This window comes from Kitasatospora sp. NPDC001095 (assembly GCF_053598615.1).
The window spans coordinates 1-54,425 of record NZ_JBSFKQ010000015.1; the positions used below are offsets into that span (position 1 = coordinate 1).

Below are 54,425 nucleotides of genomic sequence, written 5' to 3' on the forward strand. Positions count from 1 at the left end.
CCCATGATCGCGGTGAACTCGCCCTGGGGGAAGACGACGCTGACGTTGTCGAGGGCGACGACGCGGGTCTCCCCCTCCCCGTAGACCTTGTTCAGGCTGGCGGCGCGGGCGGCCGCCCGGCCGGTGTGGACGGCGGTTGCGGGGAACGTCACGAGGACTCCTGGAACGGGTGAACGGAATGTTTAACTCCGTAACATCATCCCAAGCTGTTCGAACGCGATGTGTCATGCCGCGCGGTGGTCGGCCCCCGCCGACCCGGCGGGGTGGCGGGGGCCCTTGTCCTCCTCAGGTATGACCCGGACCCTGAGGACCAAGGGCCCTGCGGGGCCGGTCCGGTGCGGCCCGCCTACTCGACCGCCACCCCGAAGGCCGCCGCCAGCCCGGCCAGGCCGTTCGTCACCGCCCGCCCGGACGGGCTGAACTCCCAGCCGCCGGCGCCCCGGCGGAACGCCCCGAGCAGCATCGCGCTGTCCGGCACCCCGCCGGTCGGCCCCGCCCAGGCGTCCGGACCGCCCGCGCCCGGCCCGTACGCGGCGGCGAGGGCCAGCCCGTGCACGTAGCCGAGCGGCAGCGCGGGATGCTCCTCCTCCTCGGTGGACACGGCGACCACCACCTCCTCCACGGCCGCCGGCAGCCGGTGCAGGTCCAGCGCCAGCCGGGCCGCCCGGGTCGGCTCGCCCGGCACCGAGTGGGTCGGATGCAGCCGGACGGCGCCGTCCGGGTCCTGCGGGCTGTTGAAGAACACGAAGTGCTCGTCGCTCAGCACCCGGCCCCCGGCGCACAGGAAGGCGGTGACGTCCAGCTCCACCGCGTCCCCGCCGGCCGTCCGGCTCTGCCAGCTCACCGTGAGGGCGGTCTCGCCGGCCTCCGCGGGTTTGTCGCCGGTGGCGGTGGCGGTGGCGTCGGCGGTGGCGGCGCCGCCACCGAGCCGGCCGCGCAGGCCCTGCTCGGCGAGCAGCACCACTAGCTCCGGGCCGCTCACCAGGGTCAGCGGCTTGCCCTCGATGTAGCTGTACGAGCCGCGGCCGAAGCCCGCGGTGGTGACCAGGATGCCCTTGTTCGCGCCGTGGTGGCGGACGGTGGACTCCAGGTCGCGCACCGCCGTCGGCGGGACGGTCTTCTTGTAGCGCTTGGCCTGGATCACGATCTTGCCGCCGGTCACCGGGTCCAGGTCCTCGGCCACCACGTCCACCCCGACGTCGCCGCTGCGGGCCGTGGTCATCACCTTGAAGCCGCGCAGCCGGAACAACTCGGCGATCAGGTCCTCGAACTCCAGTGGATCCATCTCGAACAGGTCCGGCTCGTCCTCGCCGCCGTGCCCCGCCAGGCTCCCGCCGACCGACTCCGGCCGGCGGTCCGGCCGGACCTCGTCCAGCCGCTCCGGGCGCGCCGACAGCCGGCCGCCCAGGCCCTGGAAGCACTCCACCGGGGCCACCCGGTCCAGCGCCAGGCCCGCGAAGCCGGCCCGGGTGGCGGTCAGGGTGGAGAGGAAGCGCTCCGCCTCCCGACCGGTGGCCGGGTCGATGCCGAGGACGAAACCGTTCACCACCACCGAGTCCAACAGGCCGTCCCGGTCCGCCCGGAACAGCTCCGCCGCCACCCGCAGCGCCGACTGCGCCAGCACCTCCCGGTACAGCGCCTTGCGCTCCGTCGCCGGGCGGGCCACCTCGGCCTCGCGGTCGTCCGACTTCACGTACCGCACCCGGCCGGCGGCCGGCACCACGTCCGGCCCGGGAAGCTCCCAGTCCACCACCAGCTGGCGGCCCCCGGCGTCGAACGCCGCCACCAGCCGGTGCGGGAAGCCCTCAGGCCAGGCCGCCGAGGCGTACAGGCCGGCCGTGAAGTACTCCTGCACCGCCTCCGGCTCACCCGCCCGCAGCCGACGCAGCAACTCCTCGGTCCGGGCGGCCAGTTCCTCCTGCTGCCGGCGGGACTGCTCGACCCAGGCCAGGTACTCCCGGTGGTACGCGGCCAGCCGGTGCTGCCGGTCGGTCTCCCGGGCCTGCGCGGCGTACCAGTCCTGCTCGAACCTGGCCCGGCCCTGGGCCAGGTACTGCTCGTACTGCTGCCGCACACCACGGTTGCGGGCCTGGACCGGGTCCGGCGGCGGCACGAAGTAGCGGGGCGAGGACTGGTCCGGCATCGGCACAGGATCGCCCAGCGGCCCCGGGTCGAAGGCCGGCACCGCCCGCGGCGCCAGCAGGGCCTGCGGGCCGAACGCCGGCGCGGCCAGGCCGGCGGCCAGCAGCCCCCTCAACTCCTGCACCCGGGCGTCCAGTTCGGCCGTCCGCCGGGCCGCCTCCGCCTCCCGCGACTGCTGGTAGGCGCGTTGCGCCTCGCGCTCGTCGCGGGCCGCCGCCCGCTGCGTCTCGCGCTGCTCCCGCTCCCGGCGGCGCTGCTCCGCCGCCTCGGCGCGCCACCGGGCCTCCTCCCGGCGCTGCTGCTGTCGCTGCGCCTCCGCCCAGATCGCCAGCACCCCGCTGCTCCGCCGCCCCGACACCGTCCGTCCACCCCATTCGCCTCGCGCCGACCATCGGGCGGCCGCCGCGGCACCGCCTCCTGGCCCCGCCGCCGACCGCGCCCGCCACAATAGAACGTGAACACCCCGCCGGGCCAAGCGCCGGTGACCTGCGGACTCCGCGGGCTCCTGACTGCCCGTCACCCGTTGCACGACTGGCATGTAGTTCATTTATCAACTGTTGAATCGTCACTTATCGACGCTTGGGAAGCTGCTCGCACAGCAACCGAGCAAGGGGGACGACAACCATGAAGTCAGGCAGAACTCTTCGCGGTCTTGCCGCCGGTCTGGCGTTCGCGGCCGCGGCCGTGGTGCCCGCCGCGATGCCCGCGCAGGCGCAGTCGGTGTGCACCGGGCCGACTCCGTCGGGCCGGTGCGACGTCGTCGGTGAGGGCAACGACCCGACCGGGGCGCTGCTCTCGGTGGCCCGGGTGCCCGGGGGCCTCTCGGTCTCCGGCTGGGCCCAAGACGTCGACGGCGGGTCGGTCACGGTCCGGATCAGCGTCGGCGGCGTGCCCGTCGGCTACCTGTCGGCCGACAGGCCCGGAGGGCCGGACGGGCGAAGCGACGCGTTCACCGGTGTCGTGCCCGTCCCCACCGCGACGGGCACGGTCTGCGCGGCCGCGCTCAACATCGGCTCCGGGGCCGACGCCTTCCTGGGCTGCTCCTCGCTCTTGGTGGGTCACGACCCGATCGGCAAGCTGGACACGTTCACGACGAAGGACGGCTCCGTCACCGCGACGGGCTGGGCGCTGGACCCTGACTCGGCGGCCTCCACCCAGGTGTACATCTCCTACCAGGGAAACACCTTCGGGCCCTTCCCGGCCGACCAGGCCCGGCCCGACGTCGGCGCCGCCTATCCGGGGTACGGGGACGCCCATGGCTACCGGGCCACCTTCACGCCGCCCTCGATCTCCGCCTGCTACTGGGTGGTCAAGGTCACCGCGGTGAGCCTCGAGGCCGGCTCGAACGCCCAGGTGGCCGCCCGGATGTGCTCCTGACGCACGAGTCCGGAGGGCGGTCCGGCCTCCGCTGTCGGTGCCAACGGGTACCCTCGCAGCTTCGAGAAGGAGGGGGTACCCGTGACGATCGCACCGCAGCACCGGGCCCGCCCCGAAGGCTGGGTCTCCACCGGCCTGAGCTGGCGGGACGGCCGTGCCGTGCTCGGGGCCGCGCGCGGCGGCCGGGTGCACGAGCGCGCCGTGGCACCCGGGGCGGAGGTGGGTTGGCTGCTGGGCGGCCCGCGCCGCTGCGTCGGGGCCTGGCTGGCCGGGGCGGCGGAGCGCACGCCCTGCCCGCACCACGCGCTGATCGATCCCGACGGCGGCGCCACGCAGTGCCCGGCCTGCCAGAGCGTGGACCGCGGCCTCGCTCTCGCTCGGGACCAGATCCTCGACGACGGCCGCACCTACCTGCTCTACCTCGCCTGGTTCGGCGAGGGCCTGCTCAAGGTCGGCCTGACCGCCGAGCAGCGCGGCGACAGCCGACTGCTCGAACAGGGCGCCCTGGCCTACGCGTTCACCGCCCGCGGCGCCCTGCCGTCGATCCGGCGCGCCGAACTCACCGTCGCCGCCTCGGGCCTGGCCCGCGAACGGTTCAAGTCCCGGCTCAAGACCGAGCACTGGTGGTCGCACGGCGACGCCCCGCACCGCCGCACGGTGCTCACCGAGGCCCGCGCCCGGGCCCACCGGCTGCTGGACGGCCACGCCCTGGAGCTGCTCGCCGACCGCCCGGTGGTCGACCACGTCGAGCGCTACGGCCTGGCCGGCGGCGCCCCGCAGGCGTACCGGGAGATCGCCGCCCTGGCCGACGGCGCCGTCGTCGCGGGCCGGCTCCGGCCGCCGGTGGGCCGGCACCTCTTCCTCGACCAGGCGGACGGCTCCGGCCCGCTGCTGCTGGACACCCGGCTGCTCACCGGCTGGACGCTCAGCCCCGTCACCGGCCGCGGCTCCGCCGGCCTGATCCTCCACGAGCGCCTGCGCCCACCGGAGCCGGACACCCAGGAGGCGCTCTTCTGAGGCCTCCGCCACCCCCGCGAGGGCGGTCGGTCCGGCGCTCGGGACCGCCGGGCGCCGGACGGGCGGTCAGCCGCTGATCAGGGCGAGGAGCTGGTTCGCCAGGCCCAGGGCCGGCGCGGCGGCCTCGCCGAGGCGCTGGGCCACGCCGGCCAGCAGCAGGAGGGTGTTGCGCCGGTGGCCCGGCTCCTCGGCGGCGGGGCTGTTCAGCACCGGCAGGGCCTCGGCGAGGCTCTGCCGGTCCGCCTCGTGGAGCCGGCCGTCGCGGGCCAGCTCGGCGACGGCGTCGGCGAGCCGGGAGAACAGCGCCGCGACCGCCGGCGGCAGCGCCTGGTCGCCGACCGGCCCGTTGTTGTGCTGGATGCCGACGACGTTGGTCCCGCCGTGGATGTTGACCTGGTCCCCGTGGACGTGCGAGCCGTTGCCGTTGTCGCTCACTTGCTGACTCCCGTGATGCCGTGGCCGCCGTAGATGTTGACGTGGTCGCCGGACTGGTAGTGCCGCCGGTCGATGTTGACGGTGTGGACGAACTGCTGGAACTCGATCTGCGGGTTCTCGATCGCCTGCGTGATGGTGGCCTGCAGCTGCTGCGCGGGCCCGGGTGACTCCCAGGCCAGCAGCGCGGTCGGCGTCCCCGCCGTGTCCACGGACAGCGCGTACAGGCGCGGCTGGACCAGCCGGGGCAGGGTGACGGTGAAGAAGTACACCACCACGATGATCACCGCCACCACCACGAACGGGCCCGCGGCGAAGCCGCTGGACCCGCCGTACGAGCGGTTGTTGTTGTCCAGGGAGGCGAGCAGGCTGACGATCAGCGTGGCCACGGTCATGATCCCGATCACCCGCAGGAGCCGCATGACCGCGCCCGCCTTCTCCGGCACCAGGACGGTGGTGGTGACCCGGGCGATCATCGCGAGCGGGTACGCCGCGGCGCCGACCCAGAGGATGCGCCTGGTCACGGCCACCCGGGTGACGGACTTCGGGGTGGAGACCGGCGGCGGTACGGTGGGCGCGACCGGCGGCGGAGGTGCCGACGGCGGCAGTGGGCCGAGCGGGGTGAAGCCGGTCTGGCCGACTTGGCTCGGATCGGGTGGATCGGTCGGCTGCATGGACGTTTCCCCCAAGGCTCGCCATGTGCGGGACGACCATTAACCAGCACGCTCGGTGGCGGCACAAGTCATTTGTCACAAGCGGCACATGACGGACCGTCGGCGAATGCGCCCGGCCTGCCGGAAGCCGTCGGTCAGCCCAGCTTGCCGCGCACCACGCCGGGGCCGGACCGGGCCCGGCGGGACAGCGGCGGCCGGGACGGGCGGACGTCGAAGCGGGCCGGCTGCTCGGCCGGCTCGGCGGCCCGCCCGGCGAGGGCGGCCCGTGCGGCCGCCAGCGCGACCCGTGCGAGCAGCGGGTCCTCCCGGACGCCGGCCGCGCGCTTGGCGCTCTGGCAGTCGGCGCACCAGACCGGAGAGGCCGGCCCGTCCGGGTACACCATCTCCTCGGGCGGCAGGTAGTGCCCACCGCACTCGACGCACTCGAAGATGAACCTCATCCGACGATCACCGTCCCGGATCCGTGGCACCGACCGCAGGGCGACCAGAAGGTGTGGACGCTGGGCACCATGCTTCCTTCCTCGTCCAGTTCGACCGTTGCCTCGGTCTTCTGGGTCCCCCCGGACCCGCCGCAACCGGAACAGGACTGAACCTCGGGCATATGCCGTCCTTCCTTGGCGGAGGACTACCGTAGCGCGATTCCCCGCCGGGAAGCACGGTCCGAACGGTCCGCCACCCGTACGGGTAACGCCGGGCCCGGCGGGACGGGCCGCGGGGGCAGGCGCCGGCCCCCCGCGACGAGCACCGAACGCGAGGGGCCGACCGTACTGGGGGAGCCGTCAGCCGCGGGCGGCCCGCAGGAACTCCCGGTTCATCGCCGCGATGCTGGGCAGCGGGATGCCCTTGGGGCAGGCGGTGGCGCACTCACCGGTGTTGGTGCAGCCGCCGAAGCCCTCGGCGTCCATGGCCGAGACCATGTTCCGCACCCGGGCGGCCCGCTCCGGGGCGCCCTGCGGCAGCACGTTGAGGTGCACCACCTTGGCGGAGGTGAAGAGCATCGCCGAGCCGTTCGGGCAGGCCGCCACGCAGGCGCCGCAGCCGATGCACTCGGCGTGCTCGAAGGCCGTGTCGGCGACCTCCTTGGGGACGGGCGTGGCGTGCGCCTCGGGCGCGCTGCCGGTGGGGGCGGTGATGTACCCGCCGGAGCCGATGATCCGGTCGAAGGCCGAGCGGTCCACCACCAGGTCCTTGACCACCGGGAAGGCCGCCGCCCGCCAGGGCTCGACGTCGATGGTGTCGCCGTCCTGGAAGTGCCGCATGTGCAGCTGGCAGGTGGTGGTGCGCTCGGGGCCGTGCGCCTGGCCGTTGATGACCATGCCGCAGGCGCCGCAGATGCCCTCGCGGCAGTCGTGGTCGAAGGCGACGGGCTGGTCGCCGCGGGTGATCAGCTCCTCGTTGAGGGTGTCCAGCATCTCCAGGAAGGACATGTCCGGGCTGATCCCGCTGACCTGGTAGGTGGTCATCGAGCCGGGTGCGTCCGGGCCCGCCTGGCGCCAGATGCGCAGGGTGAGGTTCATGCGTAGCTCCGCTGGGTGGGGTGGACGTGCTCGAACTCGAGGTCCTCGCGGTGGAGGACGGGTGGCTCGCCGGTGCCGGTGAACTCCCAGGCGGCGGCGTAGGAGAACTCCTCGTCGCGGCGGGCGGCCTCGCCGTCGGGGGTCTGGCTCTCGATGCGGAAGTGGCCGCCGCAGGACTCGGCGCGGTGCAGCGCGTCCAGGCACATCAGCTCGGCCAGCTCGAAGTAGTCGACCAGCCGGTTGGCCTTCTCCAGCGACTGGTTGAGCTCCTGCCCGGTGCCGGGCACCTTGATCCGGCGCCAGAACTCCTCGCGCAGCCGCGGGATCCGCTCCAGCGCCCGCCGCAGCCCGGCCTCGTCGCGGGCCATCCCGCACTCGTCCCAGAGCAGTTCGCCGAGTTCGCGGTGGAAGGAGTCCGGGGTGCGGTCGCCGTCCACCGCGAGGATCAGGTTGAGCCGGTCCTCGACCTCGGCCTCCACCTCGGTGAGCACCGGGTGGTCGGAGGGCACGGCCGGCAGCGGGTGGCGGGCCAGGTAGTCGTTGATGGTGGGCGGCAGCACGAAGTAGCCGTCGGCCAGGCCCTGCATCAGGGCGCTGGCCCCGAGCCGGTTGGCGCCGTGGTCGGAGAAGTTGGCCTCCCCGATGGCGAACAGGCCCGGCACGGTGGTCTGCAGGTCGTAGTCGACCCAGAGGCCGCCCATCGTGTAGTGGATCGCCGGGTAGATCCGCATCGGCACCCGGTACGGGTCCTCGGCGGTGATCCGCTCGTACATCTCGAAGAGGTTGCCGTACCTGGCCTCGACGGCCTCCCGGCCCATCCGGCGGATCGCGTCGGCGAAGTCCAGGTAGACGCCCTGGCCGCCGGGGCCCACGCCGCGGCCCTCGTCGCAGACGTTCTTGGCGGCCCGGGAGGCGATGTCGCGCGGCACCAGGTTGCCGAAGGAGGGGTAGATCCGCTCCAGGTAGTAGTCCCTCTCCTCCTCCGGGATCTGCCCGGGCGGCCGGTTGTCGCCCTTCGCCTTGGGCACCCAGATCCGGCCGTCGTTGCGCAGCGACTCGCTCATCAGGGTGAGCTTGGACTGGTGGTCGCCCGAGCGCGGGATGCAGGTCGGGTGGATCTGGGTGAAGCACGGGTTGGCGAAGTACGCGCCGCGCCGGTGCGCCCGCCAGATCGCGGTGGCGTTGGAGTTCTTGGCGTTGGTGGAGAGGTAGAAGACGTTGCCGTAGCCGCCGCTGGCGAGCACCACGGCGTCCGCGGTGTGGGAGCGGATCTCGCCGGTGACGAGGTCGCGGGCGACGATGCCGCGGGCCCGGCCGTCGACCACCAGGAGGTCGAGCATCTCGGTGCGCGGGTGCAGCTCCACGTTTCCGGCGGCGATCTGCCGGGAGAGCGCCTGGTAGGCGCCGAGCAGCAGCTGCTGGCCGGTCTGGCCGCGGGCGTAGAAGGTGCGGGAGACCTGGACGCCGCCGAAGGAGCGGGTGTCCAGCAGGCCGCCGTACTCGCGGGCGAAGGGCACGCCCTGGGCCACGCACTGGTCGATGATCTCCACCGACACCTGGGCCAGCCGGTGCACGTTGGACTCGCGGGCGCGGAAGTCGCCACCCTTGACGGTGTCGTAGAACAGCCGGCGGATCGAGTCGCCGTCGTTGCGGTAGTTCTTGGCCGCGTTGATGCCGCCCTGGGCGGCGATCGAGTGGGCCCGCCTGGGGGAGTCCTGGAAGCAGAACTGCACGACGTGGTAGCCCTGTTCGGCCAGGGTGGCGCCGGCCGCGCCGCCGGCCAGGCCGGTGCCGACCACGATCACGGTGTGCTTGCGCCGGTTGGCCGGGTTGACCAGCTTGGCGTCGAACCGCCGCTGGTCCCAGCGCTGTTCGATCGGCCCGGCGGGGGCCTTGGTGTCGGCGACCGGCTCGCCGAGGGTGTAGTCCAGGTAGCTCACGTCACCACTGCTCACTTCACGACTCCGGTCATCACGGCCACGGGAACGGACAGGAAGCCGGCCGTCAGCACCAGCGCCAGGCCGTTCGCGATCAGCTTGAGCGCCCGGTCGCGGCGGGCGTTGTTGGCACCGAGGGTCTGCGCGGCGCTCCAGAACCCGTGCCGGATGTGCAGGCCGACGGCCAGCATCGCGACGACGTAGAACACGTCCACGTACCAGCGGCCGAAGGAGGCCACGATGTTCTGGTACGGGTGGCCGTGCTCGGCGGCCGGGTTCACGGTCAGCGTGGTGAGGTCGAGGATGTGCCAGACGACGAACAGCGCCAGGATCACCCCGCCCCAGCGCATGGTCCTGGTGGCGTAGCTCGCCCGGCGGCGCTGGTGCACGTACTTGCTCGGGCGGGCCGCGAGGTCGCGGCGGCTGAGCTGGTACGCGGAGACGCCGTGCAGCACCACGGCGGCGAGCAGGCCCGCCCGGGCCAGCCACAGGAACCACTCGTGGCCGAGGAAGGGCTGCCCGATGGTGCGCAGCCAGGCCGCGTAGCCGTTGATGTCGTCCGGGCCGAAGAACACCTTGAGGTTCCCCAGCATGTGCGCGACCAGGTACAGCAGCATCGCCAGGCCGGTGACGGCCATGACCGCCTTCTTGCCGACGGTCGACCGCCACAGGATCGCCAGGGTGGACGGATGCCGGGCCGTCCGAGTCGCGGTTGTCATGGCTGCAACGGTAGGGACGGCGCTTCGGTGCGTCCAAGACATGATGCGGCTCGTGACGATAGGCATGGACTATCGATGCGGCCTATCCTGGCCCTGTGCAGCTCCAGCAACTCCGCTACTTCCTGGCCGTCGCCGAGACCCGGCACTTCACCCGGGCCGCCGAGGCGGCGCATGTCGCCCAGCCGTCACTCTCGCAACAGATCCGTTCCCTGGAGCGGGAGTTGGGGGCCGAGCTGTTCCACCGCACCCGGGGCAACATCGCGCTGACGGACGCCGGGGACGCCCTGCTGCCGCTGGCCAGGCGCATCCTCGCGGACACCGAGAGCGCCCGGCTGGCCGTGCAGGAGACGGTGCAGCTGCGCCGGGGCCGGGTCCGGCTGGGCGCGCCGCCGAGTCTGTGCACCAGCCTGGTGCCGGACGTGCTGAGGCTCTTCCGGGACCGCTACCCGGGGGTGACGCTGGTGGTGCGCGAGGGCGGCTCGCGGGACCTGGTCGGCTGGCTGGCGGCGGGGGAGCTGGACCTCGCGCTGATCATCACCCGGCCGAGCGGGGAGCAGGAGCCCGCACTGGCGGTCACCGAACTGCTGCACGAGGAGCTGGTGCTGGTCGCGGCCGAGCGGCGGGCCCGCGGGAAGGTCCGGGTGGCGGAGCTGAGGGGCCGGCCGCTGGTGATGTTCCGGGAGGGCTACGACGTCCGCGAGGCGACCCTGGCGGCCTGCCGGGCGGCCGGGTTCGAGCCGGAGTTCGCGGTGGAGGGCGGCGAGATGGACGCGGTGCTGGGCTTCGTCCGGGCCGGGATCGGGCCCGCCGTCGTCCCGGGAATGGTGGCCGCCCGCTCGGGCCTCGCGGTGACGGCGTTCGCCGGGCCGGGCCTGGGCCGCACCATCGCCGTGGCGCACGGCCACGAGGTGCCGCCGACCCGCGCGGCCGAGGCGCTGCGGGAGACCTTCCTGGCGCATCTGCGGGACGCCGCCAGGGACGGCGAACTGCCGCCGGGCACAAGGCTGTTGCTGTGACGGAGGCCCGGGGTGCGGGCCTCCGTCAGGAGCGGCCTCAGGCCGGCAGCACGGCCTCGATCGCGGCGGTCAGCTCCGCCGACTCCGGCTCCACGGGCGGGCGCAGCCGCGCCACCACGGTGCCGTCCGGGGAGATCAGGAACTTCTCGAAGTTCCAGGAGACGTCCCCGGCCTGGCCCTGGGCGTCGGCGACCGTGGTCAGCTCGGCGTAGAGCGGGTGCCGCTCCTCCCCGTTGACGTCGATCTTCTCGAACAGCGGGAAGGTCACGCCGTAGGTGGTGGAGCAGAAGGCCTGGATCTCCTCGGCGCTTCCCGGCTCCTGCCCGGCGAACTGGTTGCACGGGAAGCCCAGCACGGTGAACCCGCGCCCGGCGTAGCGCTTCTGGAGGTTCTCCAGGCCGGTGTACTGCGGCGTCAGGCCGCACTGGGAGGCGACGTTGACGATCAGCAGCGCCTTGCCCTTGTGGTCGGCCAGCGAGGTGGCCGCGCCGTCGAGGGTGCGCAGCGGGATGTCGTACAGGCTCACGGGGGTGGTCCTTTCGGAGGGTCGTCGGGCCGGGCCTCTTCCGGGGCCACGGTAGCGGCCCGCGACCTGATCAACCGCGGTCGGCGTGCCGGTGTTCCGGGCGTGCGGGGGCGTGGAGGCGGACGAGCCGCTCCGCACGCCCCCGCACGCCGGGCGCGCGACCGCTCGGAGCGCACGCGTTCGGGGGGGCTCAGCGCGCCAGGGGCCTGATCGCCGTCGGGGCGTGCTCCGGGAGGGTGGCCGGCTCCTCGGACTCGTGGACCTCGTCGATGTCGGCGGCGGCCATCGGGATGTCGGTGACCCGCTCCAGGATCGCCTCGACCACGACCGGGACGCGGAACTCGGCGGCCAGTCTCCCGGCCTCCAGGAAGGCGGGCAGCAGGCCCTCCGGCTCGGTGACCCGGATCGCCCTGCAGCCCAGGCCCTCGGCGACGGCGATCCCGAGGTCGGGGGCGAAGATCCGGCCGAGCTGGGTGGGCTCGACGTCGACGTGGACGAAGGTGCGGCCTCAAGGGGACTTCAACAGGATGTGGCAGCCCGGACGGCTGTTCCGAGGGCGGGGATTCGTACGCCAGCACGGTGGTCGCGCAGGTGTACCCGGGGAACCGGACGCTCCGCGCCGGAAAGCGCAGCCGGTGTGCAGTGGTGGTGAAGAGGCGGTGGCGTCGGTGGGCCCGCCCCGCCGTGCTGGGTACCGTCGGTGGCACGCCGGGCCCGTGACGTCCAACTGAGGCCGCGGCAAGGGGGTTCGGGAGCGCCGCGGAGCGGGGGAACTCCGCCGGCGGCCCCGTCCAGGACCAGCGTGCCCGGTCCGCCGCACCCGAGCGAGGGACGCACCCCCTGGCCGCACCGACCCGACACCCGCCGCCGCGCTCCGGTCCCGCCCGAACCCGCGGCCGTACCGCTCTCGCCGCCCTTCCCCGCCATCCTGCTCCCCGCCCTTGCAACGGCGCGCCCGCTGCGTCGGGTGCGCGGAAGGAACACCCCATGTGCTGCTGCACCCCTGCCCGGTCCCTGGCGGTGACCGGGTGAACCCGCCGCCCCACCGGAGCGACAGCCCGCCGGGCCGCCTCCGCAAGCACGGCCCGCCGGGCCGGCCCCGCACCCCGGCCGCCCTGCTGCGCGCCGTCCCCTGGCGCCATGACCTGCCCGCCTCGCTGGTGGTGTTCCTGGTCGCCCTCCCGCTCTGCGTCGGCGTGGCCGTCGCCTCCGGCGTCCCGGCCGAACTCGGGCTGGTCACCGGGATCGTCGGCGGCCTGGTGGCCGGCCTGCTGCCCGGCAGCAGCCTCCAGGTCAGCGGGCCCGCGGCCGGGCTGACCGTCCTGGTCGCCGACGCCGTCCAGCGCTTCGGCACCGGCGCGCTCGGCCTCCTGGTCCTCGGCACCGGCCTGCTCCAACTGGCGATGGGCGCCCTGCGGCTCGGCCGCTGGTTCCGCGCGATGTCCGCCTCGGTGGTGCACGGCATGCTGGCCGGCATCGGACTGACCCTGGTGTTCGGCCAGCTGTACGCGCTCGCCGACCGCCGCGCCCCCGCCACCGGGCCGGAGAAGATCGCCGGACTGCCCGCGCTGCTGGGCGACGTGCTGACCGCCACGGCCAACCCCTGCGCCGTCGCCCTGGGCCTCGGCACCCTGCTGGTCCTGGTCGGGTGGAAGTACCTGCCGGAACGCGCCGCCCGCGCCGTGCCCGCCCCGCTGGCCGCCGTCGGGCTGGCCGCCGCCGTCACCGCGGCCGCCGACCTGCCGGTGGCCCGGGTCCGGGTGGCCGGACTGCTCGACGTGGTGCACCTGCCCGACCGCGACGCGCTGACCGCCCTGGCGGGCACCGCCGGGCTCGGCACGATCGTCGCCCTCACCCTGATCGCCTCCGCCGAGACGCTGTTCAGCGCCGCCGCCGTCGACCGGATGCACCACGGCCCGCGCACCGACTACGACCGCGAACTCACCGCCCAGGGCGTCGGCAACACCGTCTGCGGGCTGCTCGGCGCGCTGCCGATGACCGCGGTGATCGTGCGCAGCGCGACCAACGTCCAGGCCGGCGCCCGGAGCAAGGCCTCCCGGGTGCTGCACGGCGGCTGGCTGCTGCTGTTCACCGCGCTGCTGCCCGGCGCGCTCGGGCTCGTCCCGCTCACCGCGCTGGCCGCCGTCCTGGTGCACGCCGGCGCCAAGCTGGTGCCGCTGCGCCGGATCGTCGCGCTCTGCCGCGGCCACCTGGGCGAGGCGCTGGTGCTGGTGGTGACGGCGGCGGCGATCATCGCCACCGACCTGTTCGACGGGGTGCTGATCGGCGTCGGCCTGGCAGTGGCCAAGTCCGCCTGGCAGACCTCGCACCTGCAGATCACGGTGGAGGAGCAGGAGGGGGAGAGCGGAGCGCCGGTGCACCGGGTGCGGCTGAGCGGCAACGCCACCTTCCTGCGGCTGCCCCGGCTGCTGGACACCCTGGAACGGCTTCCGGGGGACCGGCCGGTGGAACTGGACTGGTCCGGGCTGCGCCATCTGGACCACGCCTGCACGGTGGCCCTGGTCTCCTGGGCGGCCCAGCACCGCGCCCGCTCCAGCGCGCCGCTGGCGGTCGAACCGCCGCTGCCATCCGTGGCCTGACGTCTGGCCTGGTCGCTGGTTCTAGCCTGGTCGCTGGTTCGGGCGGACCCGAACCGGCGACCAGTGCCGTCGACACGCAAGGAGCGCAGAGCCGTGATCGTAGCCTTTTCGGTGACCCCGCTGGGGATCGGCGAGGACGTGGGGGAGGCGGTGGCCGCCGCCGTCCGGGTGGTCCGGGAGAGCGGACTCCCGAACCGCACGGACGCGATGTTCACCAGCATCGAGGGGGAGTGGGACGAGGTGATGCCGGTGATCAAGGCGGCGATCGAGGCGGTGAAGACCCACAGCAACCGGGTCAGCACGGTCATCAAGATCGACGACCGGGCCGGGGTCACCGACGGCCTCACCGCCAAGGTCGCCTCGGTGGAGCGCCACCTGGCCGCGGGCGACCCCTCGGGTCGGTGACGTCGGAGCCGGTCAGCCCGGCGGGTCGGTCTGACCGTTGACGTCGGCCGGGCCGTTGACGTGGGTCAGACCGTCGACGTCGGCCGGGCCGCCGGTTCGGCCGACGCGGCTCGGGGTCGGCGGGTGAGCAGGCGGTCCAGGGCGTACGGGCCGGAGCCGAGCACCGCGATGGCCAGGAAGGCCCAGCAGAACATCACCGCGAGTTCGCCCCCGTTCTGCAGGGGCACCAGGGCGTGCTCCTGGTGGACGGTGAAGTAGGCGTACGCCATCGAGCCGGAGCAGAGCAGGGCGGCCACCCTGGTGCCGGCGCCGAGCAGCACCAGGGCGCCGCCGACCAGCTGGATCAGCGCGGCCCACCAGCCGGGCCACTGGCCGAGCGGGACGGTGCCGCCGCCGCCCTTGGCGCCGCCGAACACGCCGAACAGCGAGGACGCGCCGCGGCAGATGAACAACAGGCCGACGACGATCCGGAACGCCGTCAGCACGGCGGGTCCGGCGGCGTCGACGGCCTGCCGGGTGTGGGTGGGACGGTGTGCGGGCATGCGAAGCGCCTCCTGTGGGGGTAGGAGGTGGATGGGATCGGTAGGGTAGCTATGGTCTAGTCCACTTGGCAATGCTCCGTCAGAGATCAGGTCTGGACCAATAGTTGGCCTTTCTTGACCGATCGATCCGGAAAGGACTACCGTTCCCGGCATGGCGCGAACGAAGGAATTCGACCCGGACGCGGCGCTGCAGGCGGCTCTGGAGCTGTTCTGGCAGCGCGGCTACGAGGCGACCTCGATGGCCGATCTGGTCGAACGGCTCGGCATCGCCCGGGCCAGCGTCTACGCGACCTTCGGCAGCAAGCGAGAGCTGTACCTGCGGGCGCTGGAGCGCTACTGCGAGCAGAGCGACTCGGCGCGGATGCTCGAACTCTCCCAGCCCGGCCCGGCACTGCCCGCGGTCAGGGCGCTGGTCCGCCAGTACGCCGAGGTGGGCGAGGGGGAGAGGCGGCGCGGCTGCTTCGTCACCAACACGGCGGTCGAGCTGGCCCCGCACGACCCGGACGCGTCCCGCCGGGTGGAGGCGAGCCTGGACCGCCTGGAGACGCTGCTCGCCGCGGCCCTGGTGCGGGCCGAGGCGCAGGGCGAACTGCCCGCCGGGCGGGAGCCCCGGGCGCTCGCCCGGATGCTGGTGGTGCTGCTCCAGGGCATCCGGGTGGTGGGCAAGACCGCCGACGGCGGGGCCCGGGCGCGGGCCGCCGCCGAGCAGGCGCTGGCACTGCTGGACTGACGGCCGGCCGACGTGGACCGGCGTCTTCTGCTGTGCTCATTCTGAACCGAATGGTCTATATAGGGGGGAGGGTTTTACATGGCCGCCATCACTACCGGCCGGTACGGCTTCGCGTTGCTCGGCGTCGTCCAGGCGGTGCTGATTTTCACCATCACGATCCTGACCGTGCCACTGCCGCTGGTGGCACGGGAGTTCGGGCTCGGTTCGTCCGGAGTGCTGCTGCTCAGCGCCGCCTACGGGCTCTCCTTCAGCTCCCTGTTGTTGCTCGGCGGAAGACTGGCGGACCGGCACGGCGGGCGCCCGGTGCTCCGCGCGGGCCTGGCGCTGCTCGCCGCCGCCTCGATCGCCTGCGCCCTCGCGCCCGGCTACCCAGTTCTGCTGGCGAGCCGCTTCGTGCAGGGCGCGGGCGCCGCCCTGGCCGCCCCGGCCGCCGTCGCGGTGGTCCGGGTGCTGCATCCCGAACCGGCCGCCTACCGCCGGGCGATGGCCACCTGGGGAGGCCTGTCGGTGCTCGGCGCCACCGCCGGCAGCGTGGTCTCGGGCGCGGTCGCCGCCGCCGTCTCCTGGCGCTGGCTGTTCGCGGTGCCCGTACTCGTCGCCGTGGTCGGCCTCGCCCGCTCCGCCGCCCTGCCCGCCCCCGCGCCCGCCGGCACCCGCCCCGCACTGGACCTGCGCGGGGCGGTCCTCGCCACCGCCGGTGTCTGCGCGGCGAGTCACGCCCTGGTCGGCTCCACCGAGCACGGCTGGCACAGCCCCGGGACGTACGGCCCGCTGGCCGCCGGGCTCGCCCTGCTGATCGCCTTCGCCGCCGCCGAGCGCCGCACCGCCGATCCGCTGCTGCCGCCCGGCTTCCTCGCCGACCGGCGCCGCGCCACCGCACTCGCCGCCGTCATGGCCACCGCCGCCGGCACCGCGCTCACCTTCGTCCTGCTCTCGCTCTACCTCCAGCAGCTGCGCGGCTGGAGCGCCGCGGCCACCTCCGCCGCCTTCCTGCCGTACGCGGCGGTCCTGCTGCTCTCCGGCCGGCTGGCGGGCCCGCTGACCGTCCGGTACGGGCCGGTGGCGGTCACCGCCGGCGGCCTCGCCGTGGCGGCCGCCGGACTCGGCCTGCTCGCCGGGCTCGCCCCCGACAGCGGATACGCCCCCGGCCTGCTGCCCGGACTGCTCCTGCTGCCCGCCGGCGCCGCCGCGGCCTTCGCCGGTGCGGCCGTGCTCGCCACCGGCGGGGTGCCGCCCGAGCGCACCGGGCTGGCCGCAGGGGTGTTCAACACGGCCATGGAACTCGGCCCCACCGCGGGGTTGGCCGCCCTGATGGCGCTCGCCGCCACCCGCCCGAGCGTCGTCGGCGGCTACGCCGCGGCCTTCGCGGCGGCCGCGGCGGGGCTGGCGCTCACCGCCGTCGCGGTCGCCGCCCTGCCCCGCAGCGCCGTCCCCGACCGGACCACCATGCCCAACGGGACCACAGTCCCCGATCCGACCACCATCCCCAGCACAACCGAACGCGCCAACCACATCGAGGAGTTCACCCCATGACCACGCGTTTCGCCGACAAGTCCGTCCTGGTCACCGGCGCCGGCAGCGGCATCGGCCGGGCCATCGCGCTCGCCTTCGCGGGCGAGGGCGCCCGGGTGGCGGTCGCAGGCCGCACCGCCGGGCCGCTCACCGAGACCGTCGAGCTGATCGAGCGGGCCGGCGGCAAGGCGGTCGCGCTCACGGGCGACGTGACCGACTCCCAGGACGCCGCCCGGCTGGTACGGGAGACCGTCGAGCTGTTCGGCGGCCTGGACGTCGCCGTCAACAACGCCGGAGTGTTCGGTGCGGCCGGCCCGGTCGCCGAGATCGACGAGGCCGAGTGGCAGCGGGTGATCGGCACCAATGTCACCGGCACCCTGCTCGCCATGCAGGCGCAGATCGCCCACATGCGGGCCCACGGCGGCGGCGCGATCGTCAACGTCTCGTCCAACCTGGGTATTCACCGGCGGCTCGCGGGCGTCGGCGCCTACGCCGCCAGCAAGGCCGCGGTCACCGTGCTGACCAGGGCCGCGGCCCTCGACCACATCGCCGAGGGCGTGCGGATCAACACCGTCAGCCCCGGCGCGGTGGACACCCCGATGTCCTCCCGGCCGGGCGAGGGCGCCGGGGCCAAGGCCGAGCGGATGAGGGCCGAGGTCCCGGTCGGCCGGGCCGGCGCGACCGAGGAGGTGGCCGCCGCAGTGCTGTACCTGGCCTCGCCGGAGGCGGGTTACACCGTCGGCAGCGACCTGGTGCTGGACGGCGGCTCCTCCGCCTGACCGGGTTGCTCCGCGGCGATCGCCGCCGCGATCGCCGCAGGGCTCACTCGCCCAGCCACTTCCCGGGCACCGCCTCGTAGAGCGCCTCCAGCGCCTGCGGGGTGCGTGCCCGGGCCGCCGCCCAGGCCCCCTCGGCCACCCCGATCAGCGCCTCCGGCCCCTGGTACCAGCGGAAGTTGCGGCCAAGCGCGGGCAACTCCCGCATACCGACCGGCAGTTCGTCCTCCAGGTCGAGGACGTCGGTCAGCTCGTGGTCCTCCAGCAGCTTCTCCGTCAGCGCCATCGCCGCGGCCGCCGTCGAGAAGCGCTCCTCCCAGGGCTCCCACCGCTCCTGCGACTTGTCCGCCAGGTCGAGCCGGCCCACCGTCGGTGGGTCCTCCCGGTCGAGGTCGTCCAGCAGCACGCCCCAGTACGCGCAGCCCTGGTTCTCCGCCCGGTACACCAGCGCGCCGTCCAGCACGTACAGCTCCGTCGGGGTCAGCAGCACGTCCTGGCTGCTGGTCAGGTCCGCCCGGCGGCCGAACAACCGGTACGCCTCGCGCAGCGCCGCCGGCAGCCGCAGGCCGAGGCGCAGCTCGGCGGCGTCCAACTCCGCGTCCGTGAAGCCGTCGTCCGGGCCCAGCGGCTCGCCCCAGTACGCGGCGAAGCCCTTGACGAGTTCCCAGGCACCCGCGCGGGAGCGCACACTTTCGGCCATTGCAGCCGGGATGTCGAATTCCGTTTCGTCCACCCGCGCACCGTACGCCACCCCTCCGACAGCGCGGTGAACCGCCGGACCGCCCGCCCAACTGGCGCTCCGCCGCCCGTCTGCCGCCCGTCCGCCGCCCGTCCGCGCACGACCGGCCGGATCTGACGCGAACGCGTAATCCCGGTGACACCCGTTGATCACCACGAGGTTTCCGGACCGTCGTTCGGGCAAGACACGGTTTCGGCCTGAACCGACATCACGAAAGGCGGACGCGCGAAAGATGCCGACCGCACCGCACACCGCGGCCCTCCCGGGCCGCCGCCCACGAGCGCACCGGGGAGGACGCTGGGGCGAACACGGGCTCGCCTGGGCCTTCCTGCTGCCGTCCCTGGTGGTCTTCGTCCTCTTCATCGGCTACCCGCTGGGGCGGACCGTCTACCTCAGCGGGCACGCCAACGACCTCTTCGGCGCGCCCTCGCGCTACGTGGGGACGAAGCACTACACCGACCTGTTCGCCTCGGCCGACTTCGGCCGCACCCTGACGACCACGGCGCTGTTCACGCTGATCACCGTGGTTCCCGGGGTGCTCGGCGCGCTGGCGCTGGTCCTGCTCCTGGAGAACCGGATCCGCGGCGTGCGGCTGCTGCGCTCGGCCTTCGCACTGCCCTTCGCGTTCTCGGTGGCCAGTGCCTCGGTGGTGTTCGCGGTGTTCTTCAATCCCGCCAGCGGGGTGCTCAACGGCCTGCTCTCGCACGTCGGCCTCGGCCCGGTCGGCTGGCTGACCGACTCCCGCTACGCGCTGTTCTCGGTGGCCGTCACCACGGTGTGGATGAACCTCGGCTACAACGTGCTGGTGCTCTCCGCGGGCATCGGGTCGATCCCGGGCGAGGTCGTCGAGGCGGCCCGCATCGACGGCGCCTCCGGTCTGCGGCTGGCCCGTTCGATCACCATCCCGATGCTCGGTCCGAACCTGTTCTTCCTGACCGTGGTCTCCACCGTCCACGCGCTCCAGAGCTTCGGCCAGATCCACATCCTCACCAAGGGCGGGCCGGACGGCTCCACCCGGACCCTCGTCTACTCCGTGTACGAGAAGGCCTTCGCCTACGGCTCCAGCGACTTCGGCACCGCGAGTGCCCAGGCCTTGGTGCTGCTCGTGGTCGTCCTCGCCTGCACGGCCGTCCAGTTCGGCGTCCTGGAGCGGAAGGTGCACTACGCGTGACCACCCTGACCACCGAGGCCGAGAAGACGGCGGCCGAGGCGCCCCGCCCGCGCGCCCGCGCCCTCGCCGGGCGCTCCCCGCGCGACCTGCTCGGCCGTGCCGCCGTCTACCTGCTGCTCGCCGTCGCCGTCGTCACCGTGGCCTTCCCGGTCTACTACGCGATCGCCGGCGCCTTCATGGGCCCGTCCGAACTCTCCTCCTACCCGCCGGCCCTGGTGCCGCACTCGGTCACCGGCCGGAACTTCTCCGGCGCCGTGGAGGCCATCCCGCTGGCCCGCCAGTACGCCAACTCGGCGATCGTGGCGACGGTCATCACCCTCGCCCAGCTGTTCACCTCGATCCTCGCCGCGTACGCCTTCGTCTTCCTGCCGATGAAGGCGCGGGCCGTGGTGTTCGGGGTGTTCCTGGCCACGCTGATGGTCCCCTGGGAGGCCATCATCATCCCCAACTACCTGACGCTGTCCGGCTGGGGGCTCGGCAACACCTACTTCGGCCTGGTGCTGCCCTTCCTGGCCTCCGGCTTCGGCACCTTCATGCTGCGCCAGGCCTTCCGGCAGCTGCCCGGCGAGCTGCGGGACGCGGCCCGGATCGACGGGGCCGGCCACTGGCGCTTCCTGTGGCGGATCGTCGTCCCGCTCAACAAGCCGGCCCTCGCGGCGCTGTCGATCTACGTCTTCCTGTCGGCCTGGAACCAGTACTTCTGGCCGCTGATCATCACCCGCACGGCGAACATGCAGACCCTCCAGATCGGTCTGACCTCGCTGCGCGACTCCGAGATGGCCGACCCCGGGCTGATCCTGGCCGGCGTCGTGCTCTCCCTGCTGCCCACCCTCGCCCTGGTGGTCTTCGGCCAGCGCTTCATCGTCCGCGGCCTGACCGCGGGCGCCGTCCGCTGACCCGCTTCCCGTCCACGACCCGCTTCCCCGGATAGAGAGAGAACCCTCGTGAAGAAGAGTGCGCGCGCGCTCGCGGCCCTGCTGGTGGCCGGCCTGTCCCTGACCGCCTGCAGCTCCGGCGGCTCCGGTTCCGGCGCCGGCGGCTCCTCCGACGCCGGCGCGCCCGGCGCCCAGGCCCTCGACCAGGCCTCCGGTGTCACCACCGTCGAGTTCTGGCACTCGATGACCGGCAAGAACGCCGACGTGCTGAACGGCCTGGTCAGCCAGTTCAACGCCGCCCACCAGGGCAAGATCGAGGTCAAGGCGGAGTTCCAGGGCAAGTACGACGAGCTGGTCACCAAGTACAAGGCCGCGGTGCAGCAGAAGGGCACCCCCGCCCTGGCGCAGGTCTACGACATCGGCACCCGGTTCATGATCGACTCCAGGCAGACCGTCCCGGCCCAGGCCTTCGCCGACAAGGACGGCTACGCGCTGGACGACCTGGACGCCAACATCCGCAACTACTACTCGGTCGGCGGCAAGCTCCAGTCGATGCCGTTCAACTCCTCGATGCCGCTGCTCTACCTGAACACCGACGCCTTCAAGGAGGCCGGCCTCGACCCGGCCCAGGCTCCCAAGGACCTCGACGGGCTGGGCGAGCTGGCCAAGAAGCTCACCAAGAAGGACGCCGACGGCAAGACCGTCCGGTACGGCTTCGGCGCCGCCATCTACGGCTGGTTCGTCGAGCAGCTGCTCGCCGAGTCCGGCGCCATGTACTGCGACAACGACAACGGCCGCGGCAACAAGGCCGGCAAGGTCGTCTTCGACTCCGCCCAGGGCGCCCGGATCGTCCAGTGGTGGGCCGACCTGGTCAAGGGCGGCTACGCCGCCAACACCGGCCGCACCACCGACGACGCCCAGGCCGCGTTCAAGGCCGGCACGGTCGCGATGCACCTGGAGTCCACCGGCGTGCTGCGCGGCTACACCGAGGCCGCGAAGTTCGGCGTAGGCACCGCGGCCTTCCCGAAGGTCACCGCCGCCGACCAGGGCGGCCCGGTGATCGGCGGCGCCTCGCTGTGGATCAGCGGCCCCGGCCACTCGGACGCCGAGAAGCGCGCCGCCTGGGAGTTCGAGAAGTTCGTCTCCGCCCCCGAGCAGCAGGCCGTCTGGCACACCGGCACCGGCTACTTCCCGGTCAACACCAAGTCCCTGGACGACCCCAAGGACAAGGAGTGGGTGGCCAAGTACCCGCAGTTCCAGACCGCGATCGACCAGCTGAAGGCCACCAAGCCGACCCCTGCCACGGCCGGCTGCCTGCTCGGCGTGATGCCGCAGGCCCGCAAGGGCGTGGAGACCGCGATCGAGCAGACCATCGCGGGCACCAAGCCGGCCCAGCAGGCTCTGGCCGACGCCGCGAAGGAGCTGCAGCCGGCGATCGAGAGCTACAACAGCTCGGTCGGCTGAACCCGCCACGGCTGAACCCGCCACGGCTCAGCGCCGCCACCGGGCGCCGCCACGACGACGGCCCGCCCCGCGCACCGCGCGCGGGGCGGGCCGCCGCCGTTCAGGCGGAGAGCGCCTCGCCGTCCTCCGGGGGCGCGCAGGCGGCCGCCAGTTCGTCCAGCGAGAGGTCGAGCGCGAAGGCCAGCGCGGCGATGGTGAAGAAGGACGGTGTCGGTGCCCGGCCCGTCTCGATCTTCCGCAGCGTCTCCGCCGAGACGCCCGCCACCGCCGCCACCTCGACCATGCTGCGCTCGCCGCGCGCCTCGCGCAGCAGCGCCCCGAAGCGCTCGCCGCGCTCGCGCTCCCACGGGGTCAGCGGAGTCCTCACCATGCCGACGAGTCTAGGGCCTGTCTCCCGGATCCTTCCCGGGACGGTCCTGCGGCACCGTCAGGCGGTGCCGTCCCACCCATCGGCCGTGATACAAATACCGGTATAAGAATTGGATCCAGGAGGGATGCGCCATGGTCGAACTCAAGTCGGACGCCGGGCTGGCCGCGATGCGCGAGGCCGGACGGGTGGTGGCGGACGCGCTGGCGGCCGTCCGGGAGCAGGCCGCGGTCGGCGTGAGCCTGCTGGAGCTGGACGAGGTGGCGCGCGGGGTGCTCAAGGCTGCCGGAGCCTCCTCGCCGTTCCTCGGCTACCGCCCCGCCTTCGCGCCCGTCCCGTTCCCGGCCGTCATCTGCGCCTCGGTGAACGACGCCGTGGTGCACGGCATCCCGGACGGCTACCGGCTGCGCGACGGCGACCTGGTGAGCATCGACTGCGGCGCCGTCCTGGACGGCTGGGCCGGGGACTCGGCGGTCAGCTTCACCGTCGGAACCGCCCGCCCCGAGGACACCGCCCTGATCGAGACCACCCGGCGCGCCCTGGAGGCGGGCATCGCCGCCGCCGTGGTCGGCAACCGGACCGGGGACATCGCCCACGCCATCGGCACCGTCGCCCGCGCCGGCCGGTACGGCCTGCTGGACGGCTACGGCGGCCACGGCATCGGCCGCCGGATGCACGAGGACCCGCACGTGCCCAACGAGGGCCGCCCGGGCCGGGGTTACCCGTTGCGCCCCGGTCTGGTGCTGGCGATCGAGCCGATGCTGCTGGCCGGCGGCCGCGACGACCACCGCACCGATCCGGACGGCTGGACCCTGCGCACCGTCGACGGCCGCCGGGCCGCCCACATCGAGCACACCGTCGCCGTCACCGAGGACGGCCCGCGCGTCCTCACCCTGCCCTGATCCGACCGGGCACCGCCGTCGACCACCCTGTCCGGGTGGCCCCGGAGGCCGTCCGGCCGGGGTGACGGAGGACACGCGGTGGTGCCCCGGTGGCCCGGAGTACCGTGCGGGGCATGAGTGATCAGGCCTTCAGCACACGCATCACCGTCCGCGGCTACGAGACCGACTCGCAGGGTCACCTCAACCAGGCGGTCTACCTCCAGTACGCCGAGCACGCCCGCTGGGAGTACCTCCGGGCGGCCGGGATCCGCCAGACGGACCTGGTGGCCGAGGGCGTCGGCCCGGTGGTCCTGGAGACCACGGTCAAATACCTGCGGGAGCTGCGCGCGGGCGACTCGGTGGAGGTCGGCTGCTCGTTCACCTGGCGGGACGGCAAGACCTTCCAGGTGGTGCAGCGGCTGGTCCGCGAGGACGGCGTGCTGGCCGCCGAGATCACCGGCGTCGGCGGCATCCTCGACCTGAAGGAGCGCAGGCTGGTCGCCGACCCGCGCGAGCCGCTGCGCGCCCTGGCCGCCGACCCGGGCCTGCTCGGCCTCTGACCCGACACCCGGTTCCGCCCCCATCATCCTCCGCGGCCGGAGACCGCCCCTGTAGCGGTCTCCACCCGTTCCCGGGCGCTTTCCCCACCCCCGGCCGGCCCGCTGCCCGGATGGGCCCAAGCTCCCTGCCGAGGCGGGCTCTTGGACAACGCCTGTGCCGACGGGGTGGTGACGGACTGCCTGACCACCGGCCGCCGCCCGGCCGGGGACGTCCTCTGCCGGGCAAGCTGAGCGACCGGTAGGGGAGCGGGGAGCGGCACGAGGGGGGCAACGGGCCGTGGACGAACGGCCCTTGCACCGGCGCGCGTGCCCGTTCGACGCTCGGGAATGAGTCGAATCCGTCGCGATTTTGTGACAATCCTTCGCCAACACCCGTCCCCCAGCGCCTGTTCACGGCCGTAGTGTTCGATCTATGTCACCGAAGAGCCGCATACCCGCCGCCTCGGACCCGGGCGACACCTGGGTGCCCCGCCCGAGGCGCCGCGAGACCCCGCTCGGCATCCTGGGCCACGCGGCCACCTTCCTCGGCGCCAGCGTGCTGGGCGGCATCCTGGTGGCGGGCCTGATCCTCCCGGCGGCCGGGGCGGTCGGACTCGGCGCGAAGAACGGCGCCGAGGGCTTCGAGAGCATCCCCGACGACTTCAAGACCCCGCCGCTGAGCCAGGCCACGCAGATCTTCGACGCCGGCGGCGGCCTGATCGCCAAGGTCTACGAGCGCGACCGCACCGTCATATCCGCCGACCAGATGTCCCCGCTGATCCGCACGGCGCAGGTGGACATCGAGGACGCCCGCTTCTACGAGCACGGCGCCGTCGACCTCAAGGGCGTCCTGCGCGCGATCACCAAGAACGCGGAGAGCGGAGCCGCCGTCCAGGGCGCCTCCACGCTCACCCAGCAGTACGTGAAGAACGTCAACGTGGAGAAGGCCGGCGACGACGCGGACGCCGTGCGCGAGGCGCAGCGCAAGACCCTCGGCCGCAAGATCCAGGAACTCCGGTACGCCATCAAGCTGGAGGAGGACCTGACCAAGGAGCAGATCCTCACCAACTACCTCAACATCACCTTCTACGGCCACCAGGCGTACGGCATCCAGGCCGCCTCCCAGCGCTACTTCGGCAAGGACGCCAAGGACCTCGACCTGCCCGAGGCGGCCATGCTCGCCGGGCTGGTGCAGAACCCGTCCCAGTACGACCCGAAGCTGCACCCGGTGGCCGCCCAGAAGCGCCGCGACACCGTGATCGACAAGATGGTGGAGAACAAGCACATCACCGCCGACCAGGCCAGGGAGGCGAAGGCGGCCCCGCTCGGCCTCAACTACCAGGACCCGCGCAACGGCTGCATCACCGCGCAGGCCGGCATGGGCTTCTTCTGCGACTACGTCCGCCACGTCGTCAAGCAGGACCCGGCCTTCGGCAAGAGCGCGGCCGAGCGCAAGCGGCTCTGGGACACCGGCGGCCTGAACATCTACACCACCCTGGACCCGGAGAAGCAGGCCGCCGCCCAGAAGGCCGTCTCCACCAAGGTGTACGTCACCGACCCGGTCTCGGCCGCGATGACGATGGTCGAGCCCGGCAGCGGCAAGATCCTGGCGATGGCCCAGACCCGCCCGTACGGCCTGGCCAAGGAGAAGAACGAGACCGTCGTCAACTACAACGTCGACGCGGCGATGGGCGGCGGCATCGGCTTCCAGCCCGGCTCCAACTTCAAGCCGATCGTGGCCGCCGCCGCCCTGGAGGCCGGTCTGCCGCCCACCCAGCGGTACGACTCGCCCAACCGGATGGACTGGCCGACGATGCGGACCTGCGACGGCACCTGGAAGAACCTCAGCAAGGGCAAGAAGGAGGGGACCATCCCCAACGAGAGCGCCTCCGAGGTGGGCCCGTACGAGCTCAAGCAGGCCATGGCGCTCTCCGTGAACACCTACTTCGTGCAGATGGAGCAGGAGATCGGCCTCTGCGCGGTCAAGCAGATGGCCAACAAGCTGGGCGTGGCCGGAAAGGCCGACGGCTCGCCGCTGTCGGAGGTGCCCGGGCTCGGCCTCGGCACCGAGGAGGTCACCCCGCTGACCATGGCGAACGTGTACGCGACCTTCGCCGCCCGGGGCACCTACTGCGCGCCGCTGGCGATCAACCGGATCACCACGGTGGGCGGCACCGACGTCCCGGTGCCCCCGGCCCGGTGCACCCCGGCGATGTCCGAGGACACCGCGGACGTGATCAACAGCGTGCTGCTCGGGGTGACGGAGAAGGGCGGCACCGCACGGGACCTCGGCCTGGACGACCGCCGCCAGATCGCCGGCAAGACCGGGACCACGGACGAGAAGAAGTCGGCCTGGTTCACCGGCTACACGGGCAACCTGGCCGGCTCGGTCTGGCTGGGCAGCCCGGGTACCAAGGTGCCCATGCGCAACATCCGGATCGGCGGCACCTACCAGGCGGAGGTCTTCGGCGCCACCGGCCCCGGGCCGATCTGGCAGAAGGCGATGAGCGACGCGGTGCGGAACATGCCGGAGAAGGACTTCACCACCGTCTACATCCCCGACCCGGTGCGACGGGACCCCAACTGCACCACCTCCAGCGGCTCGCCGGGCTCGGTCACCTGCACCGGCGCCCCCGCCACCGGGAGCCCGACGAACGGCGGCCGGCCGCGCGGCGTCAACCCGGCCCCCGGCCGTACCGGGTCGCCCGTCCCGCCCGGCGCCACCGACCCCGAGGACCAGTGAACCGCCGGCCCCGCGCGACTACGGGTGCTCGCGCGGGGCCGCGGCCCGATCCGCGCCGGTCGAGAGGGCGGGCCCGTCGGCCTGCCGCGTCTCGATCGCCGGCTACCGCGCCCCACCCGCCGGCCTCCGACGCCTCGATCGCCGGCTACCGCGCCTCGACGGGCTCGCCGCTGTCCTGGTCGAGGTTGAACACCCGCCGGTAGGAGTCCGTCACCACGGTGATCTGCGAGCGCCCGGTCCAGCGGGCCTCCACCAGCCGGGCGTCGCCCCGGCCCCGGCCGACGTCCGCCAGCGACCAGCGCCGGGCCGACCAGCCCTCACCGCTCTCCAGCAGCACCTGCCAGTGCTCGTCAGCCTCCGGCCCGGCGGCGTACGAGCGGTGCACCACCACCAGGGCGTTCTCGGCCCCGGCCGGGGCGTCCTCCCGGCTGCGGGTCTCGGCCGCCGACACCTTGTGCACGGCCAATACGCCGAGCAGGAACACCACCCCGGCGGTCACCGTGACCGCCCGGGTGGCCGTCCGCACGGCGGTGCGCAGGTCGCTCAGCCAGGCGGCGGCGATCAGCGCCGCCAGCGCCCCGCCGAGCAGCAGCCCCGGCCGGTTGAGCAGGTCGGCCACCGCCATCCGCCCGCCCGACCGGCTCTCCCACTGCCCCTCGGTGTAGAGCAGCACGGCGGCCAGCCCGCCGAGCACCAGCATCCGGACCAGCACGCGCCTGGCCCGGGACGTCCGTCGGTCCGTCGTCCGTCGGTCCACCGTTCCCCCGTTTCCCCCGTCCGCCGTCGCGGCGGTCACAGCTCGGCGAGCAGCTCGCGGCCCTGAGGCCAGTCGCCCAGCCCGGATTCGGAGTTGAGGTGCCCGTACGCGCCCGGCTCGACGTAGCGGGCTCCCCAGGCGGCCGCGAACGCGCGGGCCCGCTCCGCGGAGACCCACGGGTCGTCGGTGGAGGCGACCACGATGGTCGGGAACGGGAACCGTTCCAGCGCCACCGGGCGGAAGTTCACCAGCTCCGGGACCTCGGCGGTGTCGACGTCCGCCGGGGCGACCAGCAGCGCGCCCCGGACGGCGGCGGTCCGCTCGGCGGAGGCGGTGGCCGCCCAGTGGGCCGCCGTGACGCAGCCCAGGCTGTGGGCGACCAGCACCACCGGGCCCTCGGCGGCGGCCGCGGCCACCGCCGCGTCCACCCGGGCCACCCAGTCCGTCCGCTTCGGGTGGTCCCAGTCCGCCTGCTCGACCCGGCGGAAGGACTCCGGCTCGGCCGCCTCCCAGCGGGTCTGCCAGTGCTCGGGGCCGGAATTCTGGTAGCCGGGAAGGACGAGGTGGGTGGTGCGGTCCGGCATGGGCTCCTCCGGAGAAGGACGGTCGTGGGCAGCAGGAGTCTAGGCCGCGGGCGTCAGGCCCCCGCATCCGGGCGGCCGACCCGGCGCGCACCCCCGGCGACAGGCGCGCGCACCTCCGTTCTGCGCCGTCGTACGCCCGGTGCGCCCCGTTGCCAACGGTGCCGCCGGTACGGGAGGTTGGACCGGGCCCGGGCCGGCCGCCACGGCCCGGCGCCCGTACCCGACCTGAGGCTCGACCACGTGGAGGGATGTCGGCGATGACATCGAAGATCCTGCTCATCACCGGGGACGCCGCCGAGTCACTGGAGGTGTTCTACCCCTACCAGCGGCTGCGCGAGGAGGGCTACCAGGTCGACATCGCGGCCCCGACGAAGAAGCGCCTCCAGTTCGTGGTGCACGACTTCGTCGAGGGGTTCGACACCTACACCGAGAAGCCCGGCTACACCTGGCCCGCCGACCTGGCCTTCGCCGACGTCGAGCCGGCCGACTACGTGGCCCTGGTCATCCCCGGCGGCCGCGCCCCCGAGTACCTGCGCAACGACCCGGAGGTGCAGCGGATCGCCCGGCACTTCTTCGACGAGGACAAGCCCGTCGCCCAGATCTGCCACGGCCCGCTGATCACCGCCGCCGCCGGCCTGCTGGACGGCCGCCGCACCTCGGCCTACCCGGCGCTGGCCCCGGACGTGAAGGCGTCGGGCGCCGAGTTCGTGGACGGCGAGGCGGTGGTGGACGGCGTGGTCGTCTCGGCCCGCGCCTGGCCCGACCACCCGGCGTGGCTGCGCGCCTTCATCGAGGTCCTGCGCACCAAGGCGCCGCTCGGCTGACCCGTACCACCGGCGCCTGACCCGCACCGCCGCTCACCGGAGCCGGACCGCCGGAGCCGGAGCCGCACCGCCGGAGCCGGACCCCGAGATGCGTCGGGGTCCGGCTCCGGGGTTCCTCGGGGTCGGAGCCCGTCCCCAGGTGGACGACCCGCTCCCGGTCGGCCCGGCATGGTGTCAAGTGAGCACCCACCATTCGGAGTTGACCACTCCTCCGACCCCGGACCAGGGAGGACGGCATGACCGCCGACCCGACCGCCCCCGCCCCAGGTCGCCGCCGGAAGGCCCTGCGCGCCGCCCTCGCTGCCGCCGTGGGCGTCGGCCTGCTCACCGTCCTCGCCCCGGCCGCCGTCGCCGGACCCGTCGACTTCCTGCCGACCCCCGGCTGCCACGGCGCCGTGCACCTCGCCGTCCCCGGCGCGGAGGGCACCCCCACCGAGGGCACCCCCACCGAGGGCACCCCCACCGGGGGCATCACCGCCGAGCGCGCCGCCGCCGAGCGCCGGGGCGACTGGACGGCCGCCGACGCCGCCCTCGCCGGGATGACCGACCCCGGCTACTCGACCTCCGCCCTCGCCGCCGTCCGCGAACGGGGCCGGCTGGTCTGGCGGAACGCCACCGGCGTCGCCGAACTCGCCACCGGCGAGCCCGCCGACCCCGAGGGCGCGTTCCGGATCGGCAGCGCCACCAAGACCTTCGTCGCCACCACCCTGCTCCAACTCGTCGGCGAGCACCGGCTGGACCTCGACGACCGCCTGGAGTGCCTGCTGCCGGACGTCGTCCCGAACAGCACCGCGATCACCGTGCGGCAACTGCTCGACCACACCAGCGGCGTCGCCGACTACACCCAGGACCCGGCCTTCCGGTTCGACGACCCGGACTGGCTGAGCGACCGCCGCTACACGTCCTACCGGCTGCGGGACCTGGTGGACCTCGCCAACAGGTACCCGCCGGCCTTCGCCCCCGGCCAGGACTGGCAGTACTCCAACACCAACTACATCCTGGTCGGGATGATCATCGAGAAGCTCACCGGCCACAGCTGGAACGACGAGGTCACCCGCCGGATCATCCGCCCGCTCGGCCTCGTCGACACCTGGATGCCCGGCGACCTCCCGTTCATCCCGGGCCCGCACGCCCACGGCTACGTCAAGGCGGCCACCGGCCCGGTCGACGTCACCGTGCTCAACCCCTCCATGGCCGGCTCCGCCGGCGGCGGCATCTCCACCACCGCCGACCTGACCGCCTTCCTCGACGCCCTGCTCGGCGGCCGCCTGCTGCGGCCGGCCGAACTCGCCGCGATGAAGGAGACCACCGCCCACGGGGAGGGCCGGACGTACGGCCTCGGGCTCCAGCGCCTGGACACCCCCTGCGGCCCCTTCTGGGGCCACGCCGGCGGCATCCCCGGCTACAGCACGATGATGCTCGCCTCCCCGGACGGACGGCGCGCGTTCGCCGCGAACACCACCGTCTACGACATCCCGGACCCGGACGCCGCCAACGCGGCCTGGCACAGGGTGACCACGACCGCCCTCTGCGGCGCCCGGCCCACCGCCGCCGTACCCGACCTCGCCCGCATGGCACCGTGACCGAGCCCCTACGCTGACCGGCGACCCAACGGCCCACACCGTCACCAGGAGGACGCGCCATGGCAGAGCCGCTGATCGCCGCAGTCGGGGGCAGGGAGCCCGCCGTCGACCCGGGCGCCTTCGTGGCCCCGAACGCCGTCGTGGTCGGGGACGTGACCGTCGCCGCCGGCGCGAGCGTCTGGTACGGCGCGGTGCTGCGCGGCGACGCCGAGTCGATCACCGTCGGCGCTGGCAGCAACATCCAGGACAACTGCACCCTGCACGCCGACCCCGGCTTCCCGCTGGTGGTCGGCGAGCGGATCTCGGTCGGCCACAACGCCGTGCTGCACGGCTGCACGGTCGAGGACGACGTGCTGGTGGGCATGAGCGCCACCGTGCTCAACGGCGCCCGGATCGGCACCGGCTCGCTGGTCGCGGCCGGCGCGGTGGTGCCGCAGGGCATGGTCGTCCCGCCCGGCTCGCTGGTCGCCGGCGTCCCGGCCAAGGTCCGCCGCGAGCTGACCGAGGACGAGAAGTCGGGCATCAGGGACAACGGCGCCGGCTACCGGCTCCTCGCCGAGGCCCACCGGGAGATCTAGACCGATCTAGACCGTGGTCATCTCTAGACCGTGGTCATCGCGGCCGCCGCCGGTTCCGTCGGAACGGGCGCCGGCCGGCGCCGGTCGACCGCCCAGGCGAGCACCGCGACCAGCGTTCCCGAGGCGGCCAGGACCGCGCCGACCAGCGTCGGCGCGGTCCAGCCGAGCCCGGCGTCCAAGGCGAGCCCGCCGAAGTACGCGCCCTGGGCGTTGGCCAGGTTGAAGGCGCCCTGCACCGTCGCCGAGGCCAGGGTCGGCGCGCTGCGCGCCTTCTGCAGCACCAGGGTCTGCACGGCCGGCACGATCGCGAAGCCGAACAGCCCGATCAGCACCACCGTGACGGCCGCCGACCAGCGGGCGTGCGCGGTCACCGCGAACAGCGCCAGGGTGGCCGAGAGCAGCACGAAGGCCGCGCAGACGGTCGGGCGCAGCGCCCGGTCGGCGGCGAACCCGCCCAGTACGTTGCCGATCGTCATGCCGACCCCGAACAGTGCCAGCACCAGCGTGACCGAGCCGGCGGCGTACCCGGAGACCTCGGTGAGCAGCGGCGTGATGTAGCTGTAGCAGGCGAAGAAGCCGCCGCAGCCGAACACCACGGTGGCCAGCGCCAGCCAGAGCTGCCCGCTGCGGAAGGCCCGCAGCTCGTGCCGGAGCCCGGACTGGCCGGGGGAGGGCAGCGCGGGCACCAGCCGGGCGATGGCGAGCGTACCGGCCGCCGCGATCAGCACGACCACCAGCATGGTCGCCCGCCAGCCCAGGTGCTGGCCGAGCAGGGTCGCGGCCGGGACGCCGACGATGTTGGCGACGGTCAGCCCGGAGAACATCACGGCCACCGCCCGGGCCCGCCGGTCCGGTGCGACCAGTTCGGCCGCCGCCACCGCGCCGGCGCCGAAGAACGCGCCGTGCGGCAGCCCGGTGACCAGCCGGGCGGCGGCCAGTGTCCAGAAGTCCGGGGCCACCGCGCAGAGCAGGTTGCCGGTCGCGAACAGCCCGGCCAGCGCCACCAGCACCGCCTTGCGCGGCCGCCCGGCGGCGAGCGCGGTCAGCAGCGGCGCACCGACCACCACCCCCAGCGCGTACGCCGAGATCAGCCAGCCCGCCTGCGGGATGGAGACGTGGAGGCTGTCGGCGACCTGGGGGAGCAGCCCCATGGCGGCGAATTCGGTGGTTCCGATGGCGAACGCGGTGACGGCCAGCGCGAGCAGCGCGAGAGGCAAGGGAGTGACTCCGGGGTGATGCCGACGGACCGGGAGAGCGCGCGGCGGGACGAGGGAGGGGCGGAGGTGGGATGAATTCGTTCGTCCGGCATCCTAATCAGGCCGGATGACGGCGCCGTGAGGTGCGTGTGACGAAAGGGGGTCGCCGCCGCGGCCCCCGCGCGCGAGACTGGGAGCATGTGCCGCAACATCAAGACCCTGCGACCCCCCGTCACGCCCGACGCCGACGAGGCGGACTTCCACGCGGCGGCTCTCCAGTACGTCCGCAAGGTCTCCGGGTTCCGCGCCCCTGCGGCGCACAACCGGGAGGCCTTCGACCGGGCCGTGGAGGCGGTCGCCGAGGCCACCGCCCGGCTGCTGGCGGAACTGGAGGTCCGAGGCCCGCACATTCGGGCCGCCGTGCCGGCCGAGGCCGCCGGGTAGGCAGGAGCAGCCGTGATGAACCCCGCCGAGCGCTACGCACTCACCTTCCCCGGCACCCCGGGGACCCAGGCCCCGCAGGACGTCGTGGTGGTCGCCCGCACCGACGCGACAGGCCCGGGCGGTCACCCGGTGTACGAGGACGAGAGCGGGATCGTCCGGGCCGAGATCAGCGACGCGGGCGAGGTCCGGATGCTCGCCAGCGGCGGCCACCAGAGCCCGCACGTGCCGGTGCACGCCCACCCGCTGTCCTGACCGCCCCGGCCGCCCGGGTGGTGCGGGGAACCCTGGGCGCGACGCCCGCCCGTCAGGCACAATCACGGTATGACCACAGCGAGTTGGCAGGGCGTCGTCATCGCCGAGAGTGACGACACCGTCGTCGTCGAGGGCAACCACTACTTCCCGGCCGCGGCGGTGCGCACCGAGTACCTGCGCCCCTCGGACACCACCACGGTGTGCGGCTGGAAGGGCACCGCCGGCTACTACACCCTGGAGGTGGACGGGCGGACCAACCCGGACGCCGCCTGGTTCTACGCCGATCCGAAGCCCGAGGCCGAGCACGTGCGCGACCGGGTGGCCTTCTGGAAAGGGGTGGAGATCGTCGAGTAGCCGGCCCGGGCCGGCCGTGCCGTCGCCGCCGCGAAAGGGGTACCGGATTCCCATGGCAGTCTTCCGCAGACCGGTCCGCTTCCCCAGGCCGGGCCGCCCCCGGCCGCCCGCCGGGCCCGACCGGGCCGAGGCCGAACTGACCGAGCACCTCGCCGAACTGGTCGAGGAGTCCGAGCAGCCCGTCGGCGAGGGCCCGGTCGCCGAGTACACGGCGAAGCAGCGCGGCCGCGGCCGGGCGCTGGTGCTGCAGACCGTCCGGCTGCTGGGTCGCGGTGGCCGGGCCGCCGCCCGGGGAGCGGCCAAGGGCGCCGCGTACGGGGGCAGGGCGCTGACCGAGCAGCTGGTGCACACCGCGCCGCGGATCCCGGTGCGCGACCTCGCCACCCTGCGGGCGCAGCACCCGGGGGCGGCCTTCCCGGAGCAGCTGGCCGACCTGCTGGTCACCGGCGCCGTCCGGGCCTCCGGCACGCTCGGCGCGGGCGTCGGCGCGGCGGCGATGCTGCCGGTGCCACCCGCGATGCCGGTGGAGATCGCGGCCGAGACGCTCGCGGTGGCGGCCGTGGAGATCAAGCTGATCGCCGAGCTGCACGAGGTCTACGGCACCCCGGCGCAGGGCACCGCCACACAGCGAGCCGGCGCCTACCTCGGTGCCTGGGCGAACCGCCGCGGGATCGACGCGAGCCTGCTGGTGCGGCCCGCCGGCTTCGCCGCGCTGGCGATCGGCTCGGAGGTGCGCCAGAAGGTCCGCCGCCGGTTGACCCGCAGCTCGCTGCGGCACCTGCCGGCGGTGATCCCGCTGCTGGTCGGCGCCGGCATCGGCGCCACCATGAACCGCCGCGACACCCGCCGGCTGGCCGACGAGGTGCGCAGGGACCTGCGCGGGCGCCGCCCGTCGGACCGTAGCTACTGGACCGTGGCCGCGCCCGCCCTGAAGGGCGAGACGGTGGCGCGCGGCGGGGCGGTGGAGGCGGACGGGAGCGTGGAGGCGGACGGGACGGCCCCGTAGGGCGGGGGAGCAGCGGCACGGCGCGCCGCTGCTCCCTCCCGGAGGTTCCTAGGCCTTCGGCGGAGCCGGTGCGCCCGCGCCCCGGCCGGCCTTGACGCCGTTCACCATCGCCTGGTGGATCGCGCGTGCGGTGGTCTCGTCGGCCGCCGGCACCGGGCTCCCGACGACGGTGTACCAGTCCAGCGCGCCGGTGTACTGGACGGTCAGTCTCGCCTCGCCGTCGACCCAGGTGGTGTGCACGGTGAGGTCGCCGGAGATCGGACCGACCTCGGTGGTGGTCACCCCACCGGGGCCGCTGATGATCGATTGAGTGGTCCAGGTCGCCCACGACGTGCGCGGGTCCGCGGGCGGTCGGGCCTGGCGGTTGCCTTGGTCGTGTTCGGTCATGCGCCTCTCCTCCCCCGCGGGTGGCTCGCCGCCGGAGCGGCGACACCCGCGGTCGCGGCGACCGCCCGGTCCCACCGGGCGGTCGAGTCGGCACGGCGGACGGTCAGCCGGACTGGCCGGGTCCGTCCAGCATGGGGGCGCCCTCCGCCTGGGAGGTGTCCTGCGCGTGCAGGTTCTGCATCGAGGGGATGCCCTCCTCGGGGTCCGCGGCGCGGACGTCCTCGTCTTCCTCGGTGCTCACCGTGGACCGGTCGCTCATGTCGGTCATCGCGGGCTCCGTCTCCTCGGCCGGTCCCGGCGCGCGGGGTCGCGCGCGGGGTGGGGCCAGTGGTGTCTCTTCGCCCTTCCAGCCTGCCTCCGCCCCGGCGCCGGGGCCAGCCGGGTGCCCGGCCGGCCCCCGCGGACGTCTGCGGAACCTCGCGGACCTCGCCCGGCCGTCAGCAGGCAGTCACCGGGCCGTCACCATGCGACGGGCAGCGAGTGCATGCCGTAGATGAACGAGTCGGTGCGGAACGACAGCTCCTCGCGCGGGACGGCCAGCCGCAGTCCGGGCAGTCGCCGGAACAGCGTGGCCAGCGCGATCTGCAGCTCGGCGCGGGCCAGCGGCTGGCCGAGGCACTGGTGCACGCCGAAGCCGAAGGCCAGGTGGCGCCGGGCGTCCCGGTCCAGGTCCAGCTCCTCCACCGGCCGCCGGTCGGTGCCGCCGAACAGTTCCTCGTCCCGGTTGGCGGTGGAGAGCATCGCCATCACGCCCTCACCGGCCCTGATCGTCGTGCCGCCCAGCTCCACGTCCTCCAACGCCACCCGGGCCACCCCGGTGTGGATGATCGTGAGGTGGCGCAGCAGCTCCTCCACCGCTCCGGGCAGTGCGGCCGGGTCGGCCAGCCTGTCGATCTGCTCCGGCTGCTCCAGCAGCAGGGCGGTGGAGAGCGAGATCATGTTCGCGGTCGTCTCGTGCCCGCCGACCAGCAGCAGGAAGCCGGTGGTGGCGATCTGGCGCGTGGTGAGGTCGTCCCGGACGGCGAGCCGGCTGAGGATGTCGTCCTGCGGCTGCGCCCGCTTGCGGGCCGTCAGCTCCGTCAGGTACTCCAGCATCTCGTCCCGGGCGTCCAGGAGCTGCTGCGGCGAGCTGCTCTGGGTGAGCAGCGCCCGGCTGACGCGCTGGAAGAACTCGTGGTCCTCGTACGGGACGCCGAGCAGCAGGCAGATCACCAGCGACGGGATGGGCAGCGCGAAGTCGGCGACCAGGTCGGCCTCGGTGCGGCCGCCGGTCATCGTGTCCAGCGCCTCGTCCGTGATCCGCTGGATGTCAGGGCGCATCGCCTGGATCCGCTTGACCAGGAAGTCCCCGGTGACCATGCGGCGCAGCCGGGCGTGCTCGGGGTCGTCGAGGTTCAGGAAGCTCGGGTGTTCGGTGATCCGCTCCCGGCTGCCGGCGACCAGCAGCGGGAAGGACGGGTGGCGGATGTCCGAGCTGAACCGGCGGTCGGACAGGATGGCGCGGACCTCGGTGTAGCCGGTGGCGAGCCAACAGGGCTCGCCCCCGGGCATGGTGGCCCGGGTCAGCCGGGCGGTGGCGGCGGCCTCGACGTACGCGGGCGGCGGGCCGAACGGGCAGCCGGCCGAGTGCTTGGCCGGGAGGGAGATGGCGGGGGCGGTGGACGAGCTCGTCAAGGCGGGGTCTCCTTGCGTCGCGATGGTTCTCCGGTGGGGACTTGGTCGCGAGGACGGGTCGGTCACGTTGCGGCCGGGGGCGGTTGCCCGCTTCCGGCCGAGGATCGCCTAGGTCTGCGCCGGCTCGTCCTCGACCACGGTGATCGCGCCGCCCGGGCAGAGCTGGGAGGCCAGTCTGAGGTCATCGAACTGGTCGGGCCGGAAGGAGGTCTGACGGAGCCTCACCAGGCTGTCGTCTTCGTCCTGGTCGAAGACCTCGGGAACGTTCAGGACGCACATTCCGGAGCTGCAGCAGCGGTCCCGGTCGACACTCACCCGCATGGTCGGGCACCTCTCGCCAGTGCGCCGCCGGCTGCCCGGCGGCCGCCTCTCGTTGTCATTGCCAACCTAACCGCCGTTGATCCGTCCACGGCGGGTGCGGCGGCGGGATCGTCGAGAATGGCCGATTAGGTTCACGCCGGAGCCGTCGGACGGCGAGGCAGGTTTGAACTGACGTTCCCCTGACAAGAGTTGGTGCCACAGCCCGGGCTCCGGCCGGCACTTCCGGGAGTTCACAGTCCCTCCGCGGCGGCGATCTCCCGTACGGTCGCGACGGTGTCGGCCTCGGCGGCGGCCTTGTCCGGCCGGTAGCGCACCACCCGGGCGAACCGCAGGGCGAGGCCGGCCGGATAGCGGGGGCTGCGCTGCACCCCGTCGAAGGCGATCTCGACGACCAGTTCCGGCCGGACCCGCACCGTCCACGCGTCCCGCCCGGTCTCCCGGGCCAGCAGCTCGGCGGTCTGCCAGGCGAGCGTCTCGTCGGTCAGGCCCTTGAAGGTCTTGCCGAGCATCACCCACGGGCCCAGCCCCGGTTCGCCCGCCGCCCGGGCGCCCAGGTGCAGGTTGCTGAGGAAGCCGTGGCGCCGCCCGCTGCCCCACTCGGCGGCCAGCACCACCAGGTCCAGGGTGTGCCGGGGCTTCACCTTGATCCAGCCCGCGCCGCGCCGCCCGGCCGCGTACGGGGCCGCCGGGTCCTTCACCAGCACGCCCTCGTGGCCGAGCGCCAGCGTCTCGCGGAAGAAGGCCAGCGCCCGTTCGCGGTCCCCGGTCTCGACCCGGGCCGGCCGCAGGACGTCCGGCACCGCCCCGGCCAGTGCCGCCCAGCGCTCCCGCCCGGGACGGTCCACCAGGTCCTCGCCGTCCCGGTGCAGCAGGTCGAAGAAGTAGGCGTCGAGCGGAGCCCCGGCGCGCAACCGGGCCGGGTCCTGCCGGGAGGCGATGCGAGCGGCGGTCTCCTGGAACGGGCGCGGCCGACCGTCCGGACCGAGCGTGATCGCCTCGCCGTCCAGCACGGCCGAGCGCACCGGCAGGGCCAGCGCGGCCTCGACCACCTCGGGGACGCGGGCGGTGACGTCCTCCAGGCCGCGGGTGAACACCGCGACCTCCCCGCCCTCCCGGTGCACCTGCACCCGGACGCCGTCCAGCTTCCACTCCACCGCGGCCGGACCGGTGCGCTCCAGCGCCGTGGCCACGTCCGGCGCGGAGGCGGCGAGCATCGGCCGCACCGCCCGCCCCACCTCCAGCCGGAAGGCCGCCAGCGCCGCCTCCCCACCGGTCAGCGCCGCCTGCGCCACCGCGCGGGCCGACCCCCGGAACATCAACGCCCGCCGCACCGCCGCCGCCGGCACCCCGGCGGCCTGTGCCACGGCGTCCCCGACCACCGCGTCCAGCGCCCCCTGCCGCAGGTCCCCGACCAGCACCGCCCGCAGGAACCCCTGCTCCACGGCGGTCGCGCGTGCGAACAAGCCGTGCAGCAGCCGTCGCCGCTCCGCCTGTGCCCCCGCGCCGTGCACCCCGGCGATCCGTTCCAGCTCCCGCTCCACCTCCGGCACCTCGAGCGAGGCCTCCAGGGCCGGCTCCGGCAGCCCCCGCAGCGCCGCCGGACCGATCCCGGTCCGCAGCCGCTGCGACTCCCCGGACAGCAGTGCCACCGCCACCGCCCCCTCCAGCGGCCCCGACTCCCGCAGATAGGCGGCCAGCAATCCCGTCTTCGTCCGCCGCCCCGGCTCCGCCGCCACCTCCCGCGACACCGAAGCCAACCGCATCAATCCCGTCACGCCGGCACCACCTCCACGTCCTTCAGCATCCGCCCACACTCCCACCCCCGCACGACGGCCCCGGCGGGCGCCCCGGTTCGGCCCGGGCTCTTCCCGGCCCGGACCTTTCCCGCCCCCCGGCCGCAAGGCTCCGCAGTGGCGCGCGGGGGGCACGGTCTTGGCCGGGACGGTGATCACCGGCCGGGCGGCGGGGCGTCATGCTGGGAGCTCCCGCCACCCCCTGAGTGATGGAGACCGAGATGAGCGACACCCCCACGACCCGTTGGAGCGTCGGTGCGCCCGAGGCCGGTGACTACGCCGCCTGGCGCGAGCTCTTCCGTGGGTACTGCGAGTTCTACCGGGTGCCGATCCCGGAGGAGAAGGCCGAGCTGGTCTGGTCCTGGCTGATGGATCCGGCGCACGAGCTGACCGGGCTGCTGGCGCGGGACGGGGAGGGCCGGCCGGTCGGGCTCGCGCACTACCGCCCGTTCTCGCGGCCGCTGCACGGGGCCGTCGGGTGCTTCCTGGACGATCTGTTCGTGGCGCCGGAGGTCCGGGGCGGCGGGGCGGTGGACGCGCTGTTGGGCCGGCTGCGGGAAATCGCGGCGGAACGCGGGTGGGTCACCGTCCGCTGGATCACCTCCGAGGACAATTACCGGGCCCGTGGCAAGTACGACCAGGTCGCCACCCGGACCAGGTTCGTCACCTACGACATGGCTCCGGAGGAGCCGGCCGGCTGAGGCCGCGGCCCGGCCGCCGGACATCCGTTCGGAATTTCTGTTATCGACGTCCCGCGGGGCGGTCTCCCAAGTGTCGGCACCCGACCAGTCGACCCGGAACAGAAAGCGTGGCCATCGTGAACAGCGACGACAGGACGACCATCCTCCCGGCGAGCGGGGGAGGCGCGGGCAGCGACAGCGGGAGTGCTGCCCGTGGCCGCTCCGGCGGCCGGGCGGCGCGGCGCGCTGCCGAGCGGCACGCCGGCCGGGGACGCCGGGCGCGGCGGCGCGGCGGGATCGTGCCGGTCACGGCGGTCGTCGCCGCCGTGGCCGGCACCGGGCTGTTCGCCGCCCTGGCCGGGGCAGGCTACGCCGCGTACGGCGGCAAGCAGGCCGACCGCGACCTGGCGGGCCAGTCGCTGACCGCCGACGCGCTGATCTCCGCGGAGCTGGGCACCCGTGAGGGCATCCAGGTGCCCGGCACCGGGGGGACGAACCCGGACGTCCCGTCGCCCGCCACCCCCACCGCCACCGCCGCCGACCCGGCGGCCACCCCGAGCGCCGCGGCCACGTCCACGGCCGCGACCGCTCCGGCCTCGCCGACGGCTTCGGCCGCCGCCACGCCGAGCGCCGTCCCCACTCCCTCGGCCGCCGCGGTCAAGGCGACCCCGAGCGCGACCCGCACCGCAGCCGCCGGTCAGACCGCCGCCGCCCGGGCCGCCGCGGCCCGGCCGGCGGGCGGGGGCGCGTCCCCGTCGTACGCCCAGCAGGTCGTGGACCTGGTCAACGTCGAGCGGGGCAAGGCCGGCTGCGGGCCGGTCGGCAACGAGCCCAGGCTGGCGAGCGCGGCCCAGTCGCACAGCGACGACATGGCCGACCGCAGCTACTTCGACCACGCCAGCCCCGAGGGCAACCACGCCGACCACCGGATCGAGGCGGCCGGCTACAGCTGGAGCACCTGGGGCGAGAACATCGCCCGAGGCCAGAAGGATCCGGCCGCGGTGATGGAGTCCTGGATGAACAGCCCCGGCCACCGGGCCAACATCCTCAACTGCTCGTTCAAGCAGCTCGGCGTGGGGGTGCGGACCGGTGCCAACGGTCCGTGGTGGACCCAGGTGTTCGCCGCCCCGGCGTGAACCGGCTCTCGTTCGGCCCGGTCTGACCATCGGACCGGGCCGAACGATTCGGTCCGTACGCCCCCGGTCCGCCTGGTCCGGTCGGTCCGATTTTCCGATTCCGTGCACATTGTTGTTATCTGATCACTCCCCAGGGGTCTCCGAGGAGGCAGCGGCGGACGGATAGACGGCAAGACGGAGTGCGGACAATGAACGCTGATGTGCAGAACAGGAGCGGGACCACCCTGGTGCTCGCGGCGCAGGCAGGCGACCGGCAGGCCCGGGAGGCGTTGGTCGCCGCCTGGCTGCCGCTCGTCTACAACGTGGCCGGCCGCGCCCTCGGCGGCCACGCCGACGTGGACGACGTCGCGCAGGAGACCATGATCCGGGCCCTGGACGGCCTGGACGGGCTCCGCGACCCGGAGGCCTTCCGCTCCTGGCTGGTCGCCATCACCATGAACCAGGTGCGCCGTCGGCACACCGCCGGCCAGCAGCAGCCGACCGTCGGCGGCCTGGACGAGACCTGGGAGGTCGCCGACCCCCGGGCCGACTTCACCGACCTGACCATCCTGCGCCTCGGCCTCTCCGGCCAGCGCCGCGAAGTGGCCGAGGCCACCCGCTGGCTGGACCCGGACGACCGCGAACTGCTCGCCCTCTGGTGGCTGGAGGCCGCCGGCGAACTGACCCGCGCCGAACTCGCCGAGGCCCTCGACCTGAGCCCGCAGCACACCGCGGTGCGGGTGCAGCGGATGAAGAAGCAGCTCGAAGCGGGCCGCATCGTCGTCCGCGCGCTCTGCGCCTACCCCCGCTGCCCCGGGCTGACCGAGCTCACCGCGGGGTTCGACGGCACCCCGAACTCGGTCTGGCGCAAGCGCATCGCCCGCCACATCCGGGACTGCGCCGACTGCGGCGGGCTCGGGCGGGACCTGTTCCCGGCCGAAGGGCTGCTGGCCGGCCTCGCCCTGGTGCCGATCCCGCTCGACGCGCCCGTGCTGCTGCACTTCCAGCACACCGCCGCCTCCGTCGCCTCCGCGACGGCCGCCGCCGGTGCGGGCTCCGGCGCGGGAGCGGGCACGGGCGCCGGAGCGCACGCCGGAGCGGGAGGCCACGGCGGTTGGGCCGGCACCGCGGCCCGCAAGGCCGTGCTGGTGAGCGGTGCGGCCGCGGCCGTCGCCGTGACCACCCTCGCCCTGGTGTGGCCGCAGGCCGGTGAGCCGCCGCGGCCGACGCCACCGGAGCCCACCGCCCCGGCCGCGGCCCAGGACGCCCCGACGGCCGCGGCCGCACCCGCCGCCGCCACGCCGGTGCCGACCCCGGTACCCGCGGAGAGCCCGTCACCGACGGCGACGCCCACACCGACGCCGACCGCGACCCGTACCGCCTCCGCGACACCGCTGCCCAACCCGGAGCGCCAACTGGTGGACCTGGTCAACGCCGAACGCGTGAAGGCCGGTTGCGCCCCGCTGCGGATCGATCCCAGACTGCACGGCTCGGCCCAGAAGCACGCGGACGACATGGCCGCCCGGGGCTACTTCGACCACGTCGCCCCGGACGGCGTCCGGACCGAGACCCGGATCACCGCCGCCGGGTACCGCTGGTCGCAGTGGGGGGAGAACCTCGACCGGGGTCCGACCACCCCGGCCGCCGTCCTCGCCCGCTGGATGGACGGTGGAATCCACCAGTCCAACATGCTCGACTGCGGATTCAAGGACGTCGGCGTCGGCTTCGCCACGAACTCCGCCGGCACGCCCTACTGGACCCAGGACCTCGGAGCCCCGATGCCCTGAGCCCCACGCGGGGCTACGGGTGGGGGCTACGCGTGGGGCGCGACCGCCACCAGGCCGTCCGCCGACCCGGTCGCGTAGCCCGTGGCCTCCCCGAGGACACCACCCGCGTCGCCGACCTGCCCGGGCACCACGTCCGGGGCACTGCTCAGCGGGCGGGGCAGCCCTTCCTGCCCGCCCAGGGCACTGGCGTGCGCACTCGGCGCGGTGAGGGAGGCGACGACACCCACGGCGATCGAGGCCACGGCAAGCATGCTGCGCTTCTTCATGGCCGGTCCAACGAGGCTGCGCCGGAAGGGTTACGGCCGGTCCGTGCGCGCCCGCTCACAGGCGGGCGCACACGGGAACGTCTGGACGGCCCGCGAGCCGACCGGGACTCTGCCGGGCGGCGGGCGGGCCGTGGGAACCACCATGGCCCCACCCGCCCCTGCCGGTCAGGGGCGCGCGACGCGCGACCGGACGCACGGCGGCGCGCCGGGCGTGCACCAGCGGCCCCAGCCGCGCCGTCAGAGCGTTCCGGAGCCCCGCGCCCCCACGGGCCCGCCCGCCCCTGCGGCCCCACCCTCCGGAGCCGGCGCCCCGGGGACGGGCGCCGCGGGCACCTGGCCCCCCGGAGCCGCCCCCGCCTGCCCCGCCTGCCCCGCCGGACCCACCGGGCTCACCACCCAGTCCGGATGCCCGGGCATCGGCGGCGTCCGCAGCCCGTACAGCCAGTCGTCGAGGAAGCCCCGCAGGTCCTGCCCGGAGACCACCGAGGCAGTCCGCACGTAGTCCCCGGTGGTCGCGTTGCCGTACCGGTGGGTGTCCAGGAAGACGCGCTCGATCCGCTCGAAGGCCGCCGCCCCGACCTTCTCCCGCAGCGCGAACAGCACCAGCGCGCCGCCCTTGTACCGCTGGCCGCCGAAGAGGTCGGCGGCGGTGGGGGAGGCGACCGGCCCGGAGTCGTGCCGCCATTGGTCGCCCAGCCCGTAGAGCAGGCGCATCCGGTCGGTCAGCGTGGTGCTGCCGTCGGCCTCCGGCCACCCGTGCTCGTAGCGGTACACCAGTTCGTAGAACTCGGCGTGGCCCTCGCTCAGCCAGAGGTCGGACCAGCGGGCGGGGGAGACGCTGTTGCCGAACCAGGAGTGGACCACCTCGTGCATCATGTGCGAGCCGATCGCCGGCTCCGCCTGCCGCAGGAAGTTCGGCTTGTAGAGGGTGAGCGTCTGGGTCTCCAGCCCGGTGAAGGCGAACGCGGCCGGATCGTCCGAGTTGGCCGGCAGGAGCCCGTACGTCTCGAACGGGAACGGCCCCAGGTGGGCCTCCGCCCAGGCGAGTTGGCCGGGCGTGAGGGCGAGCGCGGGTTCCAGCTCGGCGGCGCGGGCGGTCGGCACGACGTCGCGCAGCGGCAGGCCGTGCGGGCCGGTGCGCTCGCGCACCGTGTAGTCGCCCACGGAGACCTGGACCAGCTCGGTGGCCATCGGTTCGCGGGAGACGTACCGGCGGGTGGTGCGGCCGTCGCCGAGTCGCTCGGTGGCCGTCAACTCCCCGTTGGCGACGCCCAGGAGGGCATCGGGGGCGGTCACCGCGATGGTGAACCGGGCCTTGTCGCTCGGGTGGTCGTCACAGGGGAAGACGGTGTGCGCGCTCTTCGGCTGGCCGGCCACCGCGAAGCCGTCCGGGGTGGGGACCCAGCCGGTGTGCGGCAGCCGGGCCCGCGGGTCGGCGGTGTACTCGACGGTCAGCCGGGTGACGGCGCCCGGGAGGAACGGCCTGGCCGGGGTGACCGTCAGCTTCTCGTCGTGGGTCGCGAAGCGCGCCGCCCGCCCGTCGACCCGGACGGCGCGCACGGTCAGTCCGAGCGCGTCCAGCTCCAGCCGGGCGAGGACGCGGCCCGGCCGTACGGTGAGCACGGCCGTGCCGTCCACCGTCCGGGTGTCGGCGCGGTAGTCGAAGGCCAGGTCGTACCGGAGCGCCCGGTACCCGGTGTTCCCGAGCGAGGGGAAGACCGGATCGCCCAGCCCGCCGGTGGCGCCGGCCGTCGGCGCGCTCGCGGACGGCAGCACCGCGCCGAGCGCGAGCGACAGCGCGAGACTGGCGCGGGTTCCGCACGAGCGGGGTCCGCGCGAGCGGGTTCCGAACGAACGGGCCCTGAACGAACCGGGCCCGAACAGGCGGGACTTGAGCGAGCGGAGCCTGGGCAGGCGGACCTTGGACAAGGGTGATCACCGCGCTTCACGGCCGGGAGCGGAGGCGGGGAGCCGCCGGGACGGGAGAGCCTGGCCACGGATGCTAGTGGAGCCCCGGGCGTGATCGGGGCGGTGCCGGCGACACACCGTGGTCCCCCCGGACGGCGTACGGTGATGGCGGCGCCCCCGGTCCGCGGTCTAAGGTCAGTAGTGCATCGTCCCCTGACGGACGAGCCACGGCCGTCGGAAAACCTGGCCAGGTCCGGCGGCCGTACTTCTCTGCCCTGACGCCCTTCGCCCTGACCCAGCCCGTAGGCTGGCTGTCCGAGGATGCCCGCGCACCGGATGTCAGGAGCCGCCGTGACCAGCCCCGCTTCGCCCGTTCTGGTGATCGGCGAGTGCGTCGCCGACATCGTCCGATCGGGTGCGGCCCCGGACCGGGTGCACCCCGGCGGCAGCCCCGCGAACGTCGCCTACGGCCTGGCCCGGCTCGGCCGCCCGGCCACGCTGCTCACCGAGCTGGGGCCGGACGCCAACGGCCGGCTGATCCGGCGGCACCTGGAGTCGGCGGGCGTGCGGGTGCTGGCGGCCGAGGTCGACCGGACGCCCTCGGCGGTGGTGGAACTGGACGGGCAGGGGCGGGCCCACTACACCTTCGACATCCGCTGGACGCTCCCGCCCACCGAACCCGCCGAGCCGCCCGCCGCGATCCACCTCGGCTCGATCGCGGCCGTCACCGAGCCCGGCGCCGCTTCGGTGCGGGCGCTGGTGGAGCGCTGGCGCGGGCGGGCGCAGATCAGTTACGACCCGAACGTGCGCCCGGCGCTGATGGGCGACCGGGCCGAGGCCGTCCGCCGGGTCGAGCGCTGGGTGGCGCTGAGCGACCTGGTCAAGGCCGGCGACGAGGACCTGGCCTGGCTCTACCCGGGTGAGCGGCCCGAGGCGGTCGCCGAGCGCTGGCTGGCGCTCGGCCCCGCCACCGTCGCGGTGACCCTGGGCGCCGAGGGCGCGTTCGCCCGCACCGCCGACGGGGGCCGCGCCGAGGCCGCGGCCCGCCCGGTGCCGGTCGCGGACACCGTCGGTGCCGGCGACTCCTTCATGGCCGCCTTCCTGCACGCCCGCGCGGTCGGCGCAGACCTGGCGACCTGTCTCACCCACGCGGTGACGGCGGCCGCGCTGACCGTCGCCCGCCCGGGCGCCAACCCGCCCTCGGCGGCCGAACTCGCGGCGGCGCTGACGGCCGGGCCACAGCCCCGCTCCGAGGCGGGTGTCGACTAAGGGCATGTCTCAACCTCCCCGCTGGGCGAGGGCGGTGAGCTCCTTCCCGTACCAGACCTGGGCGTACGGGCCGCTGCTGTAGGCGGGGATCTCCCGGTACCCGTTCCGCAGGTAGAGCGCGCGGGCCTCGACCAGGTCGAGGCGGGTGTCGAGGACGATCCGGTCCGCGCCCAGGGAGCGGGCGGCCCGGTCGACGGCGGTCAGCAGTGCGGTGCCGCCGCCGGTGCCGCGCAGGCCGGGGCGGACGAAGACCCGGGTGAGTTCGGCGGTGGTGGCGTCGAGTCGCCGCAGGCCGGCGCAGGAGTGGGCGACGCCGTCGTGGCGGCCGATCAGGAAGAGGCCGCTCGGGGCGGCGAGGTCGTCGCTGGGGGAGCCGGCGAGGCCGGACTCCAGCTCCTCGGGAGTGCCCTCCCGGTCGAAGTGCAGGCGGTAGTAGCGGTTGGCCACGTCGTAGTAGTACTCGCGCAGCAGGTCCAGGGCCTCGGGAGTGGTCACGTCGGCCGTGGCGACGGTCCAGGAGCCTGGGCGGTGCTGCGCGCTGTTCGTCATGCGCGCATGGTCCACTTCACGGCGCCGTCGTCGCAATCGGTTTTCCCGGCGGCCTCATCCGTTCGTCCGCCCCGTCCGCGCGCCCTGCCGCCCGCCACCCGATCGCCCGCCGCCCGGGCAAAGGAACGGCAAGGCCTCCGGTGCGTCGTTGCCCCGTGCGAGTGACGAGGGGGTTGGCGGTGGTGCGCGGCGGGGGAGCAGTGCAGCCATGAACAGACCATCAGTTTGTCGGATTAGAGGGGATCTGAGGGGAAGTCGGCGGCGGCGGACCGGCGCACGGACCGGACTGCTGGCCGCCGTCTGCCTCTCCGCCGTCCTCGCCGGCTGCGCCGCTCCGGCCGGGCCGAAGCCGGCCCCGGCCGTCGACGGGAACGCGAACGCCGCGCCCGTCGCCGAGATCGCCGGCCAGGGCCCCGACCACGCGGGCGCCCCGCCCGTGGCGCCGCCCCGGCTGCCCGGCACGGCCGGCAAGGAGGAGGAGAACAGCGGCGATGCCATGGCCCGTCAGGAGACGGCCGCCCAGGCCGAGCAGGAGGCCGCCCGGCGCTGGGGCCTGGAGCGCCCGCCGCTGAAGGCCCCGCCCCGCCCGACGACCAGGGTCGAGCTCACCCAGGGGCAGGGCGTCAAGCTCGCGGACGGCCGCCCGCCCGTCGTCTACCGGGTCCCGACCAATGACAAGGTGGTCTTCCTGACCGTCGACGACGGGGACGAGAAGGACCCCGAGTTCTCCCGGATGGCCCGGGAGCTGGGCATCCCGCTCAGCACCTACGTCTCCGACTACCTCGTCCGCGAGAACTACGGCTACTTCCGCGACCTGCACGCCCAGGGCGTGGAGATCAACAACCACACGATCAACCACCGCAACCTGAAGGTCCTGGACTACGAGACCCAGCACGAGGAGATCTGCAACCAGCAGGACCAGCTGGAGCAGCAGATCGGCGTCCGCCCCCGGCTGTTCCGGCCGCCGTACGGCGAGTACAACGACGACACCCTGCGCGCGGCGGCCTCCTGCGGGGTTCAGGCGGTGCCGCTGTGGAACGAGGAGGCCTTCCCGGACCACATGGAGTGGCGCTACGACGACCAGAAGCTGCACCCGGGCGACATCATCCTGACCCACTTCCGGGGCGTCGACATCTGGAACGCCTCCATGCCGGACCTGCTGCGCAAGGTCGTCGACGACGCCACCGCGCAGGGGTTCGCGCTGGCGCGGCTGGACGACTACCTCTAGCGGCGCCGGTCGCGGGCGGCTCAGCCGAGCGAGAGGGCGTCGAGGTACACCCAGGCGCCCTCGTGCCGCACGAAGCGGCTGTTCTCGGTGAGCACGCCCTGCTCCCCGCCCTCGGTCCAGTGCGCCCGGAAGGCGACCGTGCCCTCCGCGTGGAACGCGCCGCCCTCGGTGGTCGCGACCACCTCCAGCCCGGTCCAGCGCAGCCCCGGGTCGAAGTCGACCTCGGCGGGCCGGGTGTCCGGGTGCCAGGTGCGCAGCAGGTACGCCTCGTCCTGTGCGGCGAAGGCGCTGAACCGGGAGCGCATCAGGGACTCGGCGGTGGTGGCCGCCGTCTGGCCCCGGTGCAGTCGGCCGCAGCAGTCGCCGTAGGTGGCGGGCAGGCCGCACGGGCAGGGGGAGGAGGGCAGCAGCCGGGGCGCGGCGGTGCGGGGCGCGGAACGACGTCGGGACATGCCGCCCATTGTCCCCCACGCGTCGGGCGGCTCCCCCGGCCGCCCCGTGCACGACGGCAACGGGCCTGGTCCTCGGCGCGCCGAGGACCAGGCCCGTCCGCGCTCGGCGGCCAGGAGCCCGTGCTCAGGAGTCGGCGGGGCCGAACCACGTGCGCAGCGGTCATAGCGGATGTCGCTGCCGGCCACAGCGCGGCGATCCGGCCGAGGTTGTCGGGGTGTGCCGGCAGTTCGCCGAAGAGCCGGAGCACCGGGCCGACCAGGCTGTTGGTCTTCTGCTCGCCCGAGCGGTCCCGCGCCACCGCCGACGACGACGTCGTCGGTCATGTCGAGGTCCCCCCGGAGGCGGTGGGTTCACGCCTGTGACGGGTCCGGCAGTCCGGCCGTCAGTTGCCGCAGCGCCTCGGTGAGCAGCGGCTGGAACGGCACCGCCGGGTCGGCGGTCAGGTGGTGCTCGTTGGCGACCTGCAGTGCTGAGAGCGCGGCCGAGGCGACCAGCTTCGGGTAGAGGTCCCGGTCGGCGTCGGTCCCGGTCCGGGCGGCCACCGCCGCGGCCAGCTCGGTCCGGACGGCCGCGCCGCCGCGGATCAGTTCGGCCTGGAGCGCGGGCTCGCGCAGAAGGAGCCGTACGGCGGCGGCCCACCGCGGGTCGGGCCCCTCCGGCGCGCCGACGTACGGTGCGACGAGAGAGTGGGTCAGCGCCTCCCACAGCGCTTCCTCCGCCGGGCGGCCCCGCAGCGCCTCGGCGGCCCGCAGGATCCGGTCGCGGTACCGGGAGACGATCGCCTCGGCCTTGCTGGAGAAGTAGTTGTTGTAGGTGCGCGGGGACACCCCGGCCGCCGCCGCGATGTCCTCCACCCGGACGTTCTCCAGCCCCCGCTCCACCGCCAGGCGCAGGGCCGCCCGGCCGAGTGCCTCCCGCGTCGCGGCCTTCTTCCGTTCCCGTAGCCCGGGCTGCCCGTTCGTCACGGGCGCCACCGTTCCGCAGAAGGTGCGCGCTGCGCAACAGTGCGCGGCACGCAAGTTCTTCCCGACCGTACGGCCTGTGGCGAGCCGCCCGCCACCTGCGGTTTGTCGCTGGTAGTAGTTGCGTGGTCGCGGAGCGATCCCCGTCGGGAGCCCGACCCCGCAGGCTTTCCGGTGGGACGACTCGACAGGACTGGAGGAGCGGTCATGGGTGGCAGACAGCGTCCGCCGAGAGCGCGGACCCCTCGTCAGGGCAGGCCCGCCGGGGCCGGTGCCCGGGTGAACTCCCGGGCGGCGTTCGCCCGCATCGAGGGGTTCCTGGCGTGGGAGGCGGAGGTCGCGGCGGCCGAGCGGGACGCCCGCGCGTTCGCCGCGCAGTTCCCCTGGCTGCCGGCGGCGGAGCGGGAGAGCCTCGAACAGGCTTACACCGCCGACCGGTTGCGCTACGCCGAGGAGGTCGTCGACCGCGCGGTCGAGCGCTGCCGCCGGTTGGCCGCCCGGTACCGCGTCGAGTGCCGCCGGATCTGCGCCCGCTGGGCGGCGCTCTGCCTCTCCGTCACCGTGGCGGCGGCGCTGTTCGCCGTGGTCCCGGCCGTGTTGCGGGGCTGAGCGGGCCCTCGGCCCACGGGCCGGGGCGGACACCGGAAAGGGCCCGCTGCGCCGGCAACGGCACAGCGGGCCCTTTCCGGTGTCCGGGGGAGGGGTCAGTGGTGGCCGTGGCCGCTGGTGATCTCCTCGCGTTCCTCGACGGTGGGCTTGGTGATCTGGCTGTGCTTGCCGTAGAAGCCGCGGGAGAGCTTGACCCGGGTGCGGGTCCACAGCCCGGCCTTGCGGGGCACCCCGTTCTCGTCCACCTCGGGCGGCAGCTCGGACGGCTGCGGCTGGTCGTGCGAGGTGAGGGTGTAGAGCCGGCCGGGCGGCAGCGGGGCGTGCACCTCGATGAACTCGCCGTGCTGGAGCCGGTTGATGACGCCGGTCTCCCGGCCGTGCAGCACCTTCTCCTTGTCCCGCCGCTGCAGGCCCAGGCACCACCGCTTGGTGATCACGAAGACGACCACCGGCACGGTGAAGAAGCCGATCCGCACCGCGTAGGTGATCGCGTTGATCGAGAGGTGGAAGTGGGTGGCCAGCAGGTCGTTGCCGCCGCCGGCCAGCAGGAGCAGGTAGAGGCCGATCCAGGCGGCGCCGAAGGCGGTGCGGACCGGGGCGTTGCGCGGCCGGTCGGCGATGTGGTGCTCGCCCCGGTCCCCGGTGATCCAGGCCTCCAGGAACGGGTAGCACCAGATGACCAGCAGCACGAGCGGGAAGACCATCAGCGGGATGAACACCCCGAGGTTGAGGGTGTGGCCGCCCCAGACGCTGATCTCCCAGCCGGGCATCACGCGGATCAGGCCCTCGGAGAAGCCCATGTACCAGTCCGGCTGGGCGTCGGTGGAGACCTGGTCCGGGCGGTACGGGCCGTAGGCCCAGATCGGGTTGACCGTGGCGATCGCCGACATCACCGCGACCACGCCGAAGACCAGGAAGAAGAAACCGCCTGCCTTGGCCATGTAGACCGGCATCAGCGGCATGCCCACCACGTTCTGGTTGGTCCGGCCGGGCCCGGCGAACTGGGTGTGCTTGTGGTAGAAGACCAGGATCAGGTGCGCCGCGAGCAGGCCCACCATGATCCCGGGGATCAGCAGCACGTGGACGGTGAACAGCCGGGGGATGATGTCGGTGCCCGGGAACTCGCCGCCGAAGATGAAGAACTGCAGGTACGACCCGACGATCGGGATGGCCAGGATGGCGCCCTCCATGAAGCGGATGCCCGTCCCGGAGAGCAGGTCGTCCGGCAGCGAGTAGCCCATGAAGCCGTCGAACATGCCGAGGATCAGCAGCAGCGCGCCGAAGATCCAGTTGATCTCGCGCGGCTTGCGGAACGCGCCCGTGAAGAAGACGCGCATCATGTGGGTCAGCATCGAGGCGACGAAGACGATCGCCGCCCAGTGGTGGATCTGGCGCATCAGCAGGCCGCCGCGCACGTCGAAGCTGATCCTCAGGGTCGAGGAGTAGGCCTCGGACATCGGGATGCCCCGGAGCGGGACGTACGTCCCGTCGTAGACGACCTCGCCCATGCTCGGCGTGAAGAACATGGTCAGCCAGACGCCGGTGAGGATGATGATGACGAAGGTGTAGAGCGCGATCTCGCCCAGCATGAAGGACCAGTGGTCGGGAAAGATCTTGCGCAGATTGGACTTGGCCAGGGAGTAGATGCCGAGCCGGCCGTCGGTCCAGTCGGCCAGCGCCTCGGCCCCGTTGGCGGGGTTGGCGCGCGTGGTGGTCACCGGTCCCGGCTGCGACTGCTGGTCGGTTCTCACGACGGGCTCCCCGGCGTCCTCGGCCTGCCGTGCTGGAGACCCGCCGGCGCGAACCCCGGCCGGCGAAGTGTTGTGATCATGGGACCTCTCGATACGGGCCCGCCGGCCGGACCGGCGCGCGGACCAGGTGTTCCGCTGGACTCGTTGCTCAGGGTGATGGAGCGCTTACTCTGTCATGCTGTCGGCAGGGGGCCGACTGTGCACGTCCATCGGCCCGTCCGGCCGCGCGTGTCGGGCCGGACGGGGGGCCCTGACGCCCGATCGGCTGGCCGCCGCTCGGCCCAACGGGTGCCGATGCTGCGGTCGAGTGCCACTGAAGCGTTTCGGCGCGCGCCGCGCCCGGGGGTCGCACCGTCCGGGGCCTACGCTGCGCCAATGGTGGATCACCGTGAACTCTTCGAGGACGTCACCGAGGCCCTGGCCCGCGCCGGGTTCGACCTCGGACCGGGTCCCTCACCGCTGTGGATCGACCGTCACCCCGAGGGCGTGGTGGTCGGCTGGACTCCGGGCGCGGAGCCGGGCGGGCCGCCCTCCCGGGAGGCGTTGGCGGCGCTGAGCGGCGCGGCCGCGGTCGTGCTGCGCGAGTGCGGCTATCTCGTCGCCGGGACGGAGGCGGGCGATCTGCTGGTGCGCTACGCCGAACCGGTGACGGTCCCGGAGTCGTCCGAGCCGGAGCCCGTGCCGGAGCAGTGGTGGGGGTGAGCGGCGGCGGGCCCGGTGTCGTACGCGCCGGGCCCGGTGATGCGCGTACCGGGCCCGGTGCTTCGGGCGCCGGGCCCGTACGCGCGCTCAGCCGTCGAGGGTGAAGCCGATCACCGCGCCGCCGCCGTCCCGGTTGGCGGCGAAGGCCGTCCCGCCGTGCGAGCGGGCCACCTCGTCCACGATGGCCAGGCCCAGCCCGGAACCGGGCAGACTGCGGGCGGCGGTGGCCCGGTAGAAGCGGTCGAAGACCCGGTCGAGGTCGGCCGCGTCGATGCCCGGGCCGCGGTCGCGCACCTCCACCCGCGGGCCGCGCACCACCACCTCGATCGGGCCGGTCCCGGCCGGGTCGAACTTGGCGGCGTTGTCCAGCAGGTTGCCCACCGCGCGGGCCAGGGCGTCCGGCCGGGCCGTGACGACGGTTCCGTCCGCGTCCACCAGGACCTCGCGGCCGCTGCGCCGCCGGGCCTGGGCGGCGGCCTCCCGGACCAGGTCGGCGAGCATCACCTCGGTCGGCTGCTCGTCCGCCCTGCTGTCCGCCGCGAGCGCCACCAGTTCCTCCACCAGCTGGGTCAACTCCCGTGCCTCCTCGGCCAGATCGGCCATCAGGGCGGCGCGTTCGGCGGGCGGCAGCCGGTCCAGGCTGGGCAGCACCGAGAGGTTGGTGCGCAGGCTGGTCAGGGGGGTGCGCAGCTCGTGTCCGGCGTCCTGGGCCAGTCGGCGCTGGTTCTCCCTGGCGGTGGCCAGCCGGCCCAGCATCCGGTCGAAGGCCCGGCCGAGGCGGCCCACCTCGTCCGTTCCGGCGGCGGGCACCGGGACGTCCAACCTCCCGCTGGCGGCGACCAGTTCGGCCGCGTCGGTGAGCCGGACCAGCCGACCGGTGATCCGCCGCGCCAGCAGCCGGCCGGCCCCGCCGGCGAGCACCGCGACGACCGCCACCAGGGCCACCGTGCGGGTCCGCAGGGTGGCCAGCAGCTCCTCGGTGGGCCCGACCTGCTGGATGATCTGGACCGCGCCGCGCCGGCCGCCGAGCGAGACCACACCGACCCGGTAGCCCTCGTCGTGCTGGTGACGCAGCCCGATCGAGGTGCGGCCCGGCTGGTCGGCGTGGGCGAGTTCCTGGTCGGACGGGCTCGGTGGCAGGTCGAGCCGGGCGGTGCCGGGAAGCACCGCGCCGTCGGGGTCGAGCGACTGGGTGGTGACCCGGATCGGGCGGACCAGGTCGGCGCTCAGGCCGCTCGGTCCGGCGAAGTCGCCGGGGAAGAGGGCCTCGCGCTGGACCTGCCGGCCGACGGAGTCGACGGCGGCGCCGAAGTCGGCGGTCTCGTCGTCCCGGATCAGCCGGGCGGCGGCGTGGTAGCCGAGCGCGCCGATCAGCACCGCGACCAGCGCGGCGATCGCGGCGAAGGCCAGTGCGAGGGTGGTGCGCAGGCCGGGGCGTGGCAGGCGCGGCAGGCGTGGTTGGCCGGGGAGGCGGCGGGCCGGGCCGGTCACGGCTCGCGCAGCGTGTAGCCGACGCCGCGGACGGTGTGGATCAGCGGCGCCAGGCCGGGGCGGTCGAGCTTGCGGCGCAGGTAGCCGATGAACACCGCGAGGTTCTTCGAACCGGGGCCGAAGTCGTAGCCCCAGATCCGCTCGTAGAGGGTGGCCTGGTCGAGGACGGCGCCGGCGTGCCTGGCGAGCAGTTCCAGCAGGTCGAACTCGGTGCGGGAGAGTTCGAGCTCCTGGGCGGCGCGCCAGGCGCGCCGGGCGGGCGGCTCGATCCGCAGGTCGGCGACGGTCAGCACCTCGCCGGTGGGCGCGGGCGGGTGGCGGCGCAGCAGGGCGCGCAGGCGGGCGAACAGCTCGTCCACGTCGAAGGGTTTGACCAGGTAGTCGTCGGCGCCGGCGTCGAGGCCGGCGATCCGGTCCGGCACCTCGACCCGGGCGGTGAGCATCAGCACGGGGGTGCGGTCGCCGGCCGCGCGCAGCCGTCTGCAGACCTCCAGGCCGTCCGGCTCGGGCATCATCACGTCGAGCACCAGGACGTCCGGGCGCTGCTCGGCGAGGACGGCCAGGGTCTGGGTGCCGTCGGCGGCGACCCGCACCCGGTAGCCCTCCAGCATCAGGGCCCGGGCGAGCGAGTCGCGGATGGCCCGGTCGTCCTCGGCGATCAGCACGGTGTGCGTCATGGCGGAGATTCTCCCTGGCGTGTCCACGACGGTTCGCGGCGGGGTCGGGGTGTCCGGGCCCGCTCCTGGCCGGTCCGCGACGGCCGCCGCTTTTGCGTGGTGCTTCGCGGGCGTACGGTGGCCGTACGGTGGCGCACCGCCGGGTGGGTCGCCGGGTCCGAGTCGGCACGCCCTGCCGGAGGCCGCGATGGCAGACCGGATGGCCCCCTTCACCACCCCGCGCGCGGAGCGGGCGCGGCGGGACGCTCGGGAGCGACTGGGGGACTGGCACGAGGTGTACCGGCCGGGGGCTCTGCTGCCGGTGGTGGGCGGACAGGCGGGGCGGTGCATGGACTGCGGGCTGCCGTTCTGCCACAGCGCCTGTCCGCTGGGGAACCTGGTGCCGGAGTGGAACCGGCTGGTGGCGGAGTCGGGGGCGGGTGAGGAAGCAGGGGCGGGGGCGGCGGGAGCCGACTGGCGGGCGGCCGCGGCGCGGCTGCTGGCGACCAACAACTTCCCGGAGTTCACCGGCCGGCTCTGCCCCG

56 protein-coding genes and 2 pseudogenes (1 of these 58 running past the window's edge) are annotated in these 54,425 nt (G+C 74.1%); 29 read left to right on the forward strand and 29 right to left on the reverse strand.

Going from position 1 to position 54,425, the window contains the following annotated elements; all coding sequences use genetic code 11:
- A pseudogene (locus ACWDBB_RS15745) lies at positions 1-152 on the reverse strand (ABC transporter ATP-binding protein); the annotation flags it as partial.
- A gap of 194 nt (positions 153-346) precedes the next feature.
- The gene (locus ACWDBB_RS15750) at positions 347-2,476 is read right to left on the reverse strand and encodes a restriction endonuclease (RefSeq protein WP_449790102.1); all 2,130 of its coding nucleotides are present in this window, start codon (positions 2,474-2,476) and stop codon (positions 347-349) included.
- 290 nt (positions 2,477-2,766) lie between these two features.
- Here ACWDBB_RS15750 and ACWDBB_RS15755 point away from each other — a divergent pair, with 290 nt between their 5' ends.
- Positions 2,767-3,519, forward strand: coding sequence for a hypothetical protein (locus ACWDBB_RS15755; protein WP_449790103.1), 753 nt, complete (start codon positions 2,767-2,769; stop codon positions 3,517-3,519).
- An 81-nt stretch (positions 3,520-3,600) separates the two neighbouring features.
- The gene (locus ACWDBB_RS15760; protein ID WP_449790104.1) at positions 3,601-4,536 is read left to right on the forward strand and encodes a DUF2797 domain-containing protein; all 936 of its coding nucleotides are present in this window, start codon (positions 3,601-3,603) and stop codon (positions 4,534-4,536) included.
- Positions 4,537-4,602: 66 nt separating this feature from the next.
- Here the strand turns inward: ACWDBB_RS15760 and ACWDBB_RS15765 are convergent, their stop codons facing one another.
- The 6 genes from ACWDBB_RS15765 to ACWDBB_RS15790 form a co-directional block, all read right to left on the reverse strand.
- Positions 4,603-4,971 carry a hypothetical protein gene (locus ACWDBB_RS15765; RefSeq protein WP_449790105.1) on the reverse strand — a complete coding sequence of 123 codons (369 nt, stop codon included), beginning with the start codon at positions 4,969-4,971 and terminating at the stop codon, positions 4,603-4,605.
- Positions 4,968-5,642 carry a DUF6232 family protein gene (locus tag ACWDBB_RS15770; RefSeq protein WP_449790106.1) on the reverse strand — a complete coding sequence of 225 codons (675 nt, stop codon included), beginning with the start codon at positions 5,640-5,642 and terminating at the stop codon, positions 4,968-4,970. The genes ACWDBB_RS15765 and ACWDBB_RS15770 overlap by 4 nt, the downstream gene beginning before the upstream one ends.
- Positions 5,643-5,776: 134 nt before the next feature.
- A complete protein-coding gene (locus ACWDBB_RS15775; protein WP_449790107.1) occupies positions 5,777-6,082 on the reverse strand; it encodes a hypothetical protein in 306 nt (101 codons plus the stop codon).
- A gap of 339 nt (positions 6,083-6,421) precedes the next feature.
- Positions 6,422-7,159, reverse strand: coding sequence for a succinate dehydrogenase/fumarate reductase iron-sulfur subunit (locus ACWDBB_RS15780; protein ID WP_392871609.1), 738 nt, complete (start codon positions 7,157-7,159; stop codon positions 6,422-6,424).
- Complete coding sequence (locus tag ACWDBB_RS15785; RefSeq protein ID WP_449790214.1) at positions 7,156-9,099, reverse strand: fumarate reductase/succinate dehydrogenase flavoprotein subunit; 1,944 nt, start codon at positions 9,097-9,099, stop codon at positions 7,156-7,158. Before ACWDBB_RS15785 ends, ACWDBB_RS15780 begins: the two co-directional genes overlap by 4 nt.
- A gap of 11 nt (positions 9,100-9,110) precedes the next feature.
- On the reverse strand, positions 9,111-9,815 hold the full coding sequence (locus tag ACWDBB_RS15790; RefSeq protein ID WP_449790108.1) for a succinate dehydrogenase cytochrome b subunit: 705 nt from the start codon (positions 9,813-9,815) through the stop codon (positions 9,111-9,113).
- 95 nt (positions 9,816-9,910) lie between these two features.
- Here ACWDBB_RS15790 and ACWDBB_RS15795 point away from each other — a divergent pair, with 95 nt between their 5' ends.
- Entirely contained in the window at positions 9,911-10,831 is a 921-nt protein-coding gene (locus ACWDBB_RS15795) for a LysR family transcriptional regulator (RefSeq protein WP_402413929.1), read from the forward strand.
- Positions 10,832-10,868: 37 nt separating this feature from the next.
- Here the strand turns inward: ACWDBB_RS15795 and ACWDBB_RS15800 are convergent, their stop codons facing one another.
- Positions 10,869-11,357: a glutathione peroxidase gene (locus ACWDBB_RS15800; RefSeq protein WP_449790109.1), complete on the reverse strand. Its 489-nt coding sequence runs from the start codon at positions 11,355-11,357 to the stop codon at positions 10,869-10,871.
- A gap of 190 nt (positions 11,358-11,547) precedes the next feature.
- Positions 11,548-11,811: pseudogene (locus ACWDBB_RS15805) on the reverse strand (glyoxylate carboligase); the annotation flags it as partial.
- A 661-nt stretch (positions 11,812-12,472) separates the two neighbouring features.
- Here ACWDBB_RS15805 and ACWDBB_RS15810 point away from each other — a divergent pair.
- Together ACWDBB_RS15810 and ACWDBB_RS15815 are read left to right on the forward strand one after the other, a co-directional pair.
- Positions 12,473-13,957, forward strand: a complete 1,485-nt coding sequence (locus tag ACWDBB_RS15810; protein ID WP_449790215.1) for a SulP family inorganic anion transporter — start codon at positions 12,473-12,475, stop codon at positions 13,955-13,957.
- A 93-nt stretch (positions 13,958-14,050) separates the two neighbouring features.
- Positions 14,051-14,362, forward strand: a complete 312-nt coding sequence (locus ACWDBB_RS15815) for an MTH1187 family thiamine-binding protein (RefSeq protein ID WP_449790110.1) — start codon at positions 14,051-14,053, stop codon at positions 14,360-14,362.
- 65 nt (positions 14,363-14,427) lie between these two features.
- On the opposite strand, the gene ACWDBB_RS15820 is transcribed toward ACWDBB_RS15815, so the two are convergent.
- Positions 14,428-14,904, reverse strand: a complete 477-nt coding sequence (locus tag ACWDBB_RS15820; RefSeq protein WP_449790111.1) for a DoxX family protein — start codon at positions 14,902-14,904, stop codon at positions 14,428-14,430.
- 151 nt (positions 14,905-15,055) lie between these two features.
- On the opposite strand from ACWDBB_RS15820, the gene ACWDBB_RS15825 reads away from it, so the two are divergent.
- The 3 genes from ACWDBB_RS15825 (at position 15,056) to ACWDBB_RS15835 (ending at position 17,925) form a co-directional block, all read left to right on the forward strand.
- On the forward strand, positions 15,056-15,634 hold the full coding sequence (locus ACWDBB_RS15825; RefSeq protein ID WP_449790112.1) for a TetR/AcrR family transcriptional regulator: 579 nt from the start codon (positions 15,056-15,058) through the stop codon (positions 15,632-15,634).
- 78 nt (positions 15,635-15,712) lie between these two features.
- Entirely contained in the window at positions 15,713-17,167 is a 1,455-nt protein-coding gene (locus ACWDBB_RS15830) for an MFS transporter (protein WP_449790113.1), read from the forward strand.
- Complete coding sequence (locus tag ACWDBB_RS15835; RefSeq protein ID WP_449790114.1) at positions 17,164-17,925, forward strand: SDR family NAD(P)-dependent oxidoreductase; 762 nt, start codon at positions 17,164-17,166, stop codon at positions 17,923-17,925. Before ACWDBB_RS15830 ends, ACWDBB_RS15835 begins: the two co-directional genes overlap by 4 nt.
- A 43-nt stretch (positions 17,926-17,968) precedes the next feature.
- Here ACWDBB_RS15835 and ACWDBB_RS15840 read toward each other — a convergent pair whose 3' ends face one another.
- The gene (locus ACWDBB_RS15840; RefSeq protein WP_449790115.1) at positions 17,969-18,655 is read right to left on the reverse strand and encodes an SMI1/KNR4 family protein; all 687 of its coding nucleotides are present in this window, start codon (positions 18,653-18,655) and stop codon (positions 17,969-17,971) included.
- A 238-nt stretch (positions 18,656-18,893) separates the two neighbouring features.
- Here ACWDBB_RS15840 and ACWDBB_RS15845 point away from each other — a divergent pair, with 238 nt between their 5' ends.
- From ACWDBB_RS15845 to ACWDBB_RS15855, 3 genes are read left to right on the forward strand one after another with little or no spacing between them, the layout of a single operon-like run.
- Positions 18,894-19,832 carry a carbohydrate ABC transporter permease gene (locus ACWDBB_RS15845; RefSeq protein ID WP_449790116.1) on the forward strand — a complete coding sequence of 313 codons (939 nt, stop codon included), beginning with the start codon at positions 18,894-18,896 and terminating at the stop codon, positions 19,830-19,832.
- Positions 19,829-20,728 (forward strand): carbohydrate ABC transporter permease, encoded by a 900-nt coding sequence (locus tag ACWDBB_RS15850; protein WP_449790117.1) that lies wholly within the window; start codon positions 19,829-19,831, stop codon positions 20,726-20,728. Before ACWDBB_RS15845 ends, ACWDBB_RS15850 begins: the two co-directional genes overlap by 4 nt.
- Positions 20,729-20,776: 48 nt before the next feature.
- On the forward strand, positions 20,777-22,171 hold the full coding sequence (locus ACWDBB_RS15855; protein ID WP_449790118.1) for an ABC transporter substrate-binding protein: 1,395 nt from the start codon (positions 20,777-20,779) through the stop codon (positions 22,169-22,171).
- A gap of 100 nt (positions 22,172-22,271) precedes the next feature.
- Here ACWDBB_RS15855 and ACWDBB_RS15860 read toward each other — a convergent pair whose 3' ends face one another.
- Positions 22,272-22,541, reverse strand: coding sequence for a helix-turn-helix domain-containing protein (locus ACWDBB_RS15860; RefSeq protein WP_449790119.1), 270 nt, complete (start codon positions 22,539-22,541; stop codon positions 22,272-22,274).
- Positions 22,542-22,672: 131 nt separating this feature from the next.
- Here ACWDBB_RS15860 and map point away from each other — a divergent pair, with 131 nt between their 5' ends.
- The 3 genes from map (at position 22,673) to ACWDBB_RS15875 (ending at position 26,701) form a co-directional block, all read left to right on the forward strand.
- Positions 22,673-23,440, forward strand: coding sequence for a type I methionyl aminopeptidase (gene map, locus ACWDBB_RS15865; protein WP_392883573.1), 768 nt, complete (start codon positions 22,673-22,675; stop codon positions 23,438-23,440).
- 113 nt (positions 23,441-23,553) lie between these two features.
- On the forward strand, positions 23,554-23,979 hold the full coding sequence (locus ACWDBB_RS15870) for an acyl-CoA thioesterase (protein ID WP_449790120.1): 426 nt from the start codon (positions 23,554-23,556) through the stop codon (positions 23,977-23,979).
- Positions 23,980-24,391: 412 nt separating this feature from the next.
- The gene (locus ACWDBB_RS15875) at positions 24,392-26,701 is read left to right on the forward strand and encodes a transglycosylase domain-containing protein (protein WP_449790121.1); all 2,310 of its coding nucleotides are present in this window, start codon (positions 24,392-24,394) and stop codon (positions 26,699-26,701) included.
- Positions 26,702-26,846: 145 nt separating this feature from the next.
- Here ACWDBB_RS15875 and ACWDBB_RS15880 read toward each other — a convergent pair whose 3' ends face one another.
- Together ACWDBB_RS15880 and ACWDBB_RS15885 are read right to left on the reverse strand one after the other, a co-directional pair.
- Complete coding sequence (locus tag ACWDBB_RS15880; RefSeq protein ID WP_449790122.1) at positions 26,847-27,413, reverse strand: hypothetical protein; 567 nt, start codon at positions 27,411-27,413, stop codon at positions 26,847-26,849.
- A gap of 80 nt (positions 27,414-27,493) precedes the next feature.
- Positions 27,494-28,042, reverse strand: a complete 549-nt coding sequence (locus tag ACWDBB_RS15885) for an RBBP9/YdeN family alpha/beta hydrolase (RefSeq protein WP_449790123.1) — start codon at positions 28,040-28,042, stop codon at positions 27,494-27,496.
- Positions 28,043-28,299: 257 nt separating this feature from the next.
- Here ACWDBB_RS15885 and ACWDBB_RS15890 point away from each other — a divergent pair, with 257 nt between their 5' ends.
- The 3 genes from ACWDBB_RS15890 (at position 28,300) to ACWDBB_RS15900 (ending at position 31,027) form a co-directional block, all read left to right on the forward strand.
- Complete coding sequence (locus ACWDBB_RS15890) at positions 28,300-28,866, forward strand: DJ-1/PfpI family protein (RefSeq protein ID WP_449790124.1); 567 nt, start codon at positions 28,300-28,302, stop codon at positions 28,864-28,866.
- 236 nt (positions 28,867-29,102) lie between these two features.
- Positions 29,103-30,449 (forward strand): serine hydrolase domain-containing protein, encoded by a 1,347-nt coding sequence (locus ACWDBB_RS15895; RefSeq protein ID WP_449790125.1) that lies wholly within the window; start codon positions 29,103-29,105, stop codon positions 30,447-30,449.
- 59 nt (positions 30,450-30,508) lie between these two features.
- Entirely contained in the window at positions 30,509-31,027 is a 519-nt protein-coding gene (locus ACWDBB_RS15900) for a gamma carbonic anhydrase family protein (RefSeq protein WP_449790126.1), read from the forward strand.
- Between the two features lie 23 nt (positions 31,028-31,050).
- On the opposite strand, the gene ACWDBB_RS15905 is transcribed toward ACWDBB_RS15900, so the two are convergent.
- Positions 31,051-32,244 carry an MFS transporter gene (locus ACWDBB_RS15905; protein WP_449790127.1) on the reverse strand — a complete coding sequence of 398 codons (1,194 nt, stop codon included), beginning with the start codon at positions 32,242-32,244 and terminating at the stop codon, positions 31,051-31,053.
- 177 nt (positions 32,245-32,421) lie between these two features.
- Between ACWDBB_RS15905 and ACWDBB_RS15910 the strand changes: the two genes are divergently transcribed.
- From ACWDBB_RS15910 to ACWDBB_RS15925, 4 genes are all read left to right on the forward strand, one after another.
- Positions 32,422-32,667, forward strand: coding sequence for a DUF2277 domain-containing protein (locus ACWDBB_RS15910; RefSeq protein WP_449790128.1), 246 nt, complete (start codon positions 32,422-32,424; stop codon positions 32,665-32,667).
- 15 nt (positions 32,668-32,682) lie between these two features.
- Entirely contained in the window at positions 32,683-32,919 is a 237-nt protein-coding gene (locus ACWDBB_RS15915) for a DUF6296 family protein (protein ID WP_392883556.1), read from the forward strand.
- Between the two features lie 69 nt (positions 32,920-32,988).
- Entirely contained in the window at positions 32,989-33,273 is a 285-nt protein-coding gene (locus ACWDBB_RS15920; protein WP_449790129.1) for a DUF427 domain-containing protein, read from the forward strand.
- Between the two features lie 52 nt (positions 33,274-33,325).
- On the forward strand, positions 33,326-34,279 hold the full coding sequence (locus ACWDBB_RS15925) for a hypothetical protein (protein WP_449790130.1): 954 nt from the start codon (positions 33,326-33,328) through the stop codon (positions 34,277-34,279).
- A gap of 48 nt (positions 34,280-34,327) precedes the next feature.
- Here ACWDBB_RS15925 and ACWDBB_RS15930 read toward each other — a convergent pair whose 3' ends face one another.
- From ACWDBB_RS15930 to ACWDBB_RS15950, 5 genes are all read right to left on the reverse strand, one after another.
- Complete coding sequence (locus ACWDBB_RS15930) at positions 34,328-34,666, reverse strand: hypothetical protein (RefSeq protein ID WP_449790131.1); 339 nt, start codon at positions 34,664-34,666, stop codon at positions 34,328-34,330.
- A gap of 103 nt (positions 34,667-34,769) precedes the next feature.
- Positions 34,770-34,934, reverse strand: a complete 165-nt coding sequence (locus tag ACWDBB_RS15935; protein WP_449790132.1) for a hypothetical protein — start codon at positions 34,932-34,934, stop codon at positions 34,770-34,772.
- A 191-nt stretch (positions 34,935-35,125) separates the two neighbouring features.
- The gene (locus ACWDBB_RS15940; RefSeq protein ID WP_449790133.1) at positions 35,126-36,340 is read right to left on the reverse strand and encodes a cytochrome P450; all 1,215 of its coding nucleotides are present in this window, start codon (positions 36,338-36,340) and stop codon (positions 35,126-35,128) included.
- Between the two features lie 108 nt (positions 36,341-36,448).
- On the reverse strand, positions 36,449-36,661 hold the full coding sequence (locus ACWDBB_RS15945) for a ferredoxin (protein WP_449790134.1): 213 nt from the start codon (positions 36,659-36,661) through the stop codon (positions 36,449-36,451).
- Between the two features lie 230 nt (positions 36,662-36,891).
- Positions 36,892-38,424 carry an ATP-dependent DNA ligase gene (locus tag ACWDBB_RS15950; RefSeq protein ID WP_449790216.1) on the reverse strand — a complete coding sequence of 511 codons (1,533 nt, stop codon included), beginning with the start codon at positions 38,422-38,424 and terminating at the stop codon, positions 36,892-36,894.
- Positions 38,425-38,675: 251 nt separating this feature from the next.
- Here ACWDBB_RS15950 and ACWDBB_RS15955 point away from each other — a divergent pair, with 251 nt between their 5' ends.
- The 3 genes from ACWDBB_RS15955 to ACWDBB_RS15965 all read left to right on the forward strand — a co-directional run bounded on the left by ACWDBB_RS15955 (position 38,676) and on the right by ACWDBB_RS15965 (position 42,036).
- Entirely contained in the window at positions 38,676-39,155 is a 480-nt protein-coding gene (locus tag ACWDBB_RS15955) for an N-acetyltransferase family protein (protein WP_449790135.1), read from the forward strand.
- 116 nt (positions 39,156-39,271) lie between these two features.
- Entirely contained in the window at positions 39,272-40,270 is a 999-nt protein-coding gene (locus ACWDBB_RS15960) for a CAP domain-containing protein (protein WP_449790136.1), read from the forward strand.
- Between the two features lie 188 nt (positions 40,271-40,458).
- A complete protein-coding gene (locus tag ACWDBB_RS15965; protein ID WP_449790137.1) occupies positions 40,459-42,036 on the forward strand; it encodes a sigma-70 family RNA polymerase sigma factor in 1,578 nt (525 codons plus the stop codon).
- Positions 42,037-42,062: 26 nt separating this feature from the next.
- On the opposite strand, the gene ACWDBB_RS15970 is transcribed toward ACWDBB_RS15965, so the two are convergent.
- Together ACWDBB_RS15970 and ACWDBB_RS15975 are read right to left on the reverse strand one after the other, a co-directional pair.
- Complete coding sequence (locus tag ACWDBB_RS15970; RefSeq protein WP_449790138.1) at positions 42,063-42,302, reverse strand: hypothetical protein; 240 nt, start codon at positions 42,300-42,302, stop codon at positions 42,063-42,065.
- 237 nt (positions 42,303-42,539) lie between these two features.
- Positions 42,540-44,099, reverse strand: a complete 1,560-nt coding sequence (locus ACWDBB_RS15975; protein WP_449790217.1) for a M1 family metallopeptidase — start codon at positions 44,097-44,099, stop codon at positions 42,540-42,542.
- Between the two features lie 462 nt (positions 44,100-44,561).
- On the opposite strand from ACWDBB_RS15975, the gene ACWDBB_RS15980 reads away from it, so the two are divergent.
- A complete protein-coding gene (locus ACWDBB_RS15980; RefSeq protein ID WP_449790139.1) occupies positions 44,562-45,479 on the forward strand; it encodes a carbohydrate kinase family protein in 918 nt (305 codons plus the stop codon).
- 9 nt (positions 45,480-45,488) lie between these two features.
- On the opposite strand, the gene ACWDBB_RS15985 is transcribed toward ACWDBB_RS15980, so the two are convergent.
- Complete coding sequence (locus ACWDBB_RS15985; RefSeq protein ID WP_449790140.1) at positions 45,489-46,028, reverse strand: GNAT family N-acetyltransferase; 540 nt, start codon at positions 46,026-46,028, stop codon at positions 45,489-45,491.
- A 208-nt stretch (positions 46,029-46,236) separates the two neighbouring features.
- Between ACWDBB_RS15985 and ACWDBB_RS15990 the strand changes: the two genes are divergently transcribed.
- Positions 46,237-47,256, forward strand: a complete 1,020-nt coding sequence (locus ACWDBB_RS15990) for a polysaccharide deacetylase family protein (RefSeq protein WP_449790141.1) — start codon at positions 46,237-46,239, stop codon at positions 47,254-47,256.
- A 20-nt stretch (positions 47,257-47,276) separates the two neighbouring features.
- Here ACWDBB_RS15990 and ACWDBB_RS15995 read toward each other — a convergent pair whose 3' ends face one another.
- Positions 47,277-47,708, reverse strand: coding sequence for a YchJ family protein (locus ACWDBB_RS15995; RefSeq protein WP_402411664.1), 432 nt, complete (start codon positions 47,706-47,708; stop codon positions 47,277-47,279).
- Positions 47,709-48,059: 351 nt separating this feature from the next.
- On the reverse strand, positions 48,060-48,674 hold the full coding sequence (locus ACWDBB_RS16000) for an acyl-CoA-like ligand-binding transcription factor (protein WP_449790142.1): 615 nt from the start codon (positions 48,672-48,674) through the stop codon (positions 48,060-48,062).
- Positions 48,675-48,878: 204 nt separating this feature from the next.
- On the opposite strand from ACWDBB_RS16000, the gene ACWDBB_RS16005 reads away from it, so the two are divergent.
- Positions 48,879-49,280 carry a cytochrome C oxidase subunit I gene (locus ACWDBB_RS16005; protein ID WP_449790143.1) on the forward strand — a complete coding sequence of 134 codons (402 nt, stop codon included), beginning with the start codon at positions 48,879-48,881 and terminating at the stop codon, positions 49,278-49,280.
- Positions 49,281-49,375: 95 nt separating this feature from the next.
- Here the strand turns inward: ACWDBB_RS16005 and qcrB are convergent, their stop codons facing one another.
- A complete protein-coding gene (gene qcrB / locus ACWDBB_RS16010) occupies positions 49,376-50,998 on the reverse strand; it encodes a cytochrome bc1 complex cytochrome b subunit (RefSeq protein ID WP_449790218.1) in 1,623 nt (540 codons plus the stop codon).
- 408 nt (positions 50,999-51,406) lie between these two features.
- On the opposite strand from qcrB, the gene ACWDBB_RS16015 reads away from it, so the two are divergent.
- A complete protein-coding gene (locus ACWDBB_RS16015) occupies positions 51,407-51,733 on the forward strand; it encodes a hypothetical protein (RefSeq protein WP_449790144.1) in 327 nt (108 codons plus the stop codon).
- An 87-nt stretch (positions 51,734-51,820) separates the two neighbouring features.
- On the opposite strand, the gene ACWDBB_RS16020 is transcribed toward ACWDBB_RS16015, so the two are convergent.
- Positions 51,821-53,224, reverse strand: coding sequence for a HAMP domain-containing sensor histidine kinase (locus ACWDBB_RS16020; protein WP_449790145.1), 1,404 nt, complete (start codon positions 53,222-53,224; stop codon positions 51,821-51,823).
- Positions 53,221-53,901: a response regulator transcription factor gene (locus tag ACWDBB_RS16025; protein ID WP_392883525.1), complete on the reverse strand. Its 681-nt coding sequence runs from the start codon at positions 53,899-53,901 to the stop codon at positions 53,221-53,223. The genes ACWDBB_RS16020 and ACWDBB_RS16025 overlap by 4 nt, the downstream gene beginning before the upstream one ends.
- Before the next feature lie 187 nt (positions 53,902-54,088).
- Between ACWDBB_RS16025 and ACWDBB_RS16030 the strand changes: the two genes are divergently transcribed.
- Positions 54,089-54,425: the 5' portion of a glutamate synthase subunit beta gene (locus ACWDBB_RS16030; RefSeq protein WP_449790146.1), read on the forward strand. The gene runs 1,172 nt beyond the window's last position; only the first 337 of its 1,509 coding nucleotides appear in the window; its start codon is at positions 54,089-54,091; its stop codon lies beyond the right edge, outside the window.

What these genes read in the sequence shown, in the direction of transcription:
- ACWDBB_RS15860 (WP_449790119.1), bottom strand. Translation starts at nt 22,541, where the DNA reads ATGGTGAGGACTCCGCTGACCCCGTGGGAGCGCGAGCGCGGCGAGCGC.
- ACWDBB_RS15885 (WP_449790123.1), bottom strand. Translation starts at nt 28,042, where the DNA reads ATGCCGGACCGCACCACCCACCTCGTCCTTCCCGGCTACCAGAATTCC.
- ACWDBB_RS15945 (WP_449790134.1), bottom strand. Translation starts at nt 36,661, where the DNA reads ATGCGGGTGAGTGTCGACCGGGACCGCTGCTGCAGCTCCGGAATGTGC.
- ACWDBB_RS15790 (WP_449790108.1), bottom strand. Translation starts at nt 9,815, where the DNA reads ATGACAACCGCGACTCGGACGGCCCGGCATCCGTCCACCCTGGCGATC.
- ACWDBB_RS15990 (WP_449790141.1), top strand. Translation starts at nt 46,237, where the DNA reads ATGAACAGACCATCAGTTTGTCGGATTAGAGGGGATCTGAGGGGAAGT.
- ACWDBB_RS16025 (WP_392883525.1), bottom strand. Translation starts at nt 53,901, where the DNA reads ATGACGCACACCGTGCTGATCGCCGAGGACGACCGGGCCATCCGCGAC.
- ACWDBB_RS15985 (WP_449790140.1), bottom strand. Translation starts at nt 46,028, where the DNA reads ATGACGAACAGCGCGCAGCACCGCCCAGGCTCCTGGACCGTCGCCACG.
- ACWDBB_RS15910 (WP_449790128.1), top strand. Translation starts at nt 32,422, where the DNA reads ATGTGCCGCAACATCAAGACCCTGCGACCCCCCGTCACGCCCGACGCC.
- ACWDBB_RS15845 (WP_449790116.1), top strand. Translation starts at nt 18,894, where the DNA reads ATGCCGACCGCACCGCACACCGCGGCCCTCCCGGGCCGCCGCCCACGA.
- ACWDBB_RS15970 (WP_449790138.1), bottom strand. Translation starts at nt 42,302, where the DNA reads ATGAAGAAGCGCAGCATGCTTGCCGTGGCCTCGATCGCCGTGGGTGTC.
- ACWDBB_RS15875 (WP_449790121.1), top strand. Translation starts at nt 24,392, where the DNA reads ATGTCACCGAAGAGCCGCATACCCGCCGCCTCGGACCCGGGCGACACC.
- ACWDBB_RS15995 (WP_402411664.1), bottom strand. Translation starts at nt 47,708, where the DNA reads ATGTCCCGACGTCGTTCCGCGCCCCGCACCGCCGCGCCCCGGCTGCTG.
- ACWDBB_RS15770 (WP_449790106.1), bottom strand. Translation starts at nt 5,642, where the DNA reads ATGCAGCCGACCGATCCACCCGATCCGAGCCAAGTCGGCCAGACCGGC.
- ACWDBB_RS16015 (WP_449790144.1), top strand. Translation starts at nt 51,407, where the DNA reads ATGGTGGATCACCGTGAACTCTTCGAGGACGTCACCGAGGCCCTGGCC.
- ACWDBB_RS15920 (WP_449790129.1), top strand. Translation starts at nt 32,989, where the DNA reads ATGACCACAGCGAGTTGGCAGGGCGTCGTCATCGCCGAGAGTGACGAC.
- ACWDBB_RS15955 (WP_449790135.1), top strand. Translation starts at nt 38,676, where the DNA reads ATGAGCGACACCCCCACGACCCGTTGGAGCGTCGGTGCGCCCGAGGCC.
- ACWDBB_RS15870 (WP_449790120.1), top strand. Translation starts at nt 23,554, where the DNA reads ATGAGTGATCAGGCCTTCAGCACACGCATCACCGTCCGCGGCTACGAG.
- ACWDBB_RS15835 (WP_449790114.1), top strand. Translation starts at nt 17,164, where the DNA reads ATGACCACGCGTTTCGCCGACAAGTCCGTCCTGGTCACCGGCGCCGGC.
- ACWDBB_RS15895 (WP_449790125.1), top strand. Translation starts at nt 29,103, where the DNA reads ATGACCGCCGACCCGACCGCCCCCGCCCCAGGTCGCCGCCGGAAGGCC.
- ACWDBB_RS15900 (WP_449790126.1), top strand. Translation starts at nt 30,509, where the DNA reads ATGGCAGAGCCGCTGATCGCCGCAGTCGGGGGCAGGGAGCCCGCCGTC.
- ACWDBB_RS15930 (WP_449790131.1), bottom strand. Translation starts at nt 34,666, where the DNA reads ATGACCGAACACGACCAAGGCAACCGCCAGGCCCGACCGCCCGCGGAC.
- ACWDBB_RS16005 (WP_449790143.1), top strand. Translation starts at nt 48,879, where the DNA reads ATGGGTGGCAGACAGCGTCCGCCGAGAGCGCGGACCCCTCGTCAGGGC.
- ACWDBB_RS15890 (WP_449790124.1), top strand. Translation starts at nt 28,300, where the DNA reads ATGACATCGAAGATCCTGCTCATCACCGGGGACGCCGCCGAGTCACTG.
- ACWDBB_RS15830 (WP_449790113.1), top strand. Translation starts at nt 15,713, where the DNA reads ATGGCCGCCATCACTACCGGCCGGTACGGCTTCGCGTTGCTCGGCGTC.
- ACWDBB_RS15780 (WP_392871609.1), bottom strand. Translation starts at nt 7,159, where the DNA reads ATGAACCTCACCCTGCGCATCTGGCGCCAGGCGGGCCCGGACGCACCC.
- ACWDBB_RS15820 (WP_449790111.1), bottom strand. Translation starts at nt 14,904, where the DNA reads ATGCCCGCACACCGTCCCACCCACACCCGGCAGGCCGTCGACGCCGCC.
- ACWDBB_RS15935 (WP_449790132.1), bottom strand. Translation starts at nt 34,934, where the DNA reads ATGACCGACATGAGCGACCGGTCCACGGTGAGCACCGAGGAAGACGAG.
- ACWDBB_RS15915 (WP_392883556.1), top strand. Translation starts at nt 32,683, where the DNA reads ATGAACCCCGCCGAGCGCTACGCACTCACCTTCCCCGGCACCCCGGGG.
- ACWDBB_RS15755 (WP_449790103.1), top strand. Translation starts at nt 2,767, where the DNA reads ATGAAGTCAGGCAGAACTCTTCGCGGTCTTGCCGCCGGTCTGGCGTTC.
- ACWDBB_RS15925 (WP_449790130.1), top strand. Translation starts at nt 33,326, where the DNA reads ATGGCAGTCTTCCGCAGACCGGTCCGCTTCCCCAGGCCGGGCCGCCCC.
- map (WP_392883573.1), top strand. Translation starts at nt 22,673, where the DNA reads ATGGTCGAACTCAAGTCGGACGCCGGGCTGGCCGCGATGCGCGAGGCC.
- ACWDBB_RS15825 (WP_449790112.1), top strand. Translation starts at nt 15,056, where the DNA reads ATGGCGCGAACGAAGGAATTCGACCCGGACGCGGCGCTGCAGGCGGCT.
- ACWDBB_RS15950 (WP_449790216.1), bottom strand. Translation starts at nt 38,424, where the DNA reads ATGCGGTTGGCTTCGGTGTCGCGGGAGGTGGCGGCGGAGCCGGGGCGG.
- ACWDBB_RS15965 (WP_449790137.1), top strand. Translation starts at nt 40,459, where the DNA reads ATGAACGCTGATGTGCAGAACAGGAGCGGGACCACCCTGGTGCTCGCG.
- ACWDBB_RS15775 (WP_449790107.1), bottom strand. Translation starts at nt 6,082, where the DNA reads ATGAGGTTCATCTTCGAGTGCGTCGAGTGCGGTGGGCACTACCTGCCG.